The following is a 57671-nucleotide window of genomic DNA, read 5'->3' as shown; positions in this document are numbered from 1 at the left end:
GGTGGGCAACGGCAGGCTCGGCGCGATGGTGTTCGGCAACACCGACACCGAACGCCTGCAGCTCAACGAGGACACCGTCTGGGCCGGCGGGCCGCACGACTACAGCAACCCGCGCGGTGCGGGCGCGCTCGCGCAGATCCGCCAGCTCGTCTTCTCGAACCAGTGGTCGCAGGCGCAGACCCTGATCGACCAGACCATGCTGGGCAGCCCGGCCGGTCAGCTCGCCTACCAGCCGGTCGGCGACCTCCGGCTGACCTTCCCGTCGGCCACCGCCACGAACTACCAGCGGTCGCTCGACCTCACCACGGCGACCACCGAGGTCACCTACACGGCGAACAACGTGCGCCACCGGCGTGAGGTGTTCGCGAGCGCACCGGACCAGGTGATCGTCATCAGGCTGACCGCGGAGACGGCGAACTCGGTCACGTTCACCGCGGCCTTCACCTCGCCGCAGCGTGTCACGGCCTCCAGCCCGGACGCGACGACGATCGCGCTCGACGGCATCTCCGGCACCCAGCGCAACATCGCGGGCACGGTGCGATTCCTCGCACTGGCCAGGGTCGTGGCCGAGGGCGGTTCGGTCAGCAGCTCCGGCGGCACGCTGCGGGTCACCGGCGCCAACGCGGTCACGGTCCTGATCTCCATCGGCACCAGCTACGTCGACCACCGAACCGTCAACGGCGACTACCAGGGCCGTGCCAGGACCCACCTGAACGCGGCCCAGGGCACCGCCTACGCCACACTGCGGTCCCGGCACGTCTCCGACTACCAGGCGCTGTTCAACCGCGTCACGCTCGACCTGGGCCGCACGTCCGCCGCCGACCAGCCGACCGACGTCCGCATCTCCCGGCACGGCAGCACCAGCGACCCGCAGTTCTCCACCCTGCTGTTCCAGTACGGCCGGTACCTGCTGATCTCCTCGTCACGCCCCGGCACGCAGCCGGCGAACCTCCAGGGCATCTGGAACGACCAGCTCGCCCCGGCGTGGGACTCGAAGTACACGATCAACGCGAACCTGCCGATGAACTACTGGCCCGCCGACACCACGAACCTCGCCGAGTGCTTCGAACCGGTGTTCCGGATGATCAACGACCTGACCACCACCGGCGCCCGCACCGCCCAGGTGCAGTACGGCGCCCGCGGCTGGGTCACCCACCACAACACCGACGCGTGGCGCGGCTCCTCGGTCGTCGACTTCGCCGCGGCCGGCATGTGGCAGACCGGCGGCGCGTGGCTGTCGACGTTGATCTGGGAGCACTACCGGTTCACCGGCGACGTGGCGTTCCTGCGCACGTACTACCCGGCGCTCAAGGGGTGCGCGCAGTTCTTCCTCGACACCCTCGTCACCGAGCCGAGCCTGGGCCACCTCGTCACGAACCCGTCGAACTCGCCGGAGCTCAACCACCACTCCGGCGTCAGCGTCTGCGCGGGTCCGACGATGGACATGCAGATCCTGCGCGACCTGTTCGACGGCTGCGCCGCCGCGTCCGAGGTGCTGGGTGTCGACACCGACTTCCGCACCCAGGTGCGGGCGGCCCGGCAACGGCTCGCGCCCACCAGGGTCGGTTCGCGCGGCAACGTCATGGAGTGGCAGTACGACTGGGTCGAGACCGAGCCGAACCACCGGCACGTCTCGCACCTGTACGGGCTGCACCCGAGCAACCAGATCACCAAGCGCGGCACGCCGCAGCTGCACGCCGCGGCCCGCAGGACGCTGGAGCTGCGCGGGGACGCCGGCACCGGGTGGTCGCTCGCGTGGAAGATCAACTTCTGGGCCCGGCTGGAGGAGGGGTCGCGGGCACACGACCTGCTGCGCTCGCTGGTGACCACGGACCGCTTGGCGCCCAACATGTTCGACCTGCACCCGCCGTTCCAGATCGACGGCAACTTCGGTGCCACGTCCGGTGTCGCGGAGATGCTGCTGCACAGCCACAACGGCGAGCTGCACGTGCTGCCCGCCCTGCCACCGGCCTGGCCCGCGGGCAGCGTCACCGGCCTGCGCGGGCGCGGCGGGTACACCGTCGGCGCGACCTGGGCCGCCGACGGCACCGTGGCGCTGACCGTCACCCCCGACCGCGACGGCACCGTCCGCGTGCGCAACCGGATCTTCGGCGGCACCTTCGAGCTGCGCGACACCACGACCGGCGCGGTGGTCCAGCCGGCCCAGCCCGAGAGCGGCGTCGCCGAGTTCCCCGGACAGGCCGGGCACGTCTACCGCGCGACCGGCCAGGGCTCGGCTCCGGCGGTGGTGCGGCCGGGCGTCAACTACCGCCTCGTCGCCCGGCACAGCGGGAAGTACCTCGACATCAGCGGTGTCTCGACGGCGGCGGGTGCGCTGCTGCAGCAGTGGTCGCCGACGAGCGGGCTCAACCAGCAGTTCGACTTCCTCGACTCCGGCGGCGGGTACTACCGGCTGCGCGCCCGGCACAGCGGCCTGGTCATGCAGGTCGCGGGCTCGGGCACCGGCGCCGACATCACCCAGCAGCCCGACACCGGTGCGGCCACCCAGCAGTGGCGGGTCGTCGACCAGGGCGGCGGCGTGATCAGCCTGGTCAACCGGCAGAGCGGTCTCGCCATGGACGTCTGGAACGCGGCGACCACCGACGGCACCCGCGTGTCCCAGTGGAACCAGAGCGCGGCCGACAACCAGCGGTTCCAACTCCAGCAAGTCTGACAACCGAAGGGACGACGATGTTCCACCAACACGAGGAGCGCTGCCGTGGCAGGGCCTAGGACGGTGCTGGCGATGGCCGTCGCGAGTGCCGTGGTGCTGCTGGGCGCGGCGGGCATCGCGCTCGGCGGCACGACCACGACCACCGGCGGCGTGGGCGCGGCGGCGGCGACGGCGGGGTGCGGCAAGGCCCCCTCACTGTCGAGCGGACGGCAGACCATCAGCAGCGGCGGCCAGAACCGCCAGTACATCCTGCGGCTGCCCGCCAACTACGACCCCAACCGGCAGTACCGGTTGTTCGTCGGGTTCCACTGGCTCAACGGCACCGCGAACGACGTCGACACCGGCGGGTCCGACGGCTACAACTGGTCCTACTACGGGCTGCGCAAGCTCGCCGACGCCGAGAACAACGGCACGATCTTCGTCGCGCCGCAGGGCAACAACAACGGCTGGGCCAACCCCGGTGGCCAGGACCTGACGTTCGTCGACGACATGCTGCGGCAGCTCGAGAACGCGCTGTGCGTCGACACGACCCAGCGTTACGCGGGCGGGTTCAGCTACGGCGGCGCGATGTCGTATGCCGTCGCGTGCGCCCGTGCCACCGTGTTCCGCGCTGTCGTCGTCTACGCGGGCGCTCAGCTCAGCGGCTGCAACGGCGGCACGCAGCCCATCGCGTACCTGGGCTTCCACGGTGTCAGCGACAACGTCCTGAACATCTCGCAGGGCCGCGCGCTGCGCGACAAGTTCGTGCGCAACAACGGCTGCACGGCGCAGAACCCGCGCGAGCCTGCCGCGGGCAGCCGCACCCACATCATCACCGCCTACAGCGGCTGCCGCGCCGGGTACCCGGTGGTGTGGGCGGCGTTCGACGGCGGGCACACCCCCGGCCCGATCGACTCCGGCGGTGACGGCTGGCGCACCTGGACCTCCGGCGAGGCGTGGAAGTTCATCACCCAGTTCGCGGGTCCGCCGGTCACCACGACGACGACCACCACGACCACCAGCGACGGACCCACGTCCACGACTCCGCTGCCCCAGGGCGAGTGCAGGGTCGGCGCGGAGGTCAACGCCTGGAACAACGGGCTGACCTCGACCATCACCATCACGAACACCGGCACGGCCGCGATCAGCGGCTGGTTGCTGGGCTTCACGCTGGGCAGCGGGCAGACCATCACCGGCGGGTGGAACGCCACCTACGACTCGCCGACCGGACGGGTGGGCGCGACCAACGTCTCCTACAACGGCGACCTCGCACCGGGCACATCGACCAGCATCGGCTTCCAGGCCACGCACACCGGCAACACCGCGGCACCGGCGCAGTTCACCCTCAACGGCAAGACGTGCACCTCCGCATGACCGCCACGACAGAGAGCGCGAACACCCTGATGCGTACCAGGCACCTCCTCCGCCGGACGGGGTGGCTGCTCGCGGCCGCCGCGCTGGCGTTCTCCGGCAGCAGCGTCGCCCAGGCGCAGGCACCGGCCGAGCCCGCCCCGCTCGCGGCCACCCCCGGCTGCGGCAAGGCACCGACGCTGCGCAGCGGCAACCAGACGATCCAGAGCAGCGGCAAGACCCGGTCGTTCATCCTGAGCATCCCGGACAACTACGACAACACCCGCCAGTACAAGCTCGTCTTCGGGCTGCACTGGCTGGGCGGCACCGCGCAGCAGGTGGCGGGCGGCGGCAGCGACGGCGACGTCTACGCCTACTACGGCCTGCGCAGGCTGGCGAACAACTCGACGATCTTCGTCGCACCGCAGGGCCTCAACAACGGCTGGGGCAACAGCGGCGGCGAGGACGTCCGGTTCGTCGACGACATGATGAGCCGCATCGAGAACGACCTCTGCGTCGACACCACGCAGCGGTTCTCGCTCGGCTTCAGCTACGGCGGCGCGATGAGCATCTCCCTCGCGTGCTCGCGCCCGACCGTGTTCCGCGCCATCGCCGCCATCGCCTCCCCCGGCGAGATCAGCGGCTGCGCCGGTGGCACCGCACCGGTGGCGTACATGGGCATCCACGGCGTCAGCGACAACATCGGCTCCGGCCGCGGCCAGCGGGACCGGTGGGTGCGCAACAACGGCTGCACGCCGCAGAACGCGCCGGAACCGGCCGCGGGCAGCCGCACGCACATCATCACGCAGTACGCGAACTGCCGCGCCGGCTACCCGGTGGTGTGGGCGCCGTTCGACGGCGGCCACCAGCAGGGACCGGTCGACGGGTGCGCGGGCTGCGAGAGCGGTGCCCGCAGCTGGGTGAAGGAGGAGGTCTGGAAGTTCTTCACCGGCGAGACGCCGCCGGCGCCGACCACGTTCCGGCTGCGCGGTGAGGCGGCCGGCCGCTGCCTCGACGTCAACGGCGCGAGCACGACCAACGGCGCGCAGATGATCACCTGGGACTGCCACACCAACGCGAACCAGCAGTTCACCCAGAACGGCCAGGCGCTGCAGGTGACCGGCAAGTGCCTGGACGCCCCCAACAACGCCGCCTCCGGCGCACGGGTGCAGATCTGGGACTGCCACGGCGGTGCGAACCAGGCCTGGCAGCTCACCGGCAGCGGCACGGTGACCAGCGTCCAGACCGGGCTCTGCCTCACCTCCGCCGGCACGGGCAACGGCGCGGCCGTGACGGTCGCGACCTGCCAGGGCGGTGCCAACCAGCGCTGGGCCAAGGCCTGACGTCCTGCCAGAACCGGAAAAAGAGGAGTGCGCGACTCTCTCCGCCGAGCGCCGCGCACTCCTCCAGGACGGTGTCCGAGTGGTGGAGGTCCACCCGTGCGGGCCGCATTCCGCACGCGCGGCACCACCACCCGACCGCCCGGTCCGCGTTCCCGGCCGCGAGGCCGGGTCCGGTCGCCGGATCAGCCCGACGACCCCGTTCTGCGGTGCTGGTGCGGCACCGCCGGGTCCGGGGCGCTCGCCCGCCGCGAGAGCCGCGGTGGCAGCAGCATCAACGGCGGTGGCTGCTTGCCGTCGAGCTTGGCCGCGAGCAGGTCGACCGCGTGCCGGCCGAGCTCCTCCGCCGGCAGCCGCACCGAGGTGAGCGGCGGCGACAGCTGCTCGGCGAGCTCGTCGGGGCAGATCGCGACCACGGCGACGTCACCGGGCACCTGCCGCCCGGCCGCCCGCAGGCACGACGTGATCCAGCCCAGCGCCGCCTCGTTGTGCACCACCAGCGCCGTCATCGACGGGTGCGCGCGGACCAGCGCCTTGGTGGCCCTGAGCACCGAGTCGTGGTCGTCCTCGACCGCGAGCGCGGTCGCCGCCACTCCCCTGCGCATCGCCGCGGCGCTGAAGCCGTTCATCGTGCGGTGCGCGGACCCGGTGCTGCGCCGGTAGACCGCGCTCGGTGCGCCGAGGAAGCCGATGGACCGGTGCCCGAGGTCGGCCAGGTGGTCGACGCACTTGGCCCCGGCCGCCTCGAAGTCGAGGTCGACGCAGGTGAGCCCGCGCGCGGTGGCCGGATGTCCGATGAGGACGGACGGCTTGGACAGCTGCCGCAGCAACGGCACCCGGTCGTCGTCCATCTCCACGTCCATCACGAGGAAGCCGTCGACCTGGGCGCTGTTGGCCGCTCTGCGCAGCCCGGAGGCGCCGTCGTCCGCCGTCATCAGCAGCAGGTCCATGTCGTACCGGCGCGCGGTGGTCACCGCGGCGGTGACGAACCGCATCATGCCCGGCAGGTGCATCCCCGCGCGCAGCGGCAGCACCAGCCCGATCACGTTGGTCCGGCTCGAGGACAGGCCCCTGTCGGTCACGTGCGGCTGGTACCCCAGCGCCCTGATGCTCTCCCTGACCCGCGACTTCGTGTCGGCGGAGATCGACCGCTTGCCCGTCAGCACGTAGGAGACGGTGCTCGGCGCGACTCCTGCGTGCCGAGCGACGTCCGCGATGGTGACCACACCGCCTCCTTCCCGCGTTCACCCGCTGTAGCGTTCCGACACCATAGAGATCCGGTTCAGTCCGTTACAAGAGTGATGTTCGCGTTAACATTGGTCATTTCTAGTGGTCCAGACGAATTCCGTACCGTATGGAAAGTTTCCGATTGGGCACGCTCACAAACCCGGTCAAGGATCGGCGCAGAGGGCGGCGACCTCGCCGGGTGCCAGTGCGCGGCCGTAGACCCGCAGGTCCTCGACGGCCGCGTCGAGGTGGGCGTCGCCCGCGTGCTGCGACCGCCCGAGCCAGTTCTGGGTGGTGCTGCCGAGCACCGCCGGGCTCACCGGGAACTCCGCGTCGCGTGCGACCTCCGCGCCGTTCACGTACAGCACGGCGAGTCCACCGGCCTGCGTGACGACGAGGTGCGTCCACTCGTCCACCGCGACCGTTCCCCCGTCGAGGTGCCGCTCGGCACCCGCGCCACCGGTCGTGATCGCGTACCGCACCCCGCCCCGGGGTCCGTGCGGCGCGAGGAACAGGTAGGAGTTCACGCCGCTGCCGAAGTCGGCGAGCCGCGCTCCCGCGACCGCCGACCGCGGCCGCACCCACACGGCCAGGCTGAACTCCCGCGCTCCGGCGAGCAGGCCCGGTGGCAGCACCACGTGCGCGCCCGCACCGTCGAGCGACAGCGCGGCCCCGGTGCGCCCGGTGCTCCAGCCCGCGCCACCCGCCAGCGTCGCCCGCTCGCCACCGGTGGCGTCCGCGGCGGTCGAGCCGCGGCCCTCGCCGAACCGGAAGTGCGCGATGAACAGCGGTGGCGCCGGGGTGTCGCCCACCCGCCAGTAGACGGTGTAGCGCTGACCGTGCAGCCGGAAGAACGGCAGCAGCGTGACCGGGCCCGTGCTGGCCATCGCGGTGTAGCGCAACGGGTTCGCGGTGGGCCGCAGGGTCGCGGTGCGCAGCGTGGGCAGGTGGGCGAGGTCGTTCGTGCCGTACGCGCCCGCGAGCACGATCGGCCCCACCTCGACCGTCCGCACCCGCTTGTCGTCCGGTGCCCGCCGCAGGTGCAGGTGCATCGGCAGGGTCACCTCGACCACGTCCCCGCTGCGCCAGTCGCGGTCCACCCGCGCGTAGGTGCCGGGCGTGACGGGCTCCGCGGCGACGCCGTTGACGTGCAGCAGCGCGCCCCGCGCCCAGGACGGGATGCGCACGCGCAGCTCGAACCGGCCGGTACCGGTGACGGTGAGCCGGGTCGCTCCCTCGTCCGGGAAGGACGTCTCCTGCCGCACCACCACGCCCCTGGCCGCCCAGGTGAGCACGGACGGGATGAACAGGGTGACGTACAGCGTGCGGCCTGCGTGGAAGTAGATGCTGCCGCCGTGCCCGGTGTCGGTCTCCAGGCCCGTGCCGTGGCAGCAGGTGAAGTCGTCGTAGTCGCTGCTGTAGGTGCGGATGCCGCCCGCGCGCAACGGCGTGAAGGTGCTGTGGTGGCCGTGCCGGGAGGTGGGGTCCTGCGCGCCGAGCAGGTGGTTGTGGAGCGCCTTCTCGTAGAAGTCGAAGTACCCCGGCTGACCGGGGTCGGTGCGGAAGAGCTGCCGGGTCAGCTTGAGCATCGTGTGGGTGGTGCAGCTCTCGCAGGTGTGGTCGGACAGCTCGGTGGCGATCCGGTGCGGTGGCTTGAAGTGCCCGTCGTTGGACGTGCCGCCGATGGCGTAGGTGTGCGCGCCGGTCACGATCCGCCAGAAGTTGACGGCGATGTCGCGGTAGCGGGTGGTGCCGGTGGCGTGGTAGGCCCTGATCGCCCCGAGCACCTTGGGGACCTGGGTGCCGGCGTGCAGACCGTTGAGCTCGTCGGTGCCCAGTGCGAGCGGGTCGAACACCGCGGAGTGCTCGAAGAACCGCGCAGCGGCCAGGTGCGCCGGGTCGCCGGTGACCTGGTAGAGGTTCACCAGGACCTCGTTCATGCCGCCGAACTCGGTGCGCAGCACCTCCTGGCGGTGCGCCTCGGTCAGCCGGCCGGCCCGCCACCTCACCCAGGCCGCCATCCCGGTCAGCACCCGCAGCGCCCGTGCGCTGCCCATCAGCACGTGCACGTCGAGCAGTCCCGCCATGATCTTGTGCAGGGTGTAGTAGGGCGCCTGGACCGGCTCTCCCGCCTCGACCCTGCCGAAGAAGCCCTCCGGGAACGCCGCGAGGTACCCGGTGCTGTAACCGGCGGTCCTGGCCCGGTCCTGGCACAGCGCCAGCTGCTCGACCAGGTGGTCGGCCCCGGCGGTGAACGCGGGGTCGCCGGTGCTCGCGAACGCCTGCGCGAGAGCGGACAGCACGTGGCCGGTCGAGTGGCCGCGCAGCCCGCTGTCCTGCGCCTCCCAGCCGCGGCACGGGATGACGCCCGAGGGCAGCCCGACGTTGCGGCGGAACGTGTGCAGCAACCGGTCGGGGTCGAGGAACCTCAGGTAGGCATGGGTGCGGGAGGTGTTGTCCAGGAACGGTCCCGGCAGCAGCGCCACCGCGCCGAGGGGGAACGCCTCCGCGGCCACGCCGAAGTCCTGGCGGGCCTGGCCGGTGCGCGGGTGCGTGACCGGCGTGCCGGCGGACAGCACGCCGTGGCGCGGGAGTTCTGGCATCGCGCATGACCTTTCGCAGGGGCCGGGCCATCCGCAGCGTGGTGCCGACCCGGGCCGGACACGAGGTCGGCCCGGGGTCGGCTGCTGCCTTCGAACCACGTCGAACGCACGGGGTGCCGCCGCGCGCCGCCGCCGCGGGTGCGGGTGCGGCGGCGGCGGGGCTCCTGCGCGAGCGGAAGTCGCGCAGGAGCCGTTTCACAGCGGTACCGCGGTGGTGCCGGTGGTGCTGTGGTGCGGTGCTCCGGTCACAGCGCCGGGTAGGCGTTGCGCATGAGCTCCTGGAACTGCGCGGAGAACCACTTGCCCGACAGCGGGGCGTCCGGCAGCGCACCCGACAGGTTGTTGCCGTTGCGGATGTTGCCGGTGTAGGTCGGGTCGCACATCTTGTCCGCGCCCTTGCCCTCGTTGTTCGGGATCTCCTTGCTCGCACCGTCGGACTCACCCGGCGGCTTCACCCACACGTAGGCGTCGATGCCCGGCTCCGGCGCCGCCTTCGGGCGCTCACCGAGGCCGGCACCGGACTGGTTGCACCAGTTGCCGAGGTGGATGCGGCGGTCCAGCTTGCCGCCGTTGACGTAGGCGTCCACGGTCGTCTGCGGGCCGGGACCCGTCGGACGGGCGCTGCCGCCCCAGCCGTTGCGGCTGGTGTCGATCAGCATGCCGACGTTCGCGTCGAAGCCCGCCTGCACGGCCCGGTTGCGGAACGCCTGCGCGTAGGACAGCTCGTCGACGTAGCGGTTCCAGTCCACCCACTTCGACTGGCGGACCGAGGTGCCGTTCACCGAGTCCTCGATCTTGAAGTACGGCTCCTTCAACGCACCGTAGTTCGCGGTGTTGGCGATGAAGCCCTGCACGTTCGCCTTCGTGCTGCCGGACGCGTTCGCCGCCTGGAACAGCAGCTCGGCCGTCGCGCCGAAGTTGTCGTCCCAGCCGATCCAGCCGTGGTGGCCGATGTCCAGGTAGTTGTAGACGTTCGGCACGGCACCCAGCTTCGCGAGCGCGTAGCCGACACCGGTGATGTAGTTTCCGTTGGCCTTCATCACGTCGCAGTTCGCCACCGCGGTGGGCCGCGGCGTCACGTTCGTGATCAGGTTCGGCAGCGAGTCGATCTCGACCGTGGTGACGATCCGCAGGTCCTTGTACGCGGGCCGGGCGAGGATCGCCGCGATCGGGTCGATGTACTCGGTCTTGTAGCGACCGATCTCGTCGGGCTTGAGCTCACCGTTCGACGCGAGCGCCGAGCAGTCGCGACCGGGCAGGTTGTAGATCACCAGCTGGATGACGAGTGGTGAGCCCGCCGCCTGGCGCACCGCCTCGTCCAGGTGTCCGACCAGTCCGCGCGAGTCCACGGTGCCGGTGATCGCCGCGATGCGGTCGAGCCACACGGCGGTGGGCTGGTTCGCGATCCGGCTGCCGCCCGGCTCCGCCGAGGCCTTGGCCGCCCAGTCCGGGTTGACGTACTGCTTCGCACCGACGTACGGGTTGTCGACCTTGCCGTTGCCCGGGTCGGGACCGGGGCCGTTCGACGTCGTCGTGGTCGTCGTCGTCGTGGTGGTGGGCCCGACCTCACCGGTGCACTGCGTGCCGTTCAGCGTGAACGTCGCCGGGCTGGCGTCGTTGGCGCCCGCACCGCTGCCGTTGAAGCCGAGCTCGGTGGACGCGCCGGTGCCGAGGTTGCCGTTCCACGACAGGCTCGTCGCGGTCACGTCGGCACCCGACTGCGCCCAGGTCGCGTTCCACCCCTGTGCCACGCGCTGGTTGCCGGGGAGGGTGAACTTGAGCGTCCAGCCGCCCGACACGGCGTCACCGAGGTTGGTGATCTTCACCGAGGCGCCGAACCCACCGCCGCCCCAGCTGTTCGCCTTGTAGTCCACCCGGCAACCGGGTGCGGCGCCCGCGGGTGCGCTGAGCGCCACCCCGAACGTCGCCACGGCGGTGGCGACCACGACACCCGCCGCGGCCCACCGCCTTTGTCCGTTGAGCGTCATTGCTCCGGATCTCCTGTCTCTCTCAGTGGTGTTTGATCGGGACGAGCGAACACGCGGTGGGCGTGCACTCGAGTCTGTTGAGTCCCAGGTACTCCATGCCCTCCGAGCCGGTCAGCGCGAAGCCGTCGCCGAAGGCGAGGTCCGGGTCGCCCCGGACCTCGCCGTTCGCGAGCGCCGCTCGCCAGGCCTCTTCCAGCCCTGGCCGCAGGACCAGCAGCCCGAGCCGTTCGTACGGCTCCTTGCTGCAGGTCCCCCACTCCGCGATGAACGGCGCGTAGACCTTGGCGCGCACCGGACCCGCGAACTCCGCGAAGTCCGCCTCGCGCCGGACGGTCGTGCACTCGTCGGTCAGCCGGTTGAGCCAGGCGGCGATGCCGTCGACCCCCTTGCTGAGGTCAGGGGTGGGTTCGGCGCGCCCGACGAGGAGGGCGAACGCGACCGAACCCACCACCAGGAGGGCGAGCAGTGCCCTCGTCAGCGGACGGCGCACGCCGACCCGTTGAGGGTGAACGCCGTCGGGTCGACCGGCGTGGACGTCGTCGTCGCGTTGAAGCCGAACGACGCCGTTCCACCGGGTGCGATGTCCGCGTTGTAGTTCGCGCCCTTCGCCGTCGCCTTCCCGTTCGCGACCGTGACGGTGGCCGACCACGCCTGCTGCAGCTGCTGGCCGGACGGCACGTCCCACACCAGCTGCCAGGCGCTGATCGCGCTGGTGCCGCTGTTGGTCACCGTCACGTTCGCGGTGAAGCCGCCGTTCCAGGAGCTCGGCCGCGCGTACGCGACCGTGCAGGAGCCGGTGGGTCCGCCGCCACCCGTGGACGTCCTGACCGTGACGCTCGGCGACGCCGGCGAGGCGTTGCCCGCCGAGTCGGTCGCGACCACCGTGAACGAGTACTGCGTGTCCGCGCTCAACCCGGTCACCGTCGCCGAGGTCGTCGACGTGGTGGCGACCACCTGGTCACCGCGGTAGACCCGGTAGCCGGTCACGCCGACGTCGTCCGTCGCCGCGCTCCAGTCCAGCTTCACCGAGCTGCTGGTGACACCCGACGCGACCGGCGTGCCGGGCGTCGACGGGGCGGTGGTGTCCGGCGTGCCGGTGCCACCGCCGAACTGGACGTCCGAGCAGCTGTAGAACGCCTCCGGGCTGTCCGAGCGCTGCCACAGCGAGTAGATGATGTGCCGGCCGGTCTTGTTGGGGAGCCGGGCCTGCCACGCGTACTCGCCGTTCGCGAGCGGCGGGTTCGTCACCTTGTCGAACGGCACGGACTCGAGGTCCGACCACTTGAGCGGCTTCGTCACGTCGAAGCCGTCCTTGGTGACGTACTGCTCCCAGGTGCCGGGGTGCGGTGCCCACGCGTTGTACCGGAACGTGACCGAGGCGTTCGCCTGCACCTGCGTCACCGGCCAGTCGGCGCGGGCGAGGTTGTAGGCGGCGAACTTCGTGGTGGGACCGCACAGGCTGCCGTCGGGCACGATCTCCCGGTGGCGGCCGCCCGCGTTGCTGATCAGGTTGCCGAACCAGTCCCACAGCGGCTGCTTGCCGCCCTGGGCCACCGCGGCCTGGCAGGCCGGGTTGGTGGGCTGCAGGTCACCGCCACCGCCGCCGGTACGGCCGTCCTCGTAGCAGAGGTAGGTGCGGCTGCCGGGCCAGACCATCGAGCCGTGCGCGACCGCGGTGCCGCCGGTCTGCACGAGCAGGGCACCGGTCGTGGCAGCAACGAGCGCAAGCGCCGTTGCCATGCGTTTTCTCATCTCGCTACTCCTCTCACCCGTAGAGCTCTGCGTGCAGCGAGAACGCCGTGGCGATCTCGGTCTGCGCCCAGAAGCGGTGGTAGGTGAACGTGGGTGCCGGGCCACCGTCCAGGTAGGCCTGGACCTTCGGCCACTGCGGGTCGTTGCGGAACATCGACCGCATCGACAGGAACGACGAACCCTGCTTGATGTCGTCGCCGTTCGGCATCTTCCCGGTCCAGCCCGGCGGCACGTACGGGCCCTCGAGCGTGCTGGTGTTGTAGACGTCGTCGAACCGGTTGTAGTCGGACCGGGTCTCCGGCGTCGCGATGCCGAGGCTGTCCTGGTGCGAGAGCAGCCCGGTCAGCAGTGCCTCACCCGTGGTCTTGGCCGCGGCGTCGCCCGACCTCGACGCGTAGTTCAGCAGCACCTTCGCGTACGACGCGGCCACGCCGACGTCCTGGTTGTGGTTCAGCACCCGCACCCGCAGGTTCGCGTTCGCACCGGGGTTGGTGGCGTTCCACGTGTCGGGCGCTCCCGACCACTCCAGGTCCGCGGGGATCTGGAAGTTCGTGCCGGTGGTCGTGTTCGCGATGGCCCACGGCACCCACTTGTCGAGGATCTTCTTGGCGCGCGCGTCACCGGTCAGCCGGTACAGCGCGGCCGTGCGCTCGATGCCCCACACCTGGAAGCCGAACCACCGGTTGCTCGGCGGGTCGCGCCACACCGGGTGGGCGTCGTAGTACATGCCGTAGAAGGTCGGCGTGCCCGCCGGGGGCGAGGCGTACTGGCCCTCCCAGCTGTTCGTCACACCGCCGGCGAGACCGCCGTCGGCCGACTGCAGCCACTGCAGCATCTCGAGCTGCCGGTCGAGCGAGGTCGCCCAGTCCTGCTGCCCGGTCGCGGACAGCGGCTTGAGCGCGGGCACGTTCGACAGCGCGTACGCGGCCAGCGGGTTCTGGTAGCCCTGGTGCGAGGCACCGTCACCGATGCGCCACGCCCAGCCGGCGGACGTGTCGGTCGCGCCACCCCACGCGTAGTACCAGGACATCAGGTAGTGCGCGCTGTTCTTGCCGGTCGCTCCGGGGCACGTCGTCGGGCTGGTGCAGTTGCCGATGCGCTTGAAGTACTTGTCGAACATGGCGTACCGCAGGTAGTCGCCCATCTTGGCCGACTTGCCGATCTCGCTCGCGATGTCGCCGGCCTTGCCCTGCGCCGTGGCCCACTGCTGGGCGAGCAGCGCCACCTGCACCACGCGGGCGTCCGCGTCCGGTGCGTTGGTGTACTTCCACTGCTTGGCGTAGGAGGAGTCCTTGGTGAACAGGTCGAGGAACCCGTTGGGGCCACCGTGCTTGAACGTGTCGCACGAGGGCTGCGGGATCGTCTCCCACACCGACTCCGACGAGCCGCGCTGGTAGGTGTTGATGTACGCGGGCGCCGTCGTGCCGTCACCGCAGCGGCCGAAGCCGTAGGTGTTGTCGACGTCGATCAGCCAGTGCATGCCGTAGACGTCCGAGCTGCCGTACGCGGACTTCAGCTCGTTCGCGATCGGGTCGGTGCCCACCGGCGCGGTGCTGCTGAGCACCGACGGGTACTGGTCCATCCGCGGGTGCTCGGGCGCGTAGGTCGCCGGCTTCGACGGGTCGTACTTGTCGTTGGTCGGCTGGTCGGCCTTCGCGGGGATGATGTACTTCTCCATCGACGCGAACGCGGACTTGAACGGCGCCCAGTCACCGGTGACGCGGCCGTAGCTCGCCTCCAGCCACAGGTAGTAGCTGTAGGCCTCCGACGTCGTCTGGTGGCCGTGGTCGGGTGCCTCGACCATCAGCGTCTCGACCGAGTGGTACGGCACGAGCAGGTCGCCGAACTTGCGGAAGTAGCCGCTCGCCGGGTCCTTGATCTTGTTGTACTGGTCGAGGAACGCCTTGTTGAAGTCCGACGTGCTCGGGTCGAGCTCCTTGACCGTCACCGTCGCCGGGGTGTGCCCGCTCGCCGACGCGGTGAACGTCGCGGTCGCGAGGTCACCGCCGTTGGCCGCCGACGTCACCGTCACCTTCTGCTTCGCGGTGCCGGACAACGTGAACGTCGTCGGCGTGGCGGTCAGGTCCGCGCTGCCGCTGCGGGCGAGCGTGACCGTGACCGGCGAGGTGGGTGCCGTGGCGAGGGAGACGTCGAACGTGGCCGTCTGCCCCTGCTTCACCGAGACCGCGCTCGGCGAGGCCACCACCGCGGGTCCGGCCAGCACCTTGACGGCCACCGGCGTGGACGTCGTGGTGGCGCCGCGGTTGTCGGTCGCCCGCGCGGCGATGCTGTGGTCACCGGCCGCGACCCCGGACCAGGTGCCGGTGAACGGCGCGCTGGTGTCGGTCGCGATCAGCTGGTCGCCCGCGTAGAAGTCGACCTTGGCGACCGTGCCGTCGGAGTCCGCCGCGGTGGCCGCGAGCGGGATCGACGCAGGCACGGTGTAGCTGCTGCCGTTGGCCGGGGACGTCAGCGCCACGGACGGCGCCTGGTTCGGGCCGGTGCAGGACACCCCGTTCACCGCGAAGTCCGTCGGTGGCTGGTTGGTCGAGCCCTTGCTGCCGTTGAACCCGACCGAGGCGCTGCCGCCGGACGGGATCGTGCGGGCCCAGTCCGGGTTGGTCACGGTGACGACCGCGCCGCTCTGGGCGAAGGTCCCGTTCCAGCCCTGCTGGACGCGTTGCCCGTCGGGGAACGTCCAGGTGAGCTTCCAGCCGTTCAGCGCCTCACCGTCGTTGCGGATCGCCACGCTGGCGCCGAAGCCGTTGTTCCATTCATTGGTTACCGAATACGTCACGGTGCAAGCAACCGCGAGCGGTGCCGCCACGGCGGGTACCCCGCCCATGACCACCACCGCCGCAACTGTCAACGCCGTTGTTCGCCGAGTCATGCCGCCGCCCTCTCGACAACTGGGAGCGCTCCCAGAGTTCACGGCACTGTAACGCGGGCCACATCGACCAACTGGCCGCCGGTGCAGCGGCTGTTGAACCGGAAAGCCGTTGTCGTTGCGCCACTTGACACAGCACCGGTTCGTCCACCGGTTACTCTTACTGCTCTCTTCGAGTGGAATTCTGGGAGCGGTCCCAGATGAGAGCGGGGATGCCTGCTTCGCGGCAGGGACCCCTCTGGGCCCGTCAGCCACGCCCGGTTCTCGCACCGGCCGTGACCACGCTCTTGCCGCTGCTCGCGCCGTCGAGCGGGTACGAGCAGGGCAGCGTCTTCACCGAACCGCCCCGGTCGCCCGTTCCCGAAGTGGTCGTCGCGCGCGACCAGCGGGCTGCCCTCGCCGCGGTGGAACGGGTCCTGGATGTTCTCGAAGCAGTTGCCTGCGACGAGCACACCGGCCTCCGTGGTGGACGCGACGCCGTAGCCGGTCACACCGCCGCAACAGTTGTCGTGGACGTGCACCGGACCGGCTGCCGTGCAGCCGATGTTCCACCCTGCGGCACACGCCGTTGTCGCCTGAGGAGGAGCCGACCTACGGTTCGCCCGGAGTAGAGACTGTGCGAGCCCGACGCTCCTGCCGCGAGAGGCACACCATGTCCACCCCCAGTTGTCCTGCCCACTCCTCCAGCACCTCGGTCACGCCGGCGGAAACCTCGTTCCGGCCCCTCGACTCGGAGGACTACCGGCGCGCGGCAGCCCCTGCCGTCTTCGCCGAGCTGGCCGCGCGAGGTCCCATCCACCACGTCGTGCTCCCCGGTGAGGCTCCTGCCTGGCTCGTGACACGGCGGGCAGAGGCCGAGGCAGCGCTGCGCGACCCGAGGCTGACGAAGGACCCGCTGGAGGTCGCGCGCTACGGACAGGCCGTCGGCCGCCGACGCGTGCCGGAGGACTTCACCGCGGTGAGCGGACGGCAGTTGATGAACCTCGACGGAGCAGACCACGCGCGGATCCGGCGGGTGATCACCAGGTACCTCGTCGACAGCGCCGTCGCCCGCAAGCAGACCGTGCTGACCGAGACGGTCCGGCACCACGTCGACGCCCTCGCCGCCGAGGAGACCGCTGACCTCGTCGCGGACTTCGCCGTACCTCTCGTCAACGACGTCATCGGCCGGATCATCGGTGTCCCACCGGAACTGAACGAGATCATCATGACCGGAGGGGCGTTGTTGTTCGGCCCGGACGACCCGACCGCACCGGCGATGATCGACGCGTACCGGCAGGTCACCGCTGCCGCAGGCCGCGCTGTTGCGGAGGGTTCCACCGCGGAGGGCGCGGACGACCTCCTGGGAGGGCTCGCGTGCGCGGTGCGCGACGGGCTCGTGAGCAGGCGGGAGGCGGCGTCCAACCTGGCCATGGTGATGATCGCGGCGACCGGCGGTCCGGTGAAGATGCTGGCTCATTCCGCGGTCGCGCTGCACGACGACCCGCTCCTGCGCGACGCGATGCTCAGCGGCGACCCGATGGCGGTCGTCGAGGACCTGCTCTACCAGCAGCCTCCCATTCCGTTCACGAGCTGGCGGTTCGCCACGGAGACGATGGAGATCGCCGGGCAACAGGTGCGCGCGGGCGACGCCGTGATGGTCCTCATCGCCACGGCGAACAGCGAGCCCGCTCCACCGGCCTGCCCTTCCGGCGCTCCCGCGGCTCCAGGTGAACGTGCTCCGGCGGAGCGGCGGCCCGAGAGGAACCTCGCGTTCGGCGGCGGCCGGCACCGCTGCCCCGGCCAGTCGCTCGCACGACGGTTGGCCGCGACGGCACTGCCCGCCCTCTTCCGCGCGTTCCCCTCCGTCCAGTTGCAGGTCCCCGGCACCGAGCTGATCTGGCGAGGTGGTTTCGGGCCCCGGGGGCCAGGACGCGTCCCCGTCCGGTTGCGCAGCTGAACAGAACGCCGGGCGATGTCACCACCCGGACCACCACCCTTCGAACATCGCGCAGATCAGGAACCCCGCATGCCCAATGACGGCCGTGCCGCCGCGACCACCCTCGCCGAACTGATCGACCACCTCGACGACGAACACGGTGGCGTGCTCGTCCGGTTTCCCGTCACCGGTGAACAGCAGTGCCATGCGGACGTGCCCGCGCTGGCATGGGGCGTGGCCGATGAGCTCCTGCGGGCCGGTGTCGAGGAGGGCTCCGTCGTCGGAGTCCTGTCCGGCACCGAGCCGGGTTTTCTGCCTGCCGTGTTCGGTGTCTGGGCCGCCGGCGGAGCGATCACCGTGCTGCCGGTGCCACCGATGCCGACGCCTCCCGAGTCCGTCGCCGCCGCGCTCGGTCCCGTGGCGGGCCTGCTGACCCACGTCGTCGTCACGGACAGCCAGATCGGTGTGGCCGAACAACTCGCCGCGCGCCATCCGGAGTTGCGCGTGGTGCGGGTCAGCGACTGCGCGCCGAAGCCGAGGATCGCGTCTTGCGCGCGACCCGAGTCCCCCGCCGTCGTCCAGTTCACGTCGGGCAGCACCTCCCGGCCGAAGGGCGTCGTGCTGTCCCATTCGGCCGTGCTCGCCTGCTTCGCGTCGACGGCGTCCGCGAGCGGCGTCGCCGCGGGGGACATCTTCGTGTCGTGGGTACCTGTGTTCCACGACTTCGGTCTCATCACGATCCTCTTCGGACTGTGGTCGGGCTACGAGCTGCACCTGTTCTCGCCGTGGCACTTCATCCGCAGGCCGCGCAAGGTCATCGAACACATGAGTGCCGCTGGTGCCACTGCGTTCGGTGGTCCCAACTTCGCCTACGACCGCATCGCCACGGCCTACGACGACGGTCTGCTCGACGGGCTCGACCTGAGCAGGTGGCGACTGGCGCTCAACGGTGGCGAACCCGTGAAACCCGGCACGGTCGAGCGCTTCTCGGCCGCGCTGGGCCCCGCCGGGCTCGCCCCCGGCGTGTTGTTCCCCGTGTACGGCATGGCGGAGGCGACGTTGTCGGTGGCCTGCCCGGAGCCGGGTGCACCCGCTCGGGCGTTGTGGCTCGACCGCGCGTCGCTCGGAGATCGACGGGTCGCCGTTCGCGTGCCGGACGGTTCCTCGGACGGGATCGGACTCGTGTCGGTCGGCCGGCCCGTGCCCGGCATGGAGCTGAAGCTGCTCGCCGACGACGGAACGGAGGTCGCGGACGGCTCCGTGGGCGAGATCGTGCTGCGCGGGCCCTCGGTGATGACCGGGTACTGGGACGACCCCGTCGCGACCGCGACGGCGATCCGCGACGGCTGGTTGCAGACCGGTGACCTGGGCGTGCGGATCGCCGGTGAGCTCTACGTGACCGGCAGGCGCAAGGACATGATCATCGTTGCGGGCCGCAACTTCTACGCCGAGGACGTCGAAGACGTCGCGCGCACACTGCTGCCACCGGAGCTCGGTCGCTGTGTCGCGTTCGCCGACACCGACGAAGAACGCGTCGTCGTGGTGCTCGAGACGTCCGATCCGGCAGCCGGCGCCGAACTGGGCGACAAGGTTCGAGGACTTGTGTCGGCACGTCTGGACCTCGGCTCGGTCGACGTGTACGCGGTGCCGCGCAACACGTTGCCGCGCACGACCAGTGGCAAGTGGCAACGCAGGCTCACCTCGCGGTTGTTCCGCCAGCTGACCGGATCCTGACGGTCCGCTCAAGGCGGAACCAGTCTTTCCTGCGAAGGAGTTCAACCATGGCCGACACGGCTCGCACTGAAACCGACTACCTGGAGCTCGTCCGCAGCGCGTTGACGCACGCGCTGGAAGTCGAACGCGAAGACACCGACCTCGGTGAGGACGTCGAGCTCGTCGGGATGCCGAACATGAGCTCTCTCGCGATGCTGCGCGGTCTGATCCACGTCGAAGGTGTGCTGGGCTTCGAGCTGGCGGACGACCGACTGGTCACCGTGCGCACCATCGGCGAACTGGCAGCCGCGATCGCGGAGCAGGACGAGGAGTCCGCCCGATGACAGCGCGAGCTGTGCGTTGTCCGCTGCACACGAGCGACTACACCACCTCTCCTCATCCCGCGGTCTTCGACGAGCTCGCCGACAGCGGCCCCGTGCACCGCATCTCGCTCCCCGGCGAGGTGCCGGCGTGGTTGATCACCGAACGCGACCTCGCCGAACGGACCCTGCGCGACCCGCGGCTGACGAAGGACCCGATGCGAGTGGCGCGGTACCGCCACCCCGTCGGCTCCCGCCGCGTGCCGGACGACTTCACCTCCGTCGGGGGCCGCACGATCATGAACCTCGACGGCGATGACCACGTGCGCATCCGGCGCGTCATCGGCAGGCGGCTGTCCGCTGCCGCGCTGACCACCGCACAGCCGATGATCGAGGCTCTCGTGCACCACCGCCTCGACACGATCACCCGCAACGACACGGCGGATCTGGTCGAGGACTTCGCGGTTCCCCTCGTCACGGACATCATCGGACAGCTTTTCGGGGTGCGTGCAGACTTCGCACGAGCCATCGTCACCCACGGCAGCAAACTGTTCGGGCCTCAGCACCCGGAAGACCCGGACATGGTGCAGGCCTACCCCCTGCTCGTCCAAGCGGTGAACGATGCGCTGGACGAGGGTGCGTCAAAGGAAGGCCGCGACGACCTGCTGGGAGATCTGCTCGCCGCCCAGCGGGACGGCAGGTTGCGCAAGCGGGAGACCATGTCGAACCTCGCACTGCTCATGATCGGGGCCGCCGACCCGGTGATCGCGCTCATCTCCCGTGGCGTCGCACTGGTCCAGGCCGACAGCCACGCGCGTGCCGAACTGCTGCACGGCGACGCTGACGCCGTGGTCGAGTCATTGCTCCGCGAACAACCGCCCATCCCCTTCAGCGGCTGGCGGTTCGCCACCGAGCCGATGGATCTCGACGGCCACTCCGTCGCACCAGGCGATGCGGTCCTGGTGCTGATCCCAGCCGCGAACCGCGCGGTGGACGCCGGGAACCGGCAGGGGCACCTCTCCTTCGGCGGCGGAGTGCACCGCTGTCCCGGCGGTCACCTCGCGCGCATCGAGGCGGTCGCGGCTCTGCGCGGGTTGTTCAGCCGGTTCCCCGATCTGCGGCTCGAGCTGCCGTTCGAGGAGTGGGTGTGGGTCGGTGGTATCGGTCCGCGGGTCCCTGAACGCGTACCCGTCCTGCTGAACGGCGCAGCGCGGTGAGGGTCGCGGGAGCGATCACGATCGCGGGAACCGCCCTGTGGCTTCCCGACGAGGTCTACTCGGCGTCCGAAGCGCAGACGGCGGGCTCGGTGACGGCGGCGGATTCCGAAGGCGAGCTCATCGGCCGGCTCCCGGTGGCGGACATCGCACCACCCCGGATGGCCCGGCTCGCCGCACAACGCGCACTGGAGCACGCGGGGGTGACGGCAGCGGAAGTAGGGCTGCTGGTGCACGCCTGGGTGTTCGACCAGGGCCCGCAGACGTGGACTCCCCCGCATCGTGTCGCACGGGAGCTGGGCGCGCGGCGCTGCGCCGCGATCGGCATACGACAGATGTCCAACGGTGGTGCGGCCGCGATGCAGACCGCCATCGCCCATCTCCTCGCGGAGCCTCGCGCAGCCTCCGCACTCGTGACCACAGCGGACAACTTCAGCAGCCTGCCCTACGACAGGTGGCTTTCGGTGCCACCGCTCGGCGACGGTGCCACCGCCGTCGTGCTGACCAGAGGCCCCGGCCCGCAGGTGGTCGAATCCATCACGACAGCGGGCGATGCCGGGATGGAACTGCACTTCCCCACCTCCGATCCCTTCGAACCGGGTGCCGCCCGCACGGCCGGCTCACCCAGCAGGCAGGCGCTGCACGCGTTCGCCGCCCACGTGCGCGACGCCGCCGAGCAGGCGCTGGAGGACGCCGGGCTGGACTGGAACGACATCAGCTCCGTGCTGCTCCCACGGCTCGGCAAGACGTTGGTGAGCCACCTGGCCCGCACCGGACTGCCCGCTGATGTGGCCGATCGAGTCGTCCGGACGGGATACGCGACCGGGCACCTCGGTTCAGGCGACATGCTGGCCAACCTGGCCGAGCACCCGGGTCCGCGGAAGGACGAGCACCACCTGCACGTCAGCACCGGGGCAGGACTCACCACCACCTGCTTGATCACCCGTGGTCGCTGAGCATGGACGGACGGCACACGCCAGGTGTGGTGGGCAGGCCGGTGTGTCACCGGTTCCTCTTCTGAGCGCGGTCAGCGAGACGTTGCCGGCGGGGTCAGATCGCGAGCCCTGTGCGCTCGTCCCGCGCGTGTTGCAGTTTGCCGGCCATCTCGGTCCACGTCGCGTCCGCGATGAAGGTCTGGTCGTGCGCGGTCGACTGGTTTCGCCCCACGATCGTTCCCACACCGAGGTAGTTGACCACTTTTCCCTTGTGCACTCCCAGGAAGCCGGAGTCGCCCGCGAAGGCGGAGACGGCGTCGTTGAACGCTTCCACGGCCGTGGTGTGCCGTGCCGGCGCGACCTCCGCCAGGCCTGCCACATACCCGCGCAGGCCGAGGTCGCGGACCAGGTCGAAGAACGACCGGTGTTTCCGCGGCAGTTGGCTGCCGCGCAGCTCCTGGGCGAACACACCGAGCGTCGAGTCGTACTGCGTGCGGCCGATCAACGCGTCGAACAGGTGCACCAGGGGTGTGGCGGAGCCGCTCGGTCCGGTGGGGTAGCCGGGCGGCGGAACCGTCCAGGTGACGAGGGTCTTGGCCCAGTCGACCGGGTCGCAGAAGGTCGTGCTGTCACTGCGCGGGCTGACCCGGCGGAAGGACTTCGTCGCCCGCCGGGCGCACTCGGCCGCGACCAGCAGGACCCGGCAGACCTCGTCGTGCGCGTCCGGGCCGTGCTCGCGCACCACCTGCTCCAAGCGGCACAGTTCCCCCACCATCGGCGTCGCCGCGGCGTTGATCTCGAAGAAGGCCGAGGTGAACACCTGCTCGGCGCGATTGTCGTACACCGGGATCGAGGGACGCAGGTTCTCGATGACCGCGTCCTCGATCCGGTACTCACCCGAGGGGCCCACCAGGCCGGGATCGCTGAAGGTGACGTTGTTGAACACCCAGTCCTCGAGGGTGAGCCCCGCACCGTCCCGACCGAGCCGGCGGCACACCTGCTGCCACGGCTGTGTGATCGCCGGGGGCAGCTGATCCGGGATGTCGCGGTTGCGGGACACGTACATGCGCTCGACGCCGAACCGCCAGTAGGAGTGAGCCACCAGGCCCAGCACGGTCGCCGCCCGCTTGACCTGCTCGTCAGGAAGGTCGTCCGGACCTGCGGCCAGCAGCGGGAGGTCCGCGATGATCGCTTGGGCGTCCTGGGCGAAGGCGAGCTCCGGCAGCCGCGCGGCCACCTGTTCCCAAGCCGCATGCGGACCGGTCAACGGCGAACTGGCCACCGTCCGGGGCATGAACCCGTGGTCGACGGTGATGTCGCCGTCCAGGTTCCGGGCCGAACCCGCGGAACAGGTGGCGATGTGCTGGGCGAGCGAATCCGGTTCAGGCATCATCGAGTTCCGCCTCATCATTGTTGTGGACCCAATCCTCGATCACCGACATGACTTCCCCGACGCGGTCCGCTGATTCGGCACAAGACGTGCGGAGCGCACGCACAGCCATGGAAGTGCGAACAACCAAATCGTCCAACAGGACGACGCAGTGTTGCTGAATCCATTGCGCCAACGACGCGGTGGCGGTTGTGTCGGCCTTCGCCAACGATTCCTCCACACGGGCTTGGGCATCGGCTGAGAGCTCATCCAGTCGCCGCAGCATCGCGGGATCCGCAGTCCGCCCGAGCAGCGCGGAGAACCCTTGGACGAAGGTTCGGAGGTGGTCGTCCAGGAGGTGGCGGTAGGACTGACCGAGGTAGATCAGGTCGTGAACGGGGTTCCTCCCCGCGCTGTGCTGGACGGCGAAGGAGTTGCGCACCAGCCTGATGTGGTCGAGCAGCTCACCGAGGGGCGCCCACGCGGTGGGCGGCGGAACGTCGTCGACCTCGGCGACGGCGAGCTGCCGCACCTTGTGCCGAACGCCGGGACGTGCGTGCGCCGACACGTGGTGAAAATCCACGGACGCGTCTCGTCCCAGATTCGCGAGCAACACCGCTTCGCCACCTGGATGCCAGCGCAGGAACTCGCTCACGTCGAGAACTTGCGTGTCCACCACGATCAGTGGGCACGACATTCCCGACCTTTCGAGGACATCTTCCATCGACATGACATTTCGATCCACGCTGATGCTCCAAGCACGGGGAATTCGAACTCGACGCCTGTCCGCAGTACGATTAGCTCCATCTAACGAAGCATCCGTCATCTGCACAAGATCGGGTTCCACAGCGTGGAACGCCGCACAGTCGAGCCATTCGCCCCGATGATCTTCGATACGACAATCGATTGTCGCACTTCGGCAACGTTGACAACTGTCCTATGATCCCCACGGGCTGCGCGGGACTCCCGCGTCGTACCCGATCCGGTCAACCTCTTCGACGTTGTTCGAATCGAACGTTCGAATGCGGTTGACAGAAAACAGCACCGCTCTACGATATAAAATACCGCCGCGCATCCACTTCAAGCGGAGCGCACATGAAGAAACTGGCAACAATGGTGTTGGCCGCGGCACTGGCCGCGTTCCTCGCACCTCAGGCACAGGCAGCGGGCAGCACTTTCCCCACCCCGGTGGGCCAGAAGGCCGTGGGTGCCACGATCAAGGTCTCGTCCAGCGGCTACGACGGTGGCATGCAGCGGTTCTACGGCACCGGGAACCTCGGTTCCGGTGGCCAGGGCGAGGGTCAGGACCCGATCTTCCAGCTGGCCGACGGCGCGACCCTGCGCAACGTCGTGCTCGGCGCGCCGGCGGCGGACGGGGTCCACTGCCTGGGCACCTGCACGCTCTCCAACGTGTGGTGGGAGGACGTCGGCGAGGACGCTGCCACGTTCAAGGGCACGTCGTCTGGGCAGACCATGACCATCACCGGCGGCGGCGCGCGCAAGGCGTCGGACAAGGTGTTCCAGCACAACGGACCGGGCACGATGATCATCCGCAACTTCCAGGTGGACGACTTCGGCAAGCTCTACCGGTCCTGCGGCAACTGCAAGACGCAGCACAAGCGGAACGTGGTGCTGGAGAACATCACCGCGTTCTCGCCAGGCAAGGCCCTCGTCGGCATCAACACCAACTACGGTGACACGGCCCGGTTCTCCCGGATCACGATCGTCGGCGACAGCAGCCGCAAGATCGCGATCTGCGACAAGTACCAGGGCGTGACGAGCGGTGAGCCGAAGAAGATCGGTACGGGCGCGGACGGGAAGAACTGCTTCTTCTCCGCATCCGACCTGACCTACCGCTAACGGATCGGGGCCCCGGCGAAATGCCGGGGCCCCGATTTCTCACCACACTTCAAGGGTGTGAACTCCGATGTACTCCGAATTCCAGTCGTCACCGATTCCCGGTAACGCGGACAACGCGACCGTGCCGTCCTCGTCGAGTGGGTCGGGAATGGAGTTGCGGTGCGGTGGCACCCGGTCGAAGTCCACGTGCGGGTGCAGCAGGCCGCGTTCGTACCACCGGCCCGCGTCGGTGGCACCGAGCACGGTCAGGCTCGCGCTGCCGTTGCCGTGGACCTCGCAGTCCATGTTGAACGCCTCTGCCAGGTGCACGGTCTTGAGCACCGGCGTGATGCCACCGGACCCGGCCGGGCCCGCGCGCAGCACGTCGCACGCGCCGGCCGTGATCCACTCGGCGCGGGTGAGGTGCTTGCCCCAGGCGACCTCCGGGCCGATCACCGGGATCGCCAGCTGCTCTGAGAGCCAGCGGTAGGAGCTGATCGAGGCCTCCTCCATCGGTTCCTCGAACCAGTAGAAGTCCAGCTCCTCCAACGCCCTGCCGAGCTTGAGCGCCTCGGTGCGCGAGTACCAGTGGCTCGCGTCGAGCATCAGCTCGACGTCCGGTCCCACGGCCTCCCGCACCGCCCGGCACGCCTCGACGTCCCGCGCGACGCTCGGCGCACCCGGTACCGGCGGCATCCACGTGTGCAGCTTGATCGCCCGGTACCCGGTCGCCACGAGCTGTTTGGCGAAGTCGGCGTAGTCGCCCGGCGTCGCGAGGCCGCCGGTGTCACCGCACATCGTGCTGGCGTAGGCGGGCACCCGGTCGCGGGCGCCACCGGCCAGCCGCCACGCCGGCAGCTCCGCCCGCCGTGCCACCAGGTCCCACAGCGCCTGGTCGACGAACCCGAGCGCCCGGTCGGTGAACCCGCCGTGCGCGCCGCGTTGCCGCCGGGCCAGCAACCGCCACAGCTTCTCGCGGTCCCACGGGTCCTGCCCGAGCAGCACCGGCCGCACGTGCTTGTCGAGCACGGCCGGGCGCAGCTGGTCCGGCTGCACCTGGCAGTACCCGGTCACGCCGTCGGTGTCGGTGATCTCCAGCAGCGCCTCGGTCACCTCGTGCTCGGGCGCCGGGTGCCGGTGCCCCTCCGCGTCGACGGACGTGCACGCGGTCGTCGTGAACGTCCGCACCGCGACCCGGTCGATCATTTGCGCTTCTCCCAGTCCTGCTGGGCGGTCGTCAGCTTGGTGGCGAGCTGGTCGAGGAACTCCTGCGCGGGCATCTGGCCGAGCAGCACCTTCTGGTACAGCGGCTCGGTGTCGGTCTTGGTGATCGAGGAGTACTCCGGCAGGTGCACCGGTGCCGGCACGAGCACGGTCGCCGGGTCCTCCAGCACGCCGAGCGCCATCTTCACGGCCGGGTTCTTCTGGATCCACTCGGCGCCGCGCACGTCGGTGTTCGCCGGGATCTGCCCGACCTTCTCGTTCCAGTAGCCGTTGCTCTCCGCGGACACCAGGAACTCGACGAACCGCCACGCGGCGTCGGTGTTCTTGCCGCCCTTGAACACCGCGAACCCGTCGGTCGGGTTCGGCACCACCGTCCGCTTGCCCGACGGCCCCTTCGGCAGCGGCATCGCGGCGACCCGCTCCGGCCCGAGCGTCTTCATGACGTCCGCGGTCGACCCGAGGTTGTGGTGCATCATCGCGACCGTGCCACCGGTGAACTGGGCGACCATCTGCGTGTAGTTGTTGTTGACGTCGGCCTCGGGCGTCGCCTTCTTGTAGAGGTCGGCGACCTTGCGCACGAGCTCGGCGTTGCGCGGGTCGGCCACCGTGCTCTTCCCGCCGTCGTAGAACTTCTCGACACCGGAGTAGGAGTAGGCCTCGGACAGCAGCTGGAAGACGGACCCGGCACCGCCGCGGATGGTGAACCCGTACTGGTTGGCCGCCGGGTCGGTGAGCTTGATGGCGGCCTGCACGAGCTCGTCCCAGGTGACCGGCTCGGTGATCCCCTTCTCCTCGAACCGGTCCGACCGGTACCAGACGACGTCCATGTTGCCCGACGCGGGAACGGCGTAGAGCTTGCCGTCCGACGACGTCTGCCGCACGGTCTCCAGCAGCCCCGGGATCAGCTTGCCCTTGAGCGAGCTGCCCTCCAGCCGCTCGTCGACCGGCTCCAGTGCGTCCTGCCCCGCGAGGTGCGCGAGGTAGGAAGTGGTGACACCGCCGACGTCCGGTGTGGAGCCGCCGGCGATGGCCGTGTCGTACTTCTGCTGCACCGACGAGCTGGGGATGCCGACGTACTCGACCTCGACGTCCGGGTTCGCGGCCTCGAAGCGCTTGATCAGCTCCTGGTAGATGGGCGTGCGGCCGGGACCGCCGTTGTTGTCCCAGAAGGTGATCGTCGTCTTGTCGTCCTGGGCTCCGGCACACGCGCCGAGCAGGAGTGCCAGCGCGACCAGCAGTGCTCTCATCTCTCTCCTCTATCCCTTCACTGCGCCGGCACTCAGCCCCTGCACCAGGAACCGCTGCACCACGGCGAAGACCAGAACGACCGGCACCGCGGCGACGACGCCACCCGCCGCGAGCGCACCGAAGTCGGTGTTGAACTCGCCGAGCGCGTAGCTCAGCCCGACCGGCAGCGTGAACTTGTCCTGCTTGCTCGCGAACATCAGCGCGAACAGGAAGTTGTTCCAGGCGCCGATGAACGCGAACGACCCGACGGCCACGAGTGCGGGGCGCAGCTGCGGCAGGGTCACCGCGAAGAACGCGCGCAGCCGGGTGCAGCCGTCGACCATCGCGGCCTCTTCGAGCTCCACCGGCACGTTGCGCACGAAACCGCTCATCAGGATCAGGGCGAGCGGCAGCTGGAACGCCGTGTCGGCGATGACCAGACCGGTGAGGCTGTTGAGCAGGCCGGCGCCCTTGAAGATCACGAACAGCGGGATCAGCAGCATCGCGCCGGGGATGAACTGCGTGCACAGCAGTGCCAGCAGGAACACCCGCTGGCCGCGGAACCTGAACCGCGCCAGCGCGTAGCCGCCCATGAGCGCGAACACCGTGACGACGACCAGGGTGCCGACGGCGATGATCAGGCTGTTCTGGAAGAACAACCCGAACCCGATGCCGTTCCACACCGTGTCGAAGTGCTCGAACGTGATCGGCCACGGCACCAGCGCGGTCTCCCCCGCGGGCCGGAACGCGAAGACGAGCATCCAGTAGAACGGGATCAGCGTGAACAGCAGGTAGAGCACCAGCGGGAGGTGCAGCCGGAAGTAGCGGCTCGGGTCGCGCTGCTTGCGGCGCCTGGGCGGTGGTGGCGGCGGGTCGAGGGCCACCTCCGGGCGGACGAGGGTCTGGGTCATGCCCGGCTCCCGAACTTGGACACCCTCAGGTAGAGGATGGAGAAGAACAGCAGGATCACGAAGCCGGCCATCGTGAGCGCGGAGCCGTAGCCGAAGTCGTGCGAGTCGACGGCCTTGCGCGCCACGTACAGCGGCAGCGTGGTGGTCTGGTTCGCCGGGCCACCACCGGTGAGCGTGTAGATCAGGTCGACGTTGTTGAACTCCCACACCGCGCGCAGCAGCGTCGAGAGCACGATCGCGTCGCGCAGGTGCGGCAGGGTGACGCTCACGAACCGCCGCCACCGCCCGGCACCGTCGACCGAGGCGGCCTCGTAGAGGTCGTTCGGGATGGTCTGCAGGTCGGCGAGCAGCAGGATCGCGAAGAACGGCACCCCGCGCCACAGCTCGGTGACGACGGTCGCGGGGAACACGGTCGCCGGGTCGCCGAGCACGGACGTGCCGGGATCGCCGATGCCCCACTGGGCGAGCTGCTGGAAGATGCCCGTCGAGGGGTTGTAGAGCAGGATCCAGATGCCGGTGGTGAGCACACCGGACACCGCCCACGGCGAGAACACCAGTGACCGGGCCAGCGCGCGGCCGACGAACGTCTCGTTCACGATCAGCGCGAGGACCAGCCCCAGCACCAGCTGCAGCCCGACCTCGACGAACACCCACTTCGCGCTGAAGGCGAGGCTCTGCCAGAACAGCTGGTCCTCGAACAGCATGCGGCGGAAGTTCTCGAAGCCGATGAAGCCGTTCTTCCACGGCTGGGTGACGGTGTGCTGGCGCAGGCTGAACCACCCGACGCTCGCGATCGGGTAGACCAGGAACACGAGCATCAGCACGAGCGTCGGGGCGATCAGGGCGTAGGGCGCCCAGGTGCGGGTCCTCACGCGGGGTTCCACCCGCCGAGGTAGGCGCTCTTCGTGTACTGCCGCGCCTGGTCGTCGGTGAGCTGCGGCCGGTCGGCACCGGTGCCCGCGCCGGGGCCGGTGTTGCGGTACTCGGCGAACCGCGCGCCGCGCCACGGGAAGCCGGACATGTCCGTCCACGGCGTGCGCTTGATCGCGGCGGGCAGCTCGGTGTTGCGGATGACGACCTGGGCGATCGCGTCCGGGTCGCCGCTGGGGTGCCACGGGCGGCCGAGGTAGTAGGTGCCGGCCGGGGCGTCGCTGCGGATCTTCGAGTCGACCACGAGGAAGCCGTACGGGTTGTCGCGGCGGGTGCTGGCGGCGGTGACGTAGCCGTTCGGGTCTCCGCCGCGGTTCAGCGCGGTGATGGTGGCGCGTTCGAAGACCGCGGTGGCGCGGCCGAACAGGAAGTCGACGTCGCCGGTGATCGCGCAGTCCCGGTAGTACTGCCGCGCCTTCGTACCGACGGCGGCGGTGTCGGCGTAGAGCGTGTCCTGGTGGCCCAGGAAGTGGACGCGGTCGAACAGCATCCGGTCGCCGGTGGCCTTGACCGCCACGGCCTGGGTGGCCGTGATCTCCGGGTGCTTCGCGCGGTCGAAGGAGTTGCTGAAGGTGAGGTCGCGCGCGGTGAAGTCGTCGGCGGCGATGGTGGCGGTGGCGCTGCCGGTCGTGCCGTAGGTGGTGCCGTCGGGTTTCTTGGTGCCGCTGGCGTTGTCGAAGTCGACCACCACGTCCTGGGCACGTCCGGTGGCGCCGCGCAGGGTCAGGCCGCGCTTGGTGGCGGGAACCTTGACGACCTCGCGGTAGACGCCCTTGGGCAGGGTGACCACACCGCCCGCCGGTGCCGCGTCGATCGCGGCCTGCACGGTCGCGAAGCCCTGGCCGACGACGAGGTGGTGCCCCGCGGGCTGGGCGCCGGCCCTGAGGTGCCGGACCCGGTGCGCGGGTTCGAGGCCGCGGTTCAGCGCCGGGGTCCAGCCGGCGTCGGTGCCGAGCTGCTTGTCCGGGAACGCGGCGTTGTGCGCGGCCACCAGGCTGACGGGCCGGCCGTCGACCAGGTTGCCGGTGTCGGTGAGCGCGGTGCCGCCCCAGTTGTGAACGACCTCCTCCGGCGCGATGCCGCGGATGAAGTTGTTCTGCGCGTACAGCTGTGACCGCACGCCCACGCCCCAGCTGTAGACCTGCTCGCCCTCGTAGAGGTTGTTGTAGACGTGCACCTGTCCGAACCGGACGCGGGGCGCGCGTTCCTGGACGTTGCGGAACACGTTGTGGTGCACCGAGACGCGCAGCTTGCCGGGATCGGTGGTGGAGGTGTTCGACGAGCCGATCAGCATCGTCTTGCCGTGGTCGGCGAACACGTTGCGGGACACCGTGACCAGGTCGCTGCCGGTGGTGATGTCGAGCTGCCCGTCGTGCACCTGGTAGGGCCGTCCGAAGTGGAGCGGAGCGGCGCTGTCGAGGTTCGGCTCGTCGGTGAACGTGTTGTGGTCCACCCACACGTGCTCGGACCGCTGCAGCGACACCGAGTCGTAGAGCGAGTTCCAGTTGCCGGGGGACGCGCCGGGGCTGGTGTCGGTCGGGTCCCACTGCGGGAAGCAGTCGTGGGTGTCGCGGAAGGTCAGGTTGCGCACGACCACGTTGCGCACCCCGTGGATCCGCATGCTGCCACCGGTGATCCCGGCGCCGCGCCCGACGCCGATGATCGTGGTGTCGGAGCCGACGTCGAGCGCGATGGCCGCCTCCTGCCGCTTGGCCGACGCGACCCGCGCGTCCTCCAGCGGTCCCTCCGGCTCGCGCTCCCAGCCCCACACCGCCGGGTCGTAGGCGGCGAGGTACCCGGCCCGCGTGTAGCCGCCGGTCTCGTAATCGGTGCAGCGCAACGGTTTTCCGTCCGCACCGGTGTTCGCGTCGATCACGCCCCTGACCTTGACGATCCGCGGCGCGGGTGCCGCGAGCGCCGCGACGAGCTCCGCCCGCGTGCGCACCTCGTGCACGTGACCGGCGGGTGCCGCGGCACCACCGGTCGTGCCGGGCCCGCTGGACGCCCAGCCGTCACCGGCGGGCAACACCTGCCGGGCCGGGTCGTGGCCGGCCTGCGCTGGCACGCCCACCACCCCGGTACCCAGGCACGCCACAACCACCGCACCAACGAAAAGCCGCATCGGGGAATGCCCTCTCGATCGACTGATTCACATTCTTGAACGACGTACACAAGCGTGAAGCGAGTATTGCGCTCGTTTCCGGCGCACGTCAACGAAGTGAATTCATTCGACGAAGAGGTGGGGCGTTCGACGTTCCTTCGAATCGAATGTCGTCGAACCGCATTTGCCCCGGAGGAATGTGCCGCACAGCAAGGAGCCCGTCCCACCGGTGCCAGGCAGCGGCGGGACGGGCTCTGCGCGGTTGCTCGTCCAAGCAGGTTGCCAGCTGTTGTGCCTTCAGCGCCCCGCATTCCCGACCTTGCTCCACTGGCGTCTGCAAGGAGGGGAAGGGGGCGGGCGAGACTTCTGGCCAGGGTTTAGCGGCTGACCTCCTCCGGGACTGACTGCGGCAGCGGTCGCAGCGCGGGCACGAAAGCCAGCGCGGGCAGCAGCAACAGCGGCACGACCAGCAACCCGCGCAGCACCCCGACGTGGTCGCCGAGGAACCCGACGAGCGGCGGACCCGCGAGGAACGCCGTGTAGCCGATCACCGCGACCACGCTGACCCTGGCCGCCGCGTGCGCCGGGTCGTCGGCCGCGGCGCTCATGCCGACCGGGAACCCGAGCGCGGTGCCCAGCCCCCACACCGCGACACCGGCGATGGCCAACCCGGGTGAGCCGGCGAACACCGCCAGGGTCACGCCGGCCGCGGCGAGCAGCATCGTCACGACGAGCACCGGCACGCGGCCCCACCGGTCGAGCGCGACGGTGCCGGCGATCCGGCCCGCGGTCATGGTCGTCACGAACACGCCGAACACCAGCGCGCCGGTGCCGGTGTCGAAGTCGTAGCCGTCGACGAACGCCACCGCGACCCAGTCGTTGGCCGTGCCCTCGGTGAACGCGAGCACCAGCACCAGTGCGCCGACCAGCAGCGTGCGGGGTTCGCGCCACGCGGCCAGGACGCCGCTGCCGGTGCCGTGCTCTGGCTCGCCCGCGAAGCGGTAGGTCCGCGCTGCCAGCAGGGTGCCGGCCGCGACGACCGCCGCCACCACGAGCAGGTGCGCGGTCACCGGCAGCAGCAGCCACGCCACCAGGGACGCGAGACCGGCCGCGGCCACGGTGCCAAGGCTCCACATCGCGTGGAACCGGGGCATCACCGTCTTGCCCAGCGCGCGTTCCACCTCGGCGGCCTCGACGTTCATCGCGACGTCGCAGGTGCCCGAGCCGTAGCCGAGCACGAAGATCCCGATCGCCGTCAGCGCGACCGACGGGACCGCCCCGATTCCCGCACCCGCCACCGCGAGGCCGGTGCTCACCACGGCCGCCGACAGCACCACGGTCCGCCGCGGGCCGAGCCGGTGGGTCACCTCCCCCGCCGTGAGCATCGCGAGGAACGCGCCCGCCGACATCGACAACAGCAGCAGTCCGAGCGCACCCGCGGTCAGCCCGAGCGCCTCGCGGGCGACGGGCACGCGGGCGAACCAGGTCGCCACGGCCACGCCGTTGAGCCCGAACGTCACCGCGACCCCCGCCGCGGCCGCGCGGACCTGCCCGCGTGTCACCGTGAGCGTCATCCGGTTCTCCTTTCTCGATCCACAAAGCCACACCCCACACGTGGAAGCGCTTCCACCGCAATACTGCGGAGATGACGGGACAACACACCCCGACACTGGACGACGTGGCCCGCGCCGCCGGCGTGTCCAGGGCCACCGCCTCCCGCGTGGTCACCGGGCAGGGCGCCGCCTCCCGGCAGGCGCGCGACCGGGTGGCCGCCGCCGTGGCGATGCTGGGCTACGTGCCCGACGCCGCCGCCCGCGCACTGGCCAGCCGCAGCGGGACCCGGCTCGCCATCGCGGTCATCGGCCACACCGCCGCCGTGCTCGACGACCCGTACGTCGGCCGGGTCCTCACCACCGCCGCGCACACCGCCGCCGAACGCGAGGTCGGCGTGTCCCTGCACTGGTTGCCCCTGCACGACCCGGCGTCGCTCGCGCGGCTCGCCGAGACCCGCGGGCTGGGCGGGCTGCTCGTGGTGAACCCGACGCAGTCCGCGCTCGACGCGGTGCCGCGGTCCCTGCGCGGCCGGGTCGCCGCGATCGGGGTCGGCACGCGGCACGTGCCGTCGTTCGACGTCGACAACCGCACCGGCACCGAGGGCGTCGTGCGGCACCTGGCGAACACCGGCCGGCAGCGGATCGCGATGGTCACCGGTCCGTCGTGGCTGCCGTGCGGGGACCGGGCCGTGGCGGCCTATCGTCGGGTGGTGCACGCCTGCGGCGGCGAACCCAGGGTCGTCCCCGGCGACTTCACCGCCGCCCGCGGTGCCGAGGCGGCCGTCGAGATCATGGCGCGCTGGCCGGACACCGACGCGGTGTTCGCGCTCAGCGACCTCACCGCGCTGGGTGTCCTCGACGGACTGCACGCGCTCGGCGTCCGGGTGCCGGGCGACGTGGCGGTCGCCGGGTTCGACGACATCGCCTTCGCGTGCCTGAGCCGCCCGGCGCTCACCACCTCGACGCACCCGGTGGAGCAGATCGCGGCGGCAGCGGCACAGGCCGTGCTCGACCGCCACGACACGGGCACCGCCACTTTCTACCCCTCCACCCTGGTGGTGCGCGAGAGCGCCTGACGGCCTACTCCGCGGTGCGGTTCTCGCCGTTCAGCGTGAAAGCGCCGGGAACGGGGGTACCGCCGCGGGTGGAGCCGGTGAAGCCGATGACGACCGTGCCGCCGGCCGGGAGCTGCGCGTTGTAGCTCGCGTTGGCGGCGTGCACGGTGGGACCGGACTGGAGCGCGGTCGCGTTCCACATGCCCGTCACGGACTCCCCGCTGCCGAACGTCCACCGCAGCGTCCAGCCGTTGACCGGCCGGGTGCCGGTGTTGCGCACGGTCACGCCGGCCTGGAACCCGCCGGGCCACTGGCCGGTGACCCGGTAGGCGACGGCGCAGACCTGGGCAGGCGGTCGCGGCGGGACCGTCGTCGTCGGTGCCGGGGCCGGACGCGGCGGCACGACCGCGGTGGGTGCCGGTGTCGTGGCCGGCGCGGGCGGAGGGGGCGGTACCGGCGCCGGGAGAGGCGGCACCGGTACCGGTCCGGGGCCGGGGACGAGGTCGAGCCCGTTGCACGGCTCGCCCCACAGGCCGAGGTCTGCGGCCGCGGCCTGGGACTCGGCGGCCAGCAGCGGGCCGCCGTCCACGTCCTGGGCCCGCAACACGCCTTGCCGCACCGCGAGCTTCGCGTAGTCGGCGCCGTCCGCCAGCACGATCTTGACGCCGCCGCTGAGGAAGTCGACCCGCACCTCGTCGGCCAGCAGCGTCGTCCGCGCGAACGCGAGCGCCGCCTCCGCCCAGCAGTCCGCCGGTGGCGCCAGCTGGGCCACGCGCACCGTCGTGCCGTCGGCCAGCTCGACCGCCCTGGGGTCGAGCACGTCCCGCACGTGGTGCAGCACGCCCCGGGAGATCGTCTCCTCGTTGACGAGCGAGGGCGGTGGTGCTGTGGGCAGTTCCGCCGTGCACGCTCCGGTGAGCAGTGCCAAGACCACGAGCAAACTCCTGCGCGTCACCACAACCCCTGTTGTCGTTCAACCATCGACAACCCTAGGGGTTCGCCCCGCCGGTTCAACCGACCGTTCGGAGTGGACTACCTGCGCGGAACGGGTGCGGTAGCAGCACCGGCCACAGTGGACAGACTGACCGCGGACGCGGCCAGCAGAGCGAGCGTTCTGGTCATCGGTTCTGCGTTGAACGCGCGATGTTCACGCTAACAACCACCGAGGCCGCTCACGGGACGTCAAGGTCCTGTCGAACGGGACCGCACCCGTTCGACAGGACCCCCGGAGACGCACACCCCCGAGGAGAGGTGTCACCTGAGCGAACAGGTGGCGAAGCGCTCCAGGCCCTCCGGCTTCACGGCCACGCGGCCGATCGCCGTCTCGATCCGGTTGAGAGCCGCGACCCGCTTGTCCGCCAACGGACCCAGGATCGCGTTCTGCACGAAGTTAGGACCGCCCTGGCCCACCGAGGTGCGCAACCGCTCGTTCGCCTCGGCGATCTGCCTGTCGAGGTTCGCGAGCTCGCGGTCCACTTCGGCCCGTGCCGCGGCAGGTACGTCGGGCACGGCCGGTGCCGGGCACGCGATCGCACCGGCGACCGCGTTGTTCCCGCCGCCGTTGTTGTTCCCGCCGTTGTTGTTCCCGCCGTTGTTGTTGCCGCCGTTGTTGTTGCCGTTGCCCGCGTTCGCCCGCGTGGTCGTGACGGGCGCCGGGCCGACCGCGGGTGCCTGGCCGAGTCCGCAGCTCGCGAACCGCTCCAGGCCCTCCGGTTTGTCGGCGACGCGGCCGATCGCCGTCTCGATCCGGTTGAGCGCGGCGACGCGCTTGCTCGCCAAGGGGCCGAGGATCGCGTTCTGCACGAAGTTCGGGCCGCCCTGGCCCGCGGAGGTGCGGAGTCGTTCGTTCGCCTCGGCGATCTGCTTGTCCAGGTTGACCAGCTCGCGCTGCACCTCGGCCTGCGCCTGTGCGGGGACCGCCGGGACGACCGGCTGCGGGCAGGCGATCGACTGGCTGCCGTCACCGGACCCGGTGGCCGCGAAGGCGACGGCGGCCGTGACCGCCGTCAGCGTGCCCGCCACCGCGATGCCCGCGATCAGCCGGCGCTTGCCCCGTTCCGGTCGTGCATGTGCTCTCGACATATTCGAACCTCACGACTGTGGTGGACTGCTCTTCTGCCGGCACAGCGGAATACGGATCACCGTCGTGAAGGGTTCAACCACTTGTGAGCGTTCACAGTGCAATGGCATGCTCACTGCTCGTTGCGCAGACCGCACCTGCGACGATCGGGGAACCGCCATGCCGCCGGCAGACAACGTCGTGCACGAACAGCTCCCGCTGCGCGTTCGCGGGGTGGACCTGGCGGTGGCGTCCGTGCGCCGCGAAGGGGTTGACGCGCCGATCGTCTTCCTGCACGGCTTCGGCACGAGCAAGGAGGACTACCTCGACATCACCCAGCGGCACGACTTCGCCGGGCGCGCGTTCCTCGCCTACGACGCACCGGGCAGCGGCGCCACCGAGTGCGCCGACCTCGCCGCCGTCGACATCCCGTTCCTGGTGGACGCCGCGCACGCGGTGCTCGACCACGCGGGCATCGACCGGTTCCACCTGGTGGGGCACTCCACCGGCGGACTCACCGGGTTGCTGCTCGCACACCGGCTACCGCGGCGGGTGCTGAGCTTCGTGAACATCAAGGGCGTGCTCGCGCCGGAGGACTGCCTGCTGAGCCGACAGGCGCTGATGGCACCGGACCCGGCCGAGCACTTCTTCCGGTTCGCCGAACGCACCCGCAACGCGCCGCACTACGGCAGCGGCCTGTACGCCGCGGGTCTGCCGCACAAGATCCGCCGCGGTGCCGTGGCCGGGGTGTTCCGCTCGATGGTCGAACTCGCCGACCACGGCGACCTGATCGCGAAGTTCCTGGCCCTGCCCTGCCCGCGGATGTACCTGTACGGCGAGCAGTGCGCCGGCCTGTCCTACCTGCAGAGGCTGGACGCGAACGGGGTGGAGCTCGCCGAGGTCCCGCACAGCGGGCACCTGCCGATGTACTCCAACCCCGTCGCGATGTGGCGTCAGCTGGCGGAGTTCCTCGCCCGTCAGCTCATTCCCATGGCCAGGCGGTGGTAGGCCTGGTTCCAGCGCAGCCGGTCGACGAACGAGGCGGGCGTGGTGTCCGCGTCGATCAGCACCAGCTCGGTGGCCGCCATCTGGGCGAAGTCCCGCAGCACCTCCGCTCCGACCGCCTGGGTCATCACGGTGTGGTGCGGCCCGCCGGCGGTGAGCCAGCACTCCGCCGACGTCGACAGCGACGGCGCCGGCTGCCACACCGCGCGCGCCACCGGCAGCTTCGGCAGCGGCTCGTCCGGCTCCACGACGGTGACCTCGTTGGCCACCAGGCGGAAGCGGTCGCCGAGGTCGGCCAGGCCGACCACGACGGCGGGCCCGGTCGCCGCGTCGAACACCAGCCGCACCGGGTCCTCCCGGTCGCCGATGCCCAGCGGGTGGATCTCGCACGACGGCTGCGCGGTGGCGATCGTCGGGCAGACCTCCAGCATGTGCGCGCCGAGGATCTTCGGCGTACCCGGCCCGAAGTGGTAGGTGTAGTCCTCCATGAACGACGTGCCGCGCCCGGTGCCGGTGCCCATCGCCTTCACGGCGGCGAGCAGGGCCGAGGTCTTCCAGTCGCCCTCGCCGCCGAAGCCGTAGCCGTCGGCCATCAGCCGCTGCACCGCGAGCCCCGGCAGCTGCCGCAGCCCGCCCAGGTCCTGGAAGTTCGTGGTGAACGCGCCGAACCCGCCGTCGTCGAGGAAGGACCGCAGGCCGATCTCGATGCGGGCGGCGTAGCGCAGCGAGTCGTGCCGCTCTCCCCCGCGCGCCAGCTCCGGTGCCAGCCGGTACGCCTCGGCGTAGTCGGTGACGAGCAGGTCGACGTCGGCGTCGGCCACCGCGTCGACCACGGCGACGAGGTCGTTGACGCCGTAGGTGTTGACCGAGACGCCGAACCGCAGCTCCGCCTCGACCTTGTCGCCCTCGGTCACGGCGACGTCGCGCATGTTGTCGCCGAACCGCGCCAGCCGCAGGTTGCGCATGTGCGCGCTACCGGCCGCCGCCCGTGCCCAGCCGTCGATCCGCTGTGCGACAACGGGATCGCTCGCGTGCCCGGCCACGGTCTTGCGGGCCACCCCGATCCTGGTCTGCACGTAGGCGAACTCGCGGTCGCCGTGCGCTGCCTGGTTGAGGTTCATGAAGTCCATGTCGATGGTGGACCACGGCAACGCCTCGTTGAGCTGCGTGTGCAGGTGCAGCAACGGCTTGCGCAGCAGGTCCAGGCCGGTGATCCACATCTTCGCCGGCGAGAAGGTGTGCATCCAGGCGATGATCCCGACGCACGACGGGTCGTTGTTCGCCTCCTGCATGACCGTGCGGATCGCACCGGAGTCGGTGAGCACCGGCTTCCACACGATCTCCGCGCTGATCTTGCCGGAGTCGCTCAGCATCCGCTGGATCTGCTGCGACTGCGCGGCCACCTGGTCGAGCGTCTCGGGGCCGTAGAGGTGCTGGCTGCCGGTGAGGAACCAGATCTGGGGCTTGTCCGGCATGTGCTCTCCTTCTGGGCTCACTGGCCGTAGACGTTCTGGTAGCGCTCGTAGAGCCGGTCGACGTGTTCCTGCTCGATCACGTCGGGCTTGCCGAGCTGGAGTGCGAAGTGGACGGTGCGGGCGACGTCCTCCAGCAGCACGGCGGCCTTCACCGCGGCGCGTGCCGTCTCGCCGATCGTGAACGGGCCGTGGTTGCGCATCAGCACGGCCTTCGACCGGCTGGCGCTCAGGGTCTCCACGATGCCCTGGCCGATGGAGTCGTCGCCGATCAGCGCGAACGGCCCGACCGGGATGTCGCCGCCGAACTCGTCGGCGATCATCGTGAGCACGCACGGGATGGGCTCCCCGCGCGCCGCCCACGCCGTCGCGTAAGGGGAATGCGTGTGCACGACACCGCCGACGTGCGGCATGTGCCGGTACACGTAGGCGTGCGCGGCGGTGTCGGAGGACGGTGCGAGCTCGCCCTGGACGAGGGTGCCGTGCAGGTCGGTCACGACCATCGCGTGCGGGCCCAGGTCGTCGTAGGACACCCCGGACGGCTTGATGACCATCAGGTCCTGGTCGGGCACGCGGGCCGAGATGTTTCCGGCCGTCCAGCTCACCAGCCCGTAGCGGGTCAGCTCGCGGTGCAGCTCGGCGACCGTGCGGCGCAGCTCTGCCGTGGCGGACATCAGCTCTTCCCCTCCAGTGCGTCGCGGCGGTACTGGCGCAGCCGGTGCATGACATCGTTGGCACCGCGGCCGAAGTAGTCGTGCAGCTCCAGGTAGTCGAGGAAGAGCCGTTCGTACGCCTCGACGTTCTCCGGTACGGGCGTGAAGACGTTGCGCCGCACGGAACCCATCGCGGCGGCGGCCTTGCGGATGTCCGGGTGGGCGCCCGCGGCGACGGCGGCGTGCATCGCGGAGCCGAGCGCGGGGCCCTGTGCCGAGCCGATCACCGACAGCGGCAGGTTCACGACATCGGCGTAGATCTGCATCAGCAGCTCGTTCTTGACCAGTCCGCCCGCGATCACGAGCTCGGTCACCGGCACACCGGAGTCGGTGAAGGCGTCGATGATGACCCGCGTGCCGAACGCGGTCGCCTCCAGCAGCGCGCGGTAGACGTCCTCGGCCCTGGTGGCGAGGGTCTGGCCGATGATCACGCCGGACAGCTCGTGGTCGACGAGCACGGACCGGTTGCCGCTGTGCCAGTCGAGCGCGATGAGCCCGTGCTCCCCCACCGCCTGGCCGGCGGCCAGCTCGGTCAGCAGCTCGTGCACGGTGATGCCGCGTTCGGCGGCCTGCTCGTGGTAGGCCGGCGGGACGCTGCTGCGCAGGAACCACGCGAAGATGTCGCCGACACCGCTCTGCCCGGCCTCGTAGCCCCACAGCCCAGGAATGATGCCGCCGTCGACCACACCACACATGCCCGGCACGTCGCGCAGCACGGCGCCGCTCATCACGTGGCAGGTGGAGGTGCCCATGATCGCGACCATCTGGCCGGGCTCGACGGCCTGGGCGGCCGGTGCGGTGACGTGCGCGTCGACGTTGCCGACCGCGACGGCGATGCCCTCGGGCAGCCCGGTCCACTCCGCGGCCCTGGCGCTGAGCCCGCCCGCGCGGTCACCGAGCGCCGAGAGCGGGTGGTCGAGCTTGTCGGCGACGAACCCGGCGAAGTCGGGGTTGAGCTCGGCGAGGAAGTCCTCGCCGGGGTAGGCGCCGTCCTGGAGGATGCCCTTGTACCCAGCGGTGCAGGCGTTGCGCGTGTAGGTGCCGCAGAGCTGCCAGGTGATCCAGTCGGCGGCCTCGACCCAGTGCTCCATCGCCGCGTAGACCTCGGGTGCCTCCTCCAGCACCTGGAGGCCCTTGGCGAACTCCCACTCCGAGGAGATCAGGCCGCCGTAGCGCGGCAGCCACGCCTCGCCGCGGGTGCGGGCCAGCTCGTTGATCCGGTCGGCCTGGCCCTGGGCGGCGTGGTGGCGCCACAGCTTCACGTAGGCGTGCGGGTTCCCGGCGAACTCCGGCAGGTCGCACAGCGGTGTGCCGTCCGCGGTGACCGGCACCATCGTGCAGGCCGTGAAGTCGGTGCCGATCCCGACCACCTGGGACGGCGAGATCCCGGCCGCCTCGACCGCCTGTGGGACGGCGGTGCGCAGCACGTCGAGGTAGTCGGCCGGGACCTGCAGGGCCCACTCCGGCGGCAGCGGACGGCCGGTCGCGGGCAGGACCTGGTCCACGACCCCGTGGCGGTACTCGTGGACGGCGGTGCCGAGCTCGGCGCCGTCATGGACGCGCACGACCACGGCGCGGCCGGACAGCGTGCCGAAGTCGACACCCACCACGCACGCGTCGCGGTCGATCGTCATGTCAGTCACGGCCTGAGTGTTATCGCTAACAATCACGCCGTCAAGATGCGCCGCGAACATCGTGATTTCCCAGCAAGAACACCGATGTCCACCGCCGTGAGCGCACGACAAAACGCCCACCGGTGTGCCACCGGCGGGCGGTCCTCACATCTCGTCACACGCGCTGTCCACCGCACGCGGGGAGCTTTCGTACTCTCCTGGTGAACGAAAGGTCCCCGCGTGCGGGAAGCAGCGGGGGTCAGGCGGGTGGGGACACGCTGTCCCTGGTCACCAAGTAAGGGGCCACCGTGCGGCGCGGGCGGGCGGTCTCGCCGTCGCTCACCTGCTCCAGCAGCAGACCGAGGGTTTCCCGTGCCACCGCGGCGAAGTCCGGGCGGACGGTCGTGAGCGGCGGGATGAAGTAGGCCGCTTCCGGCACGTCGTCGAACCCGACCACACTCACGTCGTGCGGCACCCGCCGGCCCCGTTCGCTCAGCGCCCGCAGCAGGCCGAGGGCCAAGTGGTCGTTGGAGCAGAACACCGCCGTCACCTCGGGCATCCGCGCGAGCATCTGACCCGCGCGGTACCCCGACGCCGCGCTCCAGTCGGCCGTCACCACCGGCGGCACCTCGGCGTCCACCGACTCCAGCGCACGCCGCCAGCCCTGCACGCGACCGGCCGCGTCGAACCAGTCGGCGGGACCGGACACGTGCCACACCGTGCTGTGGCCCGCCTGCAGCAGGTGGGTGGTGGCCTCGAACGCACCGGCCGCCTGGTCGACCGTGACCAGCGGCGTCGCGCGGTCGGGGTCGCCGTCCACCGTCACCAGCGGCACGCCGGCGGGCACGTCCGCCAGCGCGTCGGCGGCACCGGAGTTCGGCGCGATCACCACGATGCCGGCCACGCGCTGGTCGCGGTGGCGTTCGACGGCCGCGGAGATGGACTCGCGGTCGAGCACCTTGACCCGGCCGACGCTCACCGCGAACCCGGCCTGGCCCGCCGCCTCCTCGAAGGCGGACAGCAGCGAGGCCGGGCCGTACAGCGTCGAGTTCTGCGCCACCACGCCGATGAGCTGCGTCTTGCCGGTGACCAGCGCGCGGGCCGCGCGGTTGGGCCGGTAGTCGAGCTCCTTGATCGCGGCCTGCACCCGCAGCCGGGTCTGCTCGCGGACGTTGGGGTGGTTGTTGAGAACGCGCGAGACCGTCTGGTGGGACACCCCGGCGAGTCGTGCGACGTCGGTCATCGCGGGGTCGCGCGAAATCTTCTGGTCCACGAACGGTCTCCGATCCTTGGTCTAGACCGATTATGTTAGCGATAACACCGGTCAGTCCTGGTACAGCTCACCCATTGTGACCGCTATTCGAGCCGAAACGTCGCACGTCGGCGCGCGTCGCGGTCGTTTCCGGGTTTGCCGGTCACCAGTCTCCCCCGGTCGTGGATGAGATAAGAATCTGCTCCAACATTCAACGAAATCGCCGTGCTGTCAGCGAGTCCGGCAACCCGGACGAAGCTCGCCGCACGGCCGTAGGCGTCCGTGTCCTCGTACGGGTCGATCCGCACCACGTCACCGTCGACGCGCACGTACCGGTCCGGGAAGTTCACCGACTGCAGCGCGACCGTCCCGGAGCCCGAGAAGCCCGGCACGAAACGGAACTGCGAGTCGGCCAGCTCGCGGACGTTGCCGTCGACCCGCAGCCGGTACTCGTAGTGCCGCACGGTCAGCGCCGGGGAGTCCAACGGCGACAGCCGCGTGATCGGCCCTCCCTCCCCCACCGGGACGCCGAACGACGGGGTGCCGTCGGCGTTCCAGTGCAGCCGCTGCACGCGGGTGTGCCGGTTCGGGTCGAACAACGGGTCGCCGCTGATGTCGCGGTAGTCGCGGGAGTGGTAGATGAGCACGTCCACGTCGCCGACCGTGGTGAACGAGTTGTGCCCCGGCCCGTACTGCGAGGTCGGCACGTGCGTGGCGAACACCGGGTTCGGCGACTTCGTCCACGACCGCGCGTCGAGCAGGTTCGCGTTCTCGTCGGCGGTCAGCAGGCCCATGCAGTACCGGGCGTCGGTGGCGCTCGCGGAGAACGTCACGAACACGCGGCCGTTGCGGATGAGCACCGCCGGCCCCTCGTTCACCCGGAACCCCTGCACCTCCCACGCCGCCGTCGGCGTGGCGATCCGGACCGGCGCCGTCCGCAACGCGAGCGGGGAGGCCATCTCGGCGATGTAGAGGTTGGTGCCGGAGCCGACGGCGGGCTCGTTCTGCGCCCACAGGAAGTAGCGCTTGCCGCGGTGCGCGAACGTCGTCGCGTCGAGCGTGAACGTGTCCAGGTGTGTCGTGATCTGGCCGCGCAGCACCCAGCCGTCCAGCCGCGGGTCGGCGTTCGGGGACTCCAGCACATAGGTGCGGATGCGGAACGGGTCGTCCTTGTCACCGGCAGCGAAGTAGACGTACCACCTGCCGTCGATGCGGTGCAGCTCCGGCGCCCAGATGTAGCCGCCCATCTTCCCGGTGGCCGGACGGCGCCAGATGGTGCGCTCGCGGGCGGCGGTCAGGCCGTCCAGGGTGGACGCTCCGCGCACGACGATCCGGTCGTACTCGGGCACGGACCCGGTGAGGTAGTACATGCCGTCGGTGGGCGGTGTGACGAACGGGTCGGCGCGCTGTTCGACGAGCGGGTTGCGGGTGGGCAGCCCGGCCGCGGGTTCGGCGGCGACGGCGGTGGCCGCGGGTGCGGCGGAGGCGAGCGCCCCGGTCGCGGCGAGCACGCCGCCCGTGCGCAGCAGGGATCGGCGGTCGATCACGAGCGGCTCCTGATCCGGAGGAAGGTGACGGAGTTCGGCGGGAAGGTGTGCGTGAAGCTGCTCGCCACCCGCACCTGCTCGGAGCGGGGCTTGATCGGCTGGGCGAACTCGGTGTTCACGTCGTCGGGACGGCCCTGCAGCACGGTCGCACGCGCCGTGGACGACACCGGGACACCGAGGTCGACGCGGGTGCGGGCGGCGTTGTCCTGGGCGTTGACGACCTTGACGACCAGCTCGCCGGTGGCGCGGTCGCGGGTGACGACCTGGCGGAACGGTTCGGCGACCTGGTCGGTGAACTCGCCCCACTTCCGCCCGTCGAGGAACAGCGCGACCTTCCGGCCGCGGACCTCGACCCGCACGTCGTAGGTGCGGCCGGTCTCGATGCGGGTGCCGTCGGTCAGCAGGGTGCTCTTGCCGCCGCCGGCGGCCTTCTCCACAGCGGACTGGGTGTTGTTCCAGCCGCCGAGGTTCCACCAGTAGTGGTTGCCGGTGTCCTTGACGCCGAACGCGACGAGGAAGCCCTCACGGCCGGACTGCTTGGTGGCCTTGAGGTTCAGCGTGTAGTCGTGCCAGCTCCTGTCGCCGGCGGTGACGAGCGTGTCCTCAGCGGCCGCGTCGGACTGGACGTAGGCGCCGTTGACGACGTTCCACGCGCCGCGGCCGGTCTTCGTCCACTGCGCGTCGGTGCCGGAGAAGTCGTCGCCGAACAACGCCTCACCGGACGCGCCGGTGACCCGCACGTCGTCGTAGCTCGCGGCGGTGGCCCAGGTGGACAGGCCGATCGCGCCGGTGATCGGCGTCTGGGTGGCCGGGGTGGCGGTCGCGGTGCTGGGCACGACGTGGTCGCCCACGTTGGTCATGAACAGCTTCTGCACCTCGTAGCTCGCCGAGCCCCACGACGCGTGGTTGTTGAACCAAATCATGTCCGGCTTCCACTGCACGTAGTCCTCGTTGGCCAGCAGCGGCGCGTACGACGCGAGCTTCACGACGTCGGCGTTGCGTTCCAGGCCGGTCATGAACGCGGCCTCGCTCAGCGCGTTGAAGAACTTGTTGTCCTGGGAGGCGTACTCGCCGAGGAACACCTTGGGACCGTTGCGGTCGTAGGAGTCGTATCGGGCGTTGTTCTCCAGGAACCAGCTCGGGCTGTTGTAGTAGTGCTCGTCGACCATCTTCACGCCGGCCTGCCGGTTGAGCTGCCAGAGGCGGTCGAACACGCCACCGGTGTCGTCGGGGCCGGAGTTGCTGACGACCGTGATGTCCGGGTACCTCGCGTTGATCGCGGTGCGGAACTCGGTGAAGCGGGCGAAGAACTCGTCGGGCAGGTTCTCCTCGTTGCCGACGCCGAGGTGCGTGAGCCCGAACGGCTTCGGGTGGCCCATCTCGGCGCGCTTGCGGCCCCAGGTGGAGTCGGCGGGGCCGTTGGCGAACTCGATCAGGTCCAGCGTGTCCTGGACGTGCCGGCGCAGCAGCGCGGGGTCGTCCGTGGCGCGGTTCTGGCCGCAGCCGGTGACCAGGGCGGGCACGACGGGCAGCGGCATGGCGCCGATGTCCTCGGCGAACTGGAAGTACTCGTAGTAGCCCAGGCCGTAGGACTGGTTGTAGCCCCAGAAGTTCCAGTTCGTGGCGCGCTGCTCGACCGGGCCGATGGTGTCCTTCCACTGGTACGAACGGCGGCGCTCGTAGCCCGGCGCGTCGTAGCCCTGGTGGCTGCCGGTGTTGACCAGGCAGCCGCCGGGGAAGCGCACGAAGCCGGGCTTCAGCGCGGCGACCTTCTCGGCCAGGTCGCGGCGCAGGCCGTGGCCCTTGAAGGTGTCCTGCGGCAGCAGCGAGACCATGTCGAGCCGCAGCGTCCCGGTGCCCTCGCCGGTGACGAGCAGCCGGCCGGTCGTCGTGGACCTGCGGGCGCGGACGGTGCCGGTGTACTTCGCCCAGCCGTCACCGCGGACCTCGACCCGCACCGGGTCGCCGAGCGGGGCACCGGCTGGATCGGTCACGGTGGCGGTCAGCGCGGTCCTGGCCTGGTCGGTGCGGGCCCAGACGGAGAAGTCGTAGCGCTGGCCCTCCCGCACGGCGATGCCGGAGTTGTAACCGGAGTTGATCACACCGGCGGGCAGGCCGAGCTTCAGGTAGCGGCGGTTGCGCTCGTTGAGGCGCCCGGCGTCGTCGGCCACGTCCAGGGTGCCGCTGTGCGGTGCCCACGCGGTGAGCCCGGTGTAGCCCGCGTTGTCGGCGGGGTCGTACTCGAACGAGCGGTTCTGCACGAGCTCGGCGTACAGGCCGCCGTCGGCGGCGCGGTTGATGTCCTCGAAGAACACGCCGTACATCGAGTCGTCGATGGACGGGCCCTTCGCCGTGGCGTCGACCTTGAGCGCGTAGTCGGTCTCCGCGGCGGCGCCCGAACCCGGCACGCCGACCAGCAGACCGGCGGCGAGAGCGGCGGACAACAACACGTGCTTGCGGGGCACGGACTTGCGGGGCACGGATTTGCCTCCCCTGCTCGGAAGTGAGCGTTAACATAGGGCTGCGAACTCGTTACGGGCAAGGACTTGACGCGGCAGATGTGAACGTTCACTGTTGTCCACCTGACAACCGCGGACACGCGGTCGAGCTCCGCGACACCGTCGTCACCCCGGAGGAATCCCAGTGCTGAAGAAGATCACGACAGCCGCCAGCGTGGTCGCGCTGTTCGCGTTGACAGCGTGCGGCGGCTCGAGCGGCGGCGGCGATGCCGCCTCCGGCCAGTCCGGCGACAAGATCACCATGGGCTTCGCCCAGGTGGGCGCCGAGAGCGGCTGGCGCACCGCCAACACGAAGTCGATCCAGGACGAGGCCAAGACCGCCGGCATCGACCTGAAGTTCTCCGACGCGCAGCAGAAGCAGGAGAACCAGATCAAGGCGATCCGGTCCTACATCCAGCAGAAGGTGTCGGTGATCGCGTTCAGCCCGGTCGTCGAGACCGGCTGGGACACCGTGCTGCTGGAGGCCAAGCGCGCCAACATCCCGGTCATCCTCACCGACCGCTCGATCGACTCCGACGACACCTCGCTCTACAAGACGTTCCTCGGGTCGGACTTCGTCGAGGAGGGCCGCAAGGCCGGTGACTGGCTGGTGGCCAACGCCTCCGGGCCCACCAACGTGGTCGAGCTGCAGGGCACCACCGGTGCCGCGCCCGCGATCGACCGCAAGAAGGGCTTCGAGGAGAAGATCGCCGGCAAGTCCGACATCAAGGTCGTCGCCTCGCAGACCGGTGACTTCACCCGCTCCGGCGGCAAGCAGGTCATGGAGGCCTTCCTCAAGTCCCAGCCCAAGATCGACGTGGTCTACGCCCACAACGACGACATGGGCCTGGGCGCGATCGAGGCCATCAAGGCCGCCGGCAAGGTGCCCGGCAAGGACATCAAGATCATCACCGTGGACGCGGTGAAGGACGGCATGACCGCGCTGGCCAACGGCGAGATCAACTTCATCGTCGAGTGCAACCCGTTGCTGGGCAAGCAGTTGATGGACCTGGCGAAGAAGGTCGTCAAGGGCGAGGAGGTGCCGGCCAGGGTCGTGACCGAGGAGGGCACGTTCACCCAGGAGCAGGCCAAGACCGCGCTGCCGCAGCGCCAGTACTGACCCCGGTCCCCGCCGCGGGACAGCACACGCGGTGGGTGGTCGCGCGGTCGTGACCACCCACCGCCCCACCAGACCGCGGGACCCGTCGCTCCGCCCAAGTGGTGACGGGTCCCGCACCTCAGCGACGAAGGCCTGAGCCATGACCGAGTCACCGCCGCCAGTCGTCGAGATGCGGGGCATCACCCTCGCGTTCCCCGGCGTGAAGGCGTTGCAGGACGTCGACTTCCGGTTGTTCCCCGGCGAGGTGCACGCCCTCATGGGCGAGAACGGCGCCGGGAAGTCCACCCTGATCAAGACCCTGACCGGCGTGCACCGCCCCGACAGCGGCCAGGTCGTGCTGGCCGGCGCCGACGTGGCGTTCTCCTCCCCCGGCGAGGCGCAGCACGCCGGCATCAGCACGGTCTACCAGGAGGTCAACCTCTGCGCGAACCTCACGGTCGCGGAGAACATCCTGCTGGGCCGCGAACCCCGCAAGCGCGGCGGCATCGACTTCCCGGCCATGCGCAAGCGCTCCGCCGAGGTCCTCTCCCGCATCGGCGTGCACATCGACCCGGCCTCCAGCCTCGGCGAGCACCCGATCGCGGTGCAGCAGCTCGTGGCCATCGCGCGCGCGATCGCGGTCGACTGCCGGGTGCTCGTGCTCGACGAGCCGACGTCCAGCCTGGACGCCGGTGAGGTCGCCGAGCTGTTCCGCATCATGCGGGTGCTGCGCGACGAGGGCGTCGCGATCCTGTTCGTGTCGCACTTCCTCGACCAGGTCTACGAGATCTCCGACCGGATGACGGTGCTGCGCAACGGGACCCTCGTCGGTGAGCACCTCACCGCCGAGGTCGACCGGCGGGCGCTGATCGCCCAGATGATCGGCCGCGACCTCGGCGCGCTGGAGGCCATCGAGGACGCCGCCGAGCAGCGCCACCCGGAGGGACCGGTGCTGGTGCACGCGGAGGGCCTCGGCCGCCGCGGCGCCATCGAACCGTTCGACCTGGAGATCCGCGCGGGCGAGGTGGTCGGCCTGGCCGGTCTGCTCGGCTCCGGCCGCACCGAGCTCGCCCGGCTGCTGTTCGGCGCGGACAAGGCCGACTCCGGCCGCGTGCTCGTCGACGGCAAGCCCGTGCGGCTGCGCGGACCGCGGTCGGCCATCGCCGCCGGCATCGCGTTCAGCTCCGAGGACCGCAAGGGCGAGGGCGTGGTCGCGGACCTGTCCATCCGGGACAACCTGGTGCTCGCCATGCAGGCCGCACGCGGGTGGACCCGGCCGCTGTCGCGCAAGACCAAGGACCAGCTCGTCGAGAAGTACCTGACGGCGCTGGACATCCGCCCGGCCAACCCGGACGCGCTGGTGCGCACCCTGTCCGGCGGCAACCAGCAGAAGGTCCTGCTCGCCCGCTGGCTCGTCACCGAGCCGCGGCTGCTGATCCTGGACGAGCCGACCAGGGGCATCGACATCGGCGCGAAGGCCCAGATCCAGCAGCTCGTCACGACCCTGGCCGCGGAGGGCACCGCGGTGCTGTTCATCTCCGCCGAGCTGGAGGAGGTCGTGCGCATCGCCGACCGGATCGTGGTGCTGCGCGACCGGCGCAAGATCGCCGAGCTGGACGGGTCGGTCACCGGCGTGGACGAGGTGGTCGAGCTCATCGCGGGCGGAGCCGCACCGGAGAAGGTGGTGTCGTGAAGAACCGTTTGCTGTGGCCGTTGCTCGCGCTGGCCGCGCTGCTGCTGCTCAACCTCGTCGTCACGCCGTCGTTCTTCTCGTTGCGCGTCCAGGACGGCCACCTCTACGGCGGCCTGGTCGACGTGCTCAAGAACGGCGCGCCGACCCTGCTGATCGCACTGGGCATGACCCTGGTGATCGCCACCCGCGGCATCGACCTCTCCGTCGGCGCGGTGGCAGCGATCGCGGGCGCGGTCACGTGCGTCCACATCGGAACGTCCGACTCGGCGGGCACCGCGTTCGCCGGCATGGCGATCGCGCTCGTGCTGTGCGCGGTGCTCGGGCTGTGGAACGGGTTCCTCGTGGCGGGGCTGGGCATCCAGCCGATCATCGCGACCCTCGTGCTGATGACGGCGGGCCGCGGTGTGGCCATGCTCGTCACCGAGGGGCAGATCGTCACGGTCAACAACGACGCCTACCGCCAGGTCGGCGCCGGGTTCGTCGTGCTGCCGATCTCGATCCTGATCAGCCTGCTGGTGCTGGGGCTGGTGGCGTTCGCGACCCGGCGCACCGCGCTGGGCATGCTGATCGAGTCGGTCGGCGTGAACCCGGAGGCCTCGCGGCTGGCCGGCGTGCGGTCGCGCACGATCATCTGGACCGTCTACGTGTTCGCCGCCGTGTGCGCGGGCATCGCCGGTCTGATGATCAGCTCGAACGTGAGCGCGGCCGACGCCAACAACGCCGGTCTGTGGATCGAGATGGACGCGATCCTCGCCGTCGTCATCGGCGGCACGTCGCTCGCGGGCGGGCGCTACTCGCTCACCGGCACGCTGCTCGGTGCCCTGATCATCCAGACCCTCACCACCACCGTCTACACGATCGGCGTCGCCCCGGAGGTCACGCTGCTCTTCAAGGCGGTCGTCGTCATCGCCGTGTGCCTGGTGCAGGCCCCGAAGGCCCGTGCGGCGCTCAGCTTCCGGAAGGTGGCCGTCTCATGACCACGCTCGTCGGCGGGGTGCCGTCGCGGTTCCTGCCCGTCCTCGCGACCGTCGTGCTGTTCGTCCTCTCCTTCGGGATCGGCTCGGTGCGCTACGACGGCTTCGCGTCCGGCCAGGTGATCGCGAACCTGTTCATCGACAACGCGTTCCTGATCGTGCTCGCGGCGGGGATGACGTTCGTGATCCTCAGCGGCGGCATCGACCTGTCCGTCGGGTCGGTGGTCGCGCTGTCCACGATGGTCACCGCGGCCGGGCTGCGCGCGGGCTGGCCGGTGCCGCTGGTCGTGCTGGCGGTGCTGGTGATCGGCTCGACGCTGGGCCTGCTGATGGGGCTGGTGATCCACAAGTTCGACATCCAGCCGTTCATCGTGACGCTGGCCGGCATGTTCCTGGCCCGCGGCCTGTGCTTCCTGATCAGCGTCGAGTCGGTGTCCATCAAGGACCGCACGCTGCGCGACATCGCGACCGCCGCCATCCCGCTGCCCGGTGGCGTGACGATCACCTACAACGTCGTGATCGCGCTGCTGGTCGTGCTCGCCGCCATGTACGTGCTGCACCGCACCCGGTTCGGCCGCACGGTGTACGCGGTGGGCGGCAACGAGTCGTCCGCGCTGCTGATGGGCCTGCCGACCGCGCGGGTGAAGGTCGGCGTGTACGTGATCAGCGGGTTCTGCTCGGCGCTGGCCGGGCTGCTGTTCAGCCTGTACATGCTGTCGGGCTACGGCCTGCACGCCGTCGGCATGGAGCTGGAGGCGATCGCGGCCGTGGTCATCGGCGGGACGTTGCTCGCCGGTGGTGTCGGCTACGTGCTGGGCGGGCTGGCCGGGGTGCTGGTGCTCGGCACGATCCAGACGCTGATCTCGTTCCAGGGCACGCTCAGCTCGTGGTGGACGAAGATCGTGATCGGTGTGCTGCTGCTGGTGTTCATCGCGGTGCAGCGGACCATGGTGCGGCGGTGAGGCGTGCCGCCCCGTACGCGCTGGTAGTGCTCGTGGTGCTGGTCGCGGTCGTGGTCGTGGTCCGCGACCCGCCCGGCATCGCGGGCACCCCGGCCGCCGCGGCCGCGCGTGCTCGTACGACAGGAGTCCCGACCCGCTGACCGTCGCGATGAGCTGGGCCGACTACGGGAATTCAGCGGCCTGTGGTACGTACGTGCTGGTCAAGGCCGCGAACGGGAAGAGCGTCACGGTCCGGGTCACCGACCTGTGCCCCGGCCAGTGGCGGCAGCTGCCGAGGGCCGGGTACGACTGCTTCCTCGCCGAGAACGGCTGCGGCGGGCCGGTCGCGGTCACCGACCCCTACGGCGAACGGTTCGTGCTGCCCGCGCTACCGGTCCGGCCTGACGTGGTCCAGCCGACGGAAGAGCAGTTCAGCGCCCACTGACCCGATCGTGGGGAACATTCGCGGCCCGTACGATGTTGATCATTGCAGGGCAGACGACACCGTGGCGCTCAGCCCAGACGACTGGGTGCAGAACCAGACCAAGCAGATCCCGGAGACCGGGACCACCGAGGGCGTCCTGATCTTCGACCGGCCCATCGTCCTCCTGACCGTGCGTGGTGCCAAGAGCGGCCAGCTGCGCTGCATGCCCGTCATGCGCGTGGAGCACGACGGCAGCTACGCGGTGGTGGCGTCGAAGGGCGGCGCGCCCGAGCACCCCGCGTGGTTCCGCCAGCACACGCGCGCCGACTGCTGAGTGCGCAGGCCACCGGCGAGGCCGACCCGCTGTGCCATGGCTGCGGCCATCAGCCTGTACCAGCCCGGCAGTGGACAACGACTGAAGTCGAACCGGTACTCACGCCCACCCTCGCCGCGGAAGAACCCCGCGCAACCGTCCTCGGTGCCGTCCTGCACACCCGGCGGTGCCGAGCAGGGGCCGACGGGCCACGGCCGGGGTGCCGCGTCTGCTGCTGCCGCGCCCGCTCACCGCGCACCGACTGCGAGCGCGGAGTCTTCGGCGGGGTTCTCCCGCAGCTCGGTCAGCGGGATCAGATGCGGGTCCTCCCAGGTGTCGGGCACCAAAGCCATCCGGGTGTGCATCTCCAACTCACCCAGCGCGATGGCACAGCCGGATATTGCAACTGTCCGAATAACAATGTGTCCATCGGTGGCTCACTTCAGCTTCGGTCAGGCCCGGCGGTAGCGCTCCCAGGACGGGGTCGGACGGCAAGGCGTCGGATTGGCGATCAGGGCAACGACGCCGGTCCGCGAGCGGCGAGATGACCAGTCGTATCAGTGCGGCGACGTCGACCAGGCGCTGGAACCTCTTGACGCGTCAGTGAAACCAGTTCTGGTGGCGGCCCGGTTATTCCATGCCAAAATGGAACAATGGGATCTACGCCGTTCGGGCGTTTGGGTTCAGCTTTGCCGCGTGCGGCAAGACCATCGTGCCACACCAGCGTTCGCTGATCGGAATCCAACCACGTTGTTATCGACCCGCACTCGCCCAGCCGGGTTCGGGTAGGCCCACTTCTTCGCGACCAACCGTCGATGCCACCGCAGCGCGGTGCCCGGACATCAACCGGTGCTCTCGCAGCCACACCGGTAACTGGCGGACCAACGCGGCCAGCACGGCACGATCAGCCCAATCCAACCGAGGACGGCGCTGACTGCGAGGTCCCCGTCCTCACTGCGTGCCGCGATCAAGCCGACCCAGAAGTCCGCCGGTTCGCAGATGCCACCAGCCAACCGCAGGCCCAGAACAACGACGGCGATGTCGTTGTCAGGGCTGCCAGAAGTCGAACGCGTCATCGGTCCGCACAAGTCTCGGACAGGCCCGTCCACAGGGCACGGGAGCAAGCTTCAGTGATCAGTTCAGCTGAGCCGGCACGCCGTGCTAGCGGCGGTCGCAGAGCGCGTTCTTGACCAGGTCGAAGGACGGGTCCTCGAGCGGCGTCGGCGGGGTGGACGACTCCACCGGGATCACCGAGTCGGTGTTCATCGAGACGATGACGCTGCGCTTGCCGTCGGGCGTGATCCCGTTGCGGGTCTGGAAGCCCTGGATGTCACCTGCGTGCGACCAGAATCCGCCGCACGCGGTGGGAATCCAGGCGATGCCCAGTCCGTACCGCGCTTCCGGCCACACCGACTGCAGGCTCGGCGCCGGCACCGTCTTCTGCATCTCGGCCAGCTCCGCGGGAGCGAGGAGCTCGCCCGAGATCAGGGCTCGCAGGAAGACGAGCGCGTCGTTGGTGGTGCTGACCAGCTCTCCCGCCGCTTCGGCGTAGGACGGGTTGAGCTCGGTGACGTCGACGGGCTTTCCGAAGCGCAACGGATCCGCTGTGACGTCTTCCGGGAAGCGCTCGTACGCGGTCGCGTGGGGGTGCGGCAGCGCAGTCGAGTGACCGGGGGCCGACGTGTTCCGCAATCCCAGGCGCTGGACGATCCGCTCGTCGACGGCGGTGCGCCAGTCCTGGCCGGTCACCTTGCCGATGATCATTCCGGCCAGCACGTAGTTGGTGTTGGAGTAGCTCCAGCCGGCGCCGGGCGCGAAGGTCGGTGTCTGACGCATCGCGAGGGCCACGAGGTCCGCCGGGGAGTGCTTGTCGAACCGGTGCTGCCGGAAGTCGTCATCGGTGAACACGGGCACGCTGGCGATGTACTCGGGAATGCCGCTGGTGTGCTGGAGCAGCTGACGAACGGTGATCCTGCTGCCGTCGTTCCCACTGCCGGTCACGACTCCGGGCAGCCACTTCTCGACGGTGTCGTCGAGTGACAGGCGGCGTTCGCCGACGAGCTGGAGCAGCGTGGTCGCCACGAAGGTCTTGCTGAAGCTCGCGATGCGGAAGTGGGAGTCCCACGGCACCGGTGTCTTCGCGTCGGTGTCGCCTGCTCCGCTGCGGACCTTCACCGCACCGCCGGGCGTGCGTAGTTCGGTCAGAACGCCGGGAGCACCTTTCGCCACCAGTGCGTCGGCGTCTTTCTGCAAAGAGGCCTGAACCGCGTCGTCCGTGTCGTGCTCGGCACCGGCCGGTGAACATCCGGCCACAAACGATATTGCAAGCAGCGCCACCAAGGCGCTCGTTTTCGTACTCACGACATCACCGTAAGAACGCATTCACGCGATGTCGTCATCCTTGTTGGTCGTCCGTCCTACCCCTCTGGTGGTAGAGCGGATCTCTTGTGTTTCCGAACAAGAATCCCGTGGTAGCGTCCCGCCGGTGCGCAAGCTTCTCCGACCGGCGTGGGCAGACCTTCTTCTCGCCCTGGTTGCCACGGCCCTCACCCTGGCCAATCAAGTGGAATATTTCGGCGCTGATCTCACACCTGCGGATTTGTCGCTCGCCGCGCTCACAGTGGCGCCGATGGTGATCCGTCACATCGCGCCGGTGACGTCGTTGTGCATGATTCTCGGTTCGACGGTCGCCTACACGTTCTTCGGTCATGGCGTCCTGGGCAACATGGGGCTGGGTGTGCTCGTCGGCGTGTTCACCGTCGCCAACGTGCGCAGCTCACGGACCGCCGCGGTCATGGCAGTGACCTCGGCACTATGCCTGCTGGTGCCCGAATACGTCGGGGAGGCGACGCTGAAATGGTCGGAAGCCGTGCAGACCGTCCTGGTCCTGTTCGTTGCCTGGATACTCGGCGAGAGTTCCAAGAAATGGGCCAGGCGTGCCGAGGAAGCAGCTGAGCGAGCAGGTCGCGCGGCCGCCGACGAGCGAGTGCGGATCGCACGGGAGTTGCACGACATCGTCGCGCACCACATGTCTGTGATCTCCTTGCAGACCGGGGTGGCCGAGTACACCATCGCGTCCGATCCCGCCACCGCGCGTACCGCGATCTCAACCGTCTCCGAGTCCTGCCGGCAGGGCTTGACCGAGATGCGCAGGTTGCTCGACGTGCTGCGGGTGGAGAACGAAACAGAATTTCCCGACGTGCAACTGGCGAGTCCTGGCCTCGACACTCTCCCCGGTTTGGTGAACCGCACGCGCGACGCCGGTCTCGCCGTCGAACTCGTGGTCCGGGGAACACCGCGCGCCTTGCCCTCCGGGCAGGACCTCTGTGCCTACCGCGTCGCGCAGGAATCCTTGACCAACGTCCTCAAGCACGCGGGTCCTGCAGCTGTGGAGGTGGTGCTCGACTACCGTGCGCACGAACTGTTGTTGACCATCACCGATGACGGCGCGCCGAGACCTTCCGGCGCCAAGGCGAAATCGCACGGCATCCGGGGGATGCGTGAGCGCGCCGAACTCTACGGTGGCATCCTGGACGCCGGACACCGCTCTCCCCGAGGGTTCCAGGTCGTGTTGCGCCTGCCGATTCCTGACGAGGCCTGATTTCGACCGCCGACCGAATGCACGTGCTGGAGAGATGTCATGGCAATCCGCGTCCTGGTGGTCGACGACCAGTACCTCGTTCGCCACGCTCTCATGGCGTTGCTCAACGCCGCACCCGGCATCGAACCCGTCGGCGAGGCGTCAGACGGTGAGCGCGCCGTGGCGTTGGTCGCCGATCTGACGCCCGACGTGGTGCTCATGGACATCAAGATGCCGGTCATGGACGGACTCAGCGCCACCCGGCGCATCCTCGCGATGCGCCCGGAGACCCAGGTCGTCGTGTTGACCACCTTCGACATCCCCGAGTACGTCTACACGGCGCTGACCGACGGAGCCGCCGGGTTCATCATGAAGGACACACCTCCCGATCGGATCATCGCGGCGGTGCGCACGGTCGCGGTAGGAGAGATGCTGATCTCGCCGGCCATCACCCTGCGGCTGATCCAGACCTACGCACAACGTCACCGCGTCGAACTCCAGGCGAACACCCGGCTGCTGGAACTGACGCCACGAGAGACCGAGATCCTGCGGCTGCTCGGGACCGGATCGACCAACGAGGAGATCGCGGACCAGCTCGCCATCAGCGAAGCGACGGTGAAGACGCACGTGAAGCACACGATGCGGAAGTTGAACCTGACCACCCGCGCTCAGGCTGTGGTCGTGGCCTACGAGAGCGGACTGGTCGTTCCTGGCTCTGCGGCTCGCAGCGGCTGAGGTGTGAGAACGCTTCCGCACCGCACGCGTGCGACGCTTCGGTCCACGAGGCGGAGCTCCACAGCGGACAGTGGTCCCGCTGGGTCACTTCTGGAGGTTCTCGCGGTACTCCTGCTGGCGATGACCGAAGGCGGCGTTGCGCACCGCCTCGTCGCTCTCCAGGCGCGCACCGAGCGCCCCTGCCACCGTCGCGACCGACGCGGCGAACCACGCCAGGCCCAGGTAGTCGCGCACGGCCGGAGAGTGAGCGATCTGCTGCGCCAGCACGGACGGTTCGAGCACCAACACCGCCGCGCCGAGCACCACCAGGAACAACGCCACGTACAACCTGGAGATCCCCCAGCACCAGCATGACCACCGTCGTGAGGTTGTACAGCCGCGCCCGCGCCTTCTCCTTCGTGTCGGACGGCCGCTCCCACAGGTCGTGCGTGACAACCAGCCACGTCACCATGGCGGTGATCGACAGCAGCATCGCCGCCACCAGCCTCACCACGCTCGACTGCGCGCCGAGCATCCACATGGTTGGGCTGATCAACGTGTAGGCCCCGTGCCGAAGGTGGTCACGAGCATGCTGGACATGCCCATCGCGAGCCGCCACGGCCGGTTCGCCCTGACCACGCCCGCGGACATCCGCAACCGGCCGCGTAGACCAGGTGCCACAACCGCACACCGATGTCGTCGGTCGGCGAGTCCACCCGCCGCGCACGCCGCTTCATCAGACCTCATGATCCCTGAGCTCGGCAACGACGGCACTGACGACATCACCGGTCTTGCGGCGCAGGCCCAGCTGCCCAGTGCCGGGAGCGACGCCACAGCGAGGCCGTCGTCGGCACTGGCATCCGCGACCACCGGATCGGTGCCGTCCCTGCGCGGCAGGTCCGTCAGGCACACCCACAGGTCGCAACGCTCGTCCACGACCTGGTCCCGCACCGCCTGCACGACGTGCCGCACCGAGCCGTGCTCGTCGGCGGCGAGCTGGTCGCACACAGGCACCAGCGCCGCGCGAAAGCCTTCCACCGCCAGCGCAGACAGGCCAAGGACCACGAAGTGCGGCTGGAGTACTGGCCTGGTTCGAACCGCGGACCGGAACAAGTTCCGGTTGGAACCTCGACGAACCAACGCTGATGTGGTTACGGTACGGAGTTGGACAATCACGCACTGCTATCTCATTGGGGTGGAATCCTTCATGGGGGAAACCGGCCTGCGCCGGCACTTGACCGTGCCCGCCGGGACCGCACTCGCCGTCGGCGCGGTGCTCGGACCGAGCGTGCTGGTGCTGCCGGCGTTGACCGCACGGACCGCCGGACCGGCCGCGCTCGTCGCGTGGGGGGTCATGTCGTTGTTCGGGCTGGTGTTGGCAGTGGCGCTGGGCCGGGCCGGGGCACGCATCCCGGACGCCGGAGGCATCATCGCCTACGTCTCGCACGCCTTCGGGCCTCGGTCCGCCCGTGTGTGCGGCTGGTGGTTCCTCGCCTCGGTGCCGCTGTCCGTGCCGGTGATCGCGCTGGTCGGCGCGCATTACGTGACGTCGTACTTCGGCCTGCCCGACGCTGCCGCCTCGGTGTTGGCCCTGGTGCTGTTGTTCGTGTCGCTGTGGCTCAACTCGCGAGGGCTGAAGGCGTCCGCGGCGGTGCAAACCGGGGC

At 70.0% G+C, this 57671-nt stretch carries 47 protein-coding genes (2 of these 47 running past the window's edge); 22 read left to right on the top strand and 25 right to left on the bottom strand.

Translation table 11 applies throughout. The annotated features are described in order from the left end of the window. The 3 genes in view from ACZ7CH_RS10610 to ACZ7CH_RS10600 are tightly spaced (at most 45 nt apart) and all read left to right on the top strand, a layout consistent with a single transcriptional unit that may run on beyond the window. Positions 1-2674, top strand: partial view of a glycosyl hydrolase family 95 catalytic domain-containing protein gene (locus ACZ7CH_RS10610; protein ID WP_470373679.1) — the 3' portion only. 170 nt of this gene lie to the left of the window's left edge; the window shows 2674 of its 2844 coding nt (coding positions 171-2844); the start codon falls outside the window, past its left edge; the stop codon is at positions 2672-2674. 45 nt (positions 2675-2719) lie between these two features. Continuing rightward, positions 2720-4027, top strand: a complete 1308-nt coding sequence (locus ACZ7CH_RS10605; RefSeq protein WP_458431829.1) for a CE1 family esterase — start codon at positions 2720-2722, stop codon at positions 4025-4027. Next, complete coding sequence (locus ACZ7CH_RS10600) at positions 4024-5346, top strand: ricin-type beta-trefoil lectin domain protein (protein ID WP_470373678.1); 1323 nt, start codon at positions 4024-4026, stop codon at positions 5344-5346. Before ACZ7CH_RS10605 ends, ACZ7CH_RS10600 begins: the two co-directional genes overlap by 4 nt. Positions 5347-5528: 182 nt before the next feature. Here the strand turns inward: ACZ7CH_RS10600 and ACZ7CH_RS10595 are convergent, their stop codons facing one another. The 6 genes from ACZ7CH_RS10595 to ACZ7CH_RS10570 form a co-directional block, all read right to left on the bottom strand. Continuing rightward, the gene (locus ACZ7CH_RS10595) at positions 5529-6569 is read right to left on the bottom strand and encodes a LacI family DNA-binding transcriptional regulator (protein WP_470373677.1); all 1041 of its coding nucleotides are present in this window, start codon (positions 6567-6569) and stop codon (positions 5529-5531) included. Between the two features lie 165 nt (positions 6570-6734). Next, positions 6735-9173, bottom strand: a complete 2439-nt coding sequence (locus tag ACZ7CH_RS10590; RefSeq protein WP_470373676.1) for a glycoside hydrolase family 127 protein — start codon at positions 9171-9173, stop codon at positions 6735-6737. Positions 9174-9418: 245 nt separating this feature from the next. Beyond that, a complete protein-coding gene (locus tag ACZ7CH_RS10585; protein ID WP_470373675.1) occupies positions 9419-11161 on the bottom strand; it encodes a glycoside hydrolase family 6 protein in 1743 nt (580 codons plus the stop codon). A 22-nt stretch (positions 11162-11183) separates the two neighbouring features. Next, on the bottom strand, positions 11184-11651 hold the full coding sequence (locus ACZ7CH_RS10580) for a hypothetical protein (RefSeq protein ID WP_360389387.1): 468 nt from the start codon (positions 11649-11651) through the stop codon (positions 11184-11186). Then, on the bottom strand, positions 11636-12901 hold the full coding sequence (locus tag ACZ7CH_RS10575; RefSeq protein ID WP_458431826.1) for a lytic polysaccharide monooxygenase: 1266 nt from the start codon (positions 12899-12901) through the stop codon (positions 11636-11638). Before ACZ7CH_RS10575 ends, ACZ7CH_RS10580 begins: the two co-directional genes overlap by 16 nt. A gap of 25 nt (positions 12902-12926) precedes the next feature. Then, on the bottom strand, positions 12927-15710 hold the full coding sequence (locus tag ACZ7CH_RS10570; RefSeq protein ID WP_360389393.1) for a glycoside hydrolase family 48 protein: 2784 nt from the start codon (positions 15708-15710) through the stop codon (positions 12927-12929). Between the two features lie 742 nt (positions 15711-16452). On the opposite strand from ACZ7CH_RS10570, the gene ACZ7CH_RS10565 reads away from it, so the two are divergent. The 5 genes from ACZ7CH_RS10565 (at position 16453) to ACZ7CH_RS10545 (ending at position 21921) form a co-directional block, all read left to right on the top strand. Next, on the top strand, positions 16453-17739 hold the full coding sequence (locus ACZ7CH_RS10565; protein ID WP_470370457.1) for a cytochrome P450: 1287 nt from the start codon (positions 16453-16455) through the stop codon (positions 17737-17739). Positions 17740-17808: 69 nt separating this feature from the next. After that, positions 17809-19452: an AMP-binding protein gene (locus tag ACZ7CH_RS10560; RefSeq protein ID WP_470373674.1), complete on the top strand. Its 1644-nt coding sequence runs from the start codon at positions 17809-17811 to the stop codon at positions 19450-19452. A 47-nt stretch (positions 19453-19499) separates the two neighbouring features. Beyond that, positions 19500-19775 carry a hypothetical protein gene (locus ACZ7CH_RS10555; RefSeq protein WP_360389405.1) on the top strand — a complete coding sequence of 92 codons (276 nt, stop codon included), beginning with the start codon at positions 19500-19502 and terminating at the stop codon, positions 19773-19775. Next, positions 19772-20968 (top strand): cytochrome P450 family protein, encoded by a 1197-nt coding sequence (locus ACZ7CH_RS10550; RefSeq protein ID WP_470373673.1) that lies wholly within the window; start codon positions 19772-19774, stop codon positions 20966-20968. Before ACZ7CH_RS10555 ends, ACZ7CH_RS10550 begins: the two co-directional genes overlap by 4 nt. After that, entirely contained in the window at positions 20965-21921 is a 957-nt protein-coding gene (locus ACZ7CH_RS10545; protein WP_470373672.1) for a ketoacyl-ACP synthase III family protein, read from the top strand. Before ACZ7CH_RS10550 ends, ACZ7CH_RS10545 begins: the two co-directional genes overlap by 4 nt. 94 nt (positions 21922-22015) lie before the next feature. Here the strand turns inward: ACZ7CH_RS10545 and ACZ7CH_RS10540 are convergent, their stop codons facing one another. Both ACZ7CH_RS10540 and ACZ7CH_RS10535 read right to left on the bottom strand, forming a co-directional pair. Further along, a complete protein-coding gene (locus ACZ7CH_RS10540) occupies positions 22016-23290 on the bottom strand; it encodes a PrnB family protein (protein ID WP_470373671.1) in 1275 nt (424 codons plus the stop codon). Next, the gene (locus ACZ7CH_RS10535; protein ID WP_470373670.1) at positions 23283-23993 is read right to left on the bottom strand and encodes a cytochrome b5-like heme/steroid binding domain-containing protein; all 711 of its coding nucleotides are present in this window, start codon (positions 23991-23993) and stop codon (positions 23283-23285) included. Before ACZ7CH_RS10535 ends, ACZ7CH_RS10540 begins: the two co-directional genes overlap by 8 nt. Positions 23994-24364: 371 nt before the next feature. Here ACZ7CH_RS10535 and ACZ7CH_RS10530 point away from each other — a divergent pair, with 371 nt between their 5' ends. Beyond that, positions 24365-25129 (top strand): pectate lyase, encoded by a 765-nt coding sequence (locus ACZ7CH_RS10530; RefSeq protein ID WP_360389420.1) that lies wholly within the window; start codon positions 24365-24367, stop codon positions 25127-25129. A 39-nt stretch (positions 25130-25168) separates the two neighbouring features. Here ACZ7CH_RS10530 and ACZ7CH_RS10525 read toward each other — a convergent pair whose 3' ends face one another. From ACZ7CH_RS10525 to ACZ7CH_RS10500, 6 genes are all read right to left on the bottom strand, one after another. Continuing rightward, on the bottom strand, positions 25169-26314 hold the full coding sequence (locus ACZ7CH_RS10525; protein WP_360389423.1) for an enolase C-terminal domain-like protein: 1146 nt from the start codon (positions 26312-26314) through the stop codon (positions 25169-25171). Beyond that, entirely contained in the window at positions 26311-27579 is a 1269-nt protein-coding gene (locus tag ACZ7CH_RS10520; protein ID WP_458431821.1) for an ABC transporter substrate-binding protein, read from the bottom strand. The genes ACZ7CH_RS10525 and ACZ7CH_RS10520 overlap by 4 nt, the downstream gene beginning before the upstream one ends. A gap of 9 nt (positions 27580-27588) precedes the next feature. After that, the gene (locus tag ACZ7CH_RS10515) at positions 27589-28470 is read right to left on the bottom strand and encodes a carbohydrate ABC transporter permease (RefSeq protein ID WP_458431820.1); all 882 of its coding nucleotides are present in this window, start codon (positions 28468-28470) and stop codon (positions 27589-27591) included. Next, entirely contained in the window at positions 28467-29342 is an 876-nt protein-coding gene (locus ACZ7CH_RS10510) for a carbohydrate ABC transporter permease (RefSeq protein WP_470373669.1), read from the bottom strand. The genes ACZ7CH_RS10515 and ACZ7CH_RS10510 overlap by 4 nt, the downstream gene beginning before the upstream one ends. After that, positions 29339-31465: a pectinesterase family protein gene (locus ACZ7CH_RS10505; protein WP_470373668.1), complete on the bottom strand. Its 2127-nt coding sequence runs from the start codon at positions 31463-31465 to the stop codon at positions 29339-29341. Before ACZ7CH_RS10505 ends, ACZ7CH_RS10510 begins: the two co-directional genes overlap by 4 nt. A 413-nt stretch (positions 31466-31878) precedes the next feature. Continuing rightward, the gene (locus ACZ7CH_RS10500; protein WP_360389438.1) at positions 31879-33075 is read right to left on the bottom strand and encodes an MFS transporter; all 1197 of its coding nucleotides are present in this window, start codon (positions 33073-33075) and stop codon (positions 31879-31881) included. A 71-nt stretch (positions 33076-33146) separates the two neighbouring features. On the opposite strand from ACZ7CH_RS10500, the gene ACZ7CH_RS10495 reads away from it, so the two are divergent. Beyond that, entirely contained in the window at positions 33147-34130 is a 984-nt protein-coding gene (locus tag ACZ7CH_RS10495) for a LacI family DNA-binding transcriptional regulator (protein ID WP_360389441.1), read from the top strand. Between the two features lie 4 nt (positions 34131-34134). On the opposite strand, the gene ACZ7CH_RS10490 is transcribed toward ACZ7CH_RS10495, so the two are convergent. Together ACZ7CH_RS10490 and ACZ7CH_RS10485 are read right to left on the bottom strand one after the other, a co-directional pair. Then, positions 34135-35043 (bottom strand): cellulose-binding domain-containing protein, encoded by a 909-nt coding sequence (locus ACZ7CH_RS10490; protein WP_470373667.1) that lies wholly within the window; start codon positions 35041-35043, stop codon positions 34135-34137. Between the two features lie 320 nt (positions 35044-35363). Further along, positions 35364-36191 carry a hypothetical protein gene (locus ACZ7CH_RS10485; protein WP_470373666.1) on the bottom strand — a complete coding sequence of 276 codons (828 nt, stop codon included), beginning with the start codon at positions 36189-36191 and terminating at the stop codon, positions 35364-35366. A 157-nt stretch (positions 36192-36348) separates the two neighbouring features. Here ACZ7CH_RS10485 and ACZ7CH_RS10480 point away from each other — a divergent pair, with 157 nt between their 5' ends. Further along, positions 36349-37176: an alpha/beta fold hydrolase gene (locus tag ACZ7CH_RS10480; RefSeq protein WP_360389449.1), complete on the top strand. Its 828-nt coding sequence runs from the start codon at positions 36349-36351 to the stop codon at positions 37174-37176. On the opposite strand, the gene araA is transcribed toward ACZ7CH_RS10480, so the two are convergent. From araA to ACZ7CH_RS10450, 6 genes are all read right to left on the bottom strand, one after another. Beyond that, positions 37146-38648, bottom strand: a complete 1503-nt coding sequence (gene araA, locus ACZ7CH_RS10475) for an L-arabinose isomerase (RefSeq protein WP_458431813.1) — start codon at positions 38646-38648, stop codon at positions 37146-37148. The genes ACZ7CH_RS10480 and araA overlap by 31 nt on opposite strands. Before the next feature lie 17 nt (positions 38649-38665). Then, complete coding sequence (locus tag ACZ7CH_RS10470; protein ID WP_360389454.1) at positions 38666-39319, bottom strand: L-ribulose-5-phosphate 4-epimerase; 654 nt, start codon at positions 39317-39319, stop codon at positions 38666-38668. Beyond that, on the bottom strand, positions 39319-40992 hold the full coding sequence (araB, locus tag ACZ7CH_RS10465; RefSeq protein WP_470373836.1) for a ribulokinase: 1674 nt from the start codon (positions 40990-40992) through the stop codon (positions 39319-39321). Before araB ends, ACZ7CH_RS10470 begins: the two co-directional genes overlap by 1 nt. A 238-nt stretch (positions 40993-41230) precedes the next feature. After that, positions 41231-42214, bottom strand: a complete 984-nt coding sequence (locus tag ACZ7CH_RS10460) for a LacI family DNA-binding transcriptional regulator (RefSeq protein WP_458434383.1) — start codon at positions 42212-42214, stop codon at positions 41231-41233. Between the two features lie 113 nt (positions 42215-42327). Next, positions 42328-43770: a family 43 glycosylhydrolase gene (locus ACZ7CH_RS10455; RefSeq protein WP_470373665.1), complete on the bottom strand. Its 1443-nt coding sequence runs from the start codon at positions 43768-43770 to the stop codon at positions 42328-42330. Further along, a complete protein-coding gene (locus ACZ7CH_RS10450; protein ID WP_470373664.1) occupies positions 43767-46250 on the bottom strand; it encodes an alpha-L-arabinofuranosidase C-terminal domain-containing protein in 2484 nt (827 codons plus the stop codon). Before ACZ7CH_RS10450 ends, ACZ7CH_RS10455 begins: the two co-directional genes overlap by 4 nt. 163 nt (positions 46251-46413) lie before the next feature. On the opposite strand from ACZ7CH_RS10450, the gene ACZ7CH_RS10445 reads away from it, so the two are divergent. From ACZ7CH_RS10445 to ACZ7CH_RS10415, 7 genes are all read left to right on the top strand, one after another. Further along, complete coding sequence (locus ACZ7CH_RS10445; protein ID WP_360389466.1) at positions 46414-47388, top strand: ABC transporter substrate-binding protein; 975 nt, start codon at positions 46414-46416, stop codon at positions 47386-47388. A 139-nt stretch (positions 47389-47527) separates the two neighbouring features. Next, positions 47528-49060 carry a sugar ABC transporter ATP-binding protein gene (locus ACZ7CH_RS10440; protein WP_360389468.1) on the top strand — a complete coding sequence of 511 codons (1533 nt, stop codon included), beginning with the start codon at positions 47528-47530 and terminating at the stop codon, positions 49058-49060. Beyond that, on the top strand, positions 49057-50037 hold the full coding sequence (locus tag ACZ7CH_RS10435) for an ABC transporter permease (protein WP_458431811.1): 981 nt from the start codon (positions 49057-49059) through the stop codon (positions 50035-50037). The genes ACZ7CH_RS10440 and ACZ7CH_RS10435 overlap by 4 nt, the downstream gene beginning before the upstream one ends. Further along, positions 50034-50996, top strand: coding sequence for a galactofuranose ABC transporter, permease protein YjfF (yjfF, locus tag ACZ7CH_RS10430; RefSeq protein WP_470373663.1), 963 nt, complete (start codon positions 50034-50036; stop codon positions 50994-50996). The genes ACZ7CH_RS10435 and yjfF overlap by 4 nt, the downstream gene beginning before the upstream one ends. Further along, on the top strand, positions 50993-51136 hold the full coding sequence (locus ACZ7CH_RS10425) for a hypothetical protein (RefSeq protein WP_470373662.1): 144 nt from the start codon (positions 50993-50995) through the stop codon (positions 51134-51136). Before yjfF ends, ACZ7CH_RS10425 begins: the two co-directional genes overlap by 4 nt. A gap of 8 nt (positions 51137-51144) precedes the next feature. Further along, positions 51145-51420 (top strand): hypothetical protein, encoded by a 276-nt coding sequence (locus ACZ7CH_RS10420; protein WP_470373661.1) that lies wholly within the window; start codon positions 51145-51147, stop codon positions 51418-51420. Positions 51421-51481: 61 nt separating this feature from the next. Continuing rightward, entirely contained in the window at positions 51482-51733 is a 252-nt protein-coding gene (locus ACZ7CH_RS10415; RefSeq protein WP_470370443.1) for a nitroreductase/quinone reductase family protein, read from the top strand. A 1140-nt stretch (positions 51734-52873) separates the two neighbouring features. Here ACZ7CH_RS10415 and ACZ7CH_RS10410 read toward each other — a convergent pair. After that, positions 52874-54073, bottom strand: a complete 1200-nt coding sequence (locus tag ACZ7CH_RS10410) for a serine hydrolase domain-containing protein (protein ID WP_470373660.1) — start codon at positions 54071-54073, stop codon at positions 52874-52876. Positions 54074-54197: 124 nt separating this feature from the next. Between ACZ7CH_RS10410 and ACZ7CH_RS10405 the strand changes: the two genes are divergently transcribed. Further along, positions 54198-55313: a sensor histidine kinase gene (locus ACZ7CH_RS10405; RefSeq protein WP_470373659.1), complete on the top strand. Its 1116-nt coding sequence runs from the start codon at positions 54198-54200 to the stop codon at positions 55311-55313. A gap of 39 nt (positions 55314-55352) precedes the next feature. Beyond that, complete coding sequence (locus tag ACZ7CH_RS10400; protein WP_470373658.1) at positions 55353-56027, top strand: response regulator; 675 nt, start codon at positions 55353-55355, stop codon at positions 56025-56027. An 84-nt stretch (positions 56028-56111) separates the two neighbouring features. Here ACZ7CH_RS10400 and ACZ7CH_RS10395 read toward each other — a convergent pair whose 3' ends face one another. Then, positions 56112-56348, bottom strand: a complete 237-nt coding sequence (locus tag ACZ7CH_RS10395) for a hypothetical protein (protein WP_470373657.1) — start codon at positions 56346-56348, stop codon at positions 56112-56114. A 29-nt stretch (positions 56349-56377) separates the two neighbouring features. Here ACZ7CH_RS10395 and ACZ7CH_RS10390 point away from each other — a divergent pair, with 29 nt between their 5' ends. Next, positions 56378-56569, top strand: a complete 192-nt coding sequence (locus ACZ7CH_RS10390) for a hypothetical protein (protein ID WP_470373656.1) — start codon at positions 56378-56380, stop codon at positions 56567-56569. Here ACZ7CH_RS10390 and ACZ7CH_RS10385 read toward each other — a convergent pair. Continuing rightward, positions 56559-57044 carry a hypothetical protein gene (locus ACZ7CH_RS10385; protein WP_470373655.1) on the bottom strand — a complete coding sequence of 162 codons (486 nt, stop codon included), beginning with the start codon at positions 57042-57044 and terminating at the stop codon, positions 56559-56561. The two genes, ACZ7CH_RS10390 and ACZ7CH_RS10385, sit on opposite strands and share 11 nt — an antisense overlap. A gap of 169 nt (positions 57045-57213) precedes the next feature. Between ACZ7CH_RS10385 and ACZ7CH_RS10380 the strand changes: the two genes are divergently transcribed. Beyond that, on the top strand, positions 57214-57671 hold the start of the coding sequence (locus ACZ7CH_RS10380) for an APC family permease (protein WP_470373654.1). The gene runs 790 nt beyond the window's last position; only the first 458 of its 1248 coding nucleotides appear in the window; its start codon is at positions 57214-57216; its stop codon lies off the right edge, out of view.

The organism is Lentzea sp. NPDC037011, assembly GCF_055607425.1.
The sequence above is the reverse complement of the archived record's forward strand: the minus strand, read 5'-3'. Positions and strand labels throughout refer to the sequence as shown.

What these genes read in the sequence shown, in the direction of transcription:
- ACZ7CH_RS10600 (WP_470373678.1), top strand. Translation starts at nt 4,024, where the DNA reads ATGACCGCCACGACAGAGAGCGCGAACACCCTGATGCGTACCAGGCAC.
- ACZ7CH_RS10590 (WP_470373676.1), bottom strand. Translation starts at nt 9,173, where the DNA reads ATGCCAGAACTCCCGCGCCACGGCGTGCTGTCCGCCGGCACGCCGGTC.
- ACZ7CH_RS10585 (WP_470373675.1), bottom strand. Translation starts at nt 11,161, where the DNA reads ATGACGCTCAACGGACAAAGGCGGTGGGCCGCGGCGGGTGTCGTGGTC.
- ACZ7CH_RS10575 (WP_458431826.1), bottom strand. Translation starts at nt 12,901, where the DNA reads ATGGCAACGGCGCTTGCGCTCGTTGCTGCCACGACCGGTGCCCTGCTC.
- ACZ7CH_RS10565 (WP_470370457.1), top strand. Translation starts at nt 16,453, where the DNA reads ATGTCCACCCCCAGTTGTCCTGCCCACTCCTCCAGCACCTCGGTCACG.
- ACZ7CH_RS10560 (WP_470373674.1), top strand. Translation starts at nt 17,809, where the DNA reads ATGCCCAATGACGGCCGTGCCGCCGCGACCACCCTCGCCGAACTGATC.
- ACZ7CH_RS10555 (WP_360389405.1), top strand. Translation starts at nt 19,500, where the DNA reads ATGGCCGACACGGCTCGCACTGAAACCGACTACCTGGAGCTCGTCCGC.
- ACZ7CH_RS10550 (WP_470373673.1), top strand. Translation starts at nt 19,772, where the DNA reads ATGACAGCGCGAGCTGTGCGTTGTCCGCTGCACACGAGCGACTACACC.
- ACZ7CH_RS10540 (WP_470373671.1), bottom strand. Translation starts at nt 23,290, where the DNA reads ATGCCTGAACCGGATTCGCTCGCCCAGCACATCGCCACCTGTTCCGCG.
- ACZ7CH_RS10535 (WP_470373670.1), bottom strand. Translation starts at nt 23,993, where the DNA reads ATGGAAGATGTCCTCGAAAGGTCGGGAATGTCGTGCCCACTGATCGTG.
- ACZ7CH_RS10530 (WP_360389420.1), top strand. Translation starts at nt 24,365, where the DNA reads ATGAAGAAACTGGCAACAATGGTGTTGGCCGCGGCACTGGCCGCGTTC.
- ACZ7CH_RS10525 (WP_360389423.1), bottom strand. Translation starts at nt 26,314, where the DNA reads ATGATCGACCGGGTCGCGGTGCGGACGTTCACGACGACCGCGTGCACG.
- ACZ7CH_RS10520 (WP_458431821.1), bottom strand. Translation starts at nt 27,579, where the DNA reads ATGAGAGCACTGCTGGTCGCGCTGGCACTCCTGCTCGGCGCGTGTGCC.
- ACZ7CH_RS10515 (WP_458431820.1), bottom strand. Translation starts at nt 28,470, where the DNA reads ATGACCCAGACCCTCGTCCGCCCGGAGGTGGCCCTCGACCCGCCGCCA.
- ACZ7CH_RS10500 (WP_360389438.1), bottom strand. Translation starts at nt 33,075, where the DNA reads ATGACGCTCACGGTGACACGCGGGCAGGTCCGCGCGGCCGCGGCGGGG.
- ACZ7CH_RS10495 (WP_360389441.1), top strand. Translation starts at nt 33,147, where the DNA reads ATGACGGGACAACACACCCCGACACTGGACGACGTGGCCCGCGCCGCC.
- ACZ7CH_RS10485 (WP_470373666.1), bottom strand. Translation starts at nt 36,191, where the DNA reads ATGTCGAGAGCACATGCACGACCGGAACGGGGCAAGCGCCGGCTGATC.
- ACZ7CH_RS10480 (WP_360389449.1), top strand. Translation starts at nt 36,349, where the DNA reads ATGCCGCCGGCAGACAACGTCGTGCACGAACAGCTCCCGCTGCGCGTT.
- araA (WP_458431813.1), bottom strand. Translation starts at nt 38,648, where the DNA reads ATGCCGGACAAGCCCCAGATCTGGTTCCTCACCGGCAGCCAGCACCTC.
- ACZ7CH_RS10470 (WP_360389454.1), bottom strand. Translation starts at nt 39,319, where the DNA reads ATGTCCGCCACGGCAGAGCTGCGCCGCACGGTCGCCGAGCTGCACCGC.
- araB (WP_470373836.1), bottom strand. Translation starts at nt 40,992, where the DNA reads ATGACGATCGACCGCGACGCGTGCGTGGTGGGTGTCGACTTCGGCACG.
- ACZ7CH_RS10460 (WP_458434383.1), bottom strand. Translation starts at nt 42,214, where the DNA reads ATGACCGACGTCGCACGACTCGCCGGGGTGTCCCACCAGACGGTCTCG.
- ACZ7CH_RS10440 (WP_360389468.1), top strand. Translation starts at nt 47,528, where the DNA reads ATGACCGAGTCACCGCCGCCAGTCGTCGAGATGCGGGGCATCACCCTC.
- yjfF (WP_470373663.1), top strand. Translation starts at nt 50,034, where the DNA reads ATGACCACGCTCGTCGGCGGGGTGCCGTCGCGGTTCCTGCCCGTCCTC.
- ACZ7CH_RS10420 (WP_470373661.1), top strand. Translation starts at nt 51,145, where the DNA reads ATGAGCTGGGCCGACTACGGGAATTCAGCGGCCTGTGGTACGTACGTG.
- ACZ7CH_RS10400 (WP_470373658.1), top strand. Translation starts at nt 55,353, where the DNA reads ATGGCAATCCGCGTCCTGGTGGTCGACGACCAGTACCTCGTTCGCCAC.
- ACZ7CH_RS10390 (WP_470373656.1), top strand. Translation starts at nt 56,378, where the DNA reads ATGACCACCGTCGTGAGGTTGTACAGCCGCGCCCGCGCCTTCTCCTTC.